Consider the following 56,117-nt stretch of genomic DNA (forward strand, 5'->3'; position numbering starts at 1 on the left):
AAGACACCTCGGGGCGGATATGACGGCAAGGGCGTGAGGATCGTGGCATCAGCAGAGGAGGCCGCGGAAGCCGAAGACTGGTTTGCCGCCATGAGTCCCCTGCTCGCTGAGGCCAAAGTCGAGTTCACCCGCGAACTCTCGGCACTGGTGGCACGCACGCCCGACGGCGAGTCGCGGGCCTGGCCGGTCGTCCACACCATCCAGGTGGACGGTGTCTGCGACGAGGTGATTGCGCCCGCAATGGACATTCCGCTGGAGGTTGCAGCCGCCGCCGAGGACGCCGCCCTGCGCATCGCCGCCGAGCTGGACGTGACCGGTGTCCTTGCCGTGGAGCTCTTCGAAACTCCGGGCAGCGGCGCTGGGTTCCTGATCAACGAACTGGCCATGCGGCCCCACAACACCGGCCACTGGACCCAGGACGGTTCCATTACCAGCCAGTTCGAACAACACCTTCGTGCCGTGCTTAACCTGCCTTTGGGTGCCACCGATGCGCTGGCCCCTGTAACCGTGATGAAGAACTTCCTGGGCGGAGACAACCAGGACCTCTACTCCGCGTACCCCATGGCACTTGCCGCCGAACCGGCCGCGAAAGTCCACTGCTACGGCAAATCCGTGCGCCCCGGACGTAAGATCGGCCACGTGAACCTGGTGGGAACCTCCCCGGCGGAAGTCGAGTCGGTGCGCCGCCGGGCCACAGCTGTTGCAGGCATCATCCGTGACGGACGGGTTAGCAGCGATGAACCGTCCGCAGTATTTGAGGAGAACGCATGAGCGCCGAAGCAACCACAGCCGCCGGTTCCGGTGCCAGTCCCCTGGTTGGCCTGGTCATGGGCTCCGACTCGGACTGGCCCGTCATGGAGGCTGCGGCAGACGCCTTGGCTGAGTTCGGCATCCCCTTTGAAGCGGACGTCGTCTCAGCCCACCGGATGCCTACCGAGATGATTCGGTACGGCCAGACCGCCCACGAACGCGGCCTGCGGGTCATCATCGCCGGCGCAGGCGGCGCCGCCCACCTGCCCGGCATGCTTGCCAGCGTCACGCCGCTGCCCGTGATCGGCGTTCCCGTTCCCCTGAAGACCCTTGACGGGATGGACTCCCTGCTGTCCATCGTCCAGATGCCGGCCGGCGTGCCGGTAGCCACCGTGTCCATTGCAGGCGCACGGAACGCCGGGCTCCTGGCTGTCAGGATGCTGGCCTCCGGCACCGACGAACTGGCCTCTTCGCTGCGCGCGGATCTCCTCGACTTCGCCGCCGACCTCAACGCGGTTGCTTCCCGCAAGGGCGCAAGCCTGCGGCAAAAAGTCAGCGAAGTCTTCCCCGGCGGTTCCAGCGCCCTTCGGGGCAGCCGTTAGGGCGGCGGGCATGGCCAGCAGCAGCAGCGTGCTCAACACCGGTGGGGGCACGGCCATGACAGACCCGGTGCGCTATCCGGTCAGTGCTTCACCGGAGGTCCGCACCAAGCGTGCCTTTGTCCTGGTCCTGTTGACACTCCTGCTTCCGGGCAGCGCACAACTCGTGGCGGGCGACCTCAAGCTGGGCCGCGCGGCCCTGCGCGTAACACTGTGCGCATGGGCGCTCCTGTTGCTGACGGTGGCCATGCTGCTGCTTAACCGGAGCCTGGTCATCACCATCCTCACCAACCCTGTTACGTCGCTGGTGCTCGTGGTCCTGCTGGCGGCGCTGGCACTCGGCTGGGCCTTCCTCTTCCTGAACACCCTGCGGCTCATCCGCCCTGTCCTGCTGGCACCGAAGGCACGCCCCGCCGTCGGCATCGCCCTGGTGCTCGCCCTGGTGGTGGGCAGCGGCTCGGTGGGCTACGCGGCCTACCTGCTCAATGTGGGCCGCAACGCGATCGGCAGCATCTTCGGTTCAGGTCCGGCCATAAAGCCCGTGGACGGCCGCTACAACTTCCTCCTGATGGGCGGCGACGCCGGCGATGACCGTACGGGACGCCGCCCGGACAGCCTCTCCGTCCTGAGTGTGGACGCCGAGACGGGGCAAACGGCCATTATTTCCGTCCCGCGCAACTTCCAGAACGCCCAATTCAGCGCCGGCTCCCCCATGCGGTCCATCTACCCTGACGGCTACAACTGCGGCGACGAGTGCCTGATCAATGCGATCAACACCGAGGTCACCAACGAGCACAAGGATCTTTACCCCGGCGTGGCAGATCCCGGTGCGCAGGCCACCCTTGAGGCAGTAGCCGGAACGTTGGGAATGGATATCCAGGCCTACGTCCTGGTGGACATGGACGGCTTCTCCAAACTTATCGACGCCATGGGCGGCATCCGGATCAAGGCCGGCGGCTGGGTCCCCATCAGCGGCGAAACGATCGATGAGGCCAACGGCATCCACGGCATGCCGCTGGGCTGGATCCCGGCGGGCGACAACACTCTCGATGGCTACCACGCCCTGTGGTACGGCCGCTCGCGCGAATTCGTGGACGACTACGCACGGATCGCACGCCAGCAGTGCGTCCAGCAGGCCATGCTCAAGCAACTGGATCCAGCCACGCTGCTGTCCAAGTTCGAGGATATTGCCGACGCCGGCACCAAGGTAGTGGACTCCAATATCTCTTCCTCCCAGCTGGGCAGCTTCCTGGACCTGGCCATCAAGGCAAAGGGCAAGGAAGCCAAGCGGCTCACCATCGGGCCGCCGGACTTCGACGCATCCTTCTCCACCACCCCGGATTTCGGGCAAATCCACGAGCGCGTGGACCAACTGCTGGCCTCGGCATCTGCCAAGGGTGCCCAGTCAGCCGGAATTCCCGACGACGTCGTGGCCGTTCCGCAGGCAGCCGCCGGTCACGTCCAGGCTGCAGGCACTGTCCCGGCCGCCCTGCCCGCCGCAGTCAAGGCGGAACAGCAGCCCTCGCCGTCGGACTTCACGCCCGTGACCACCACCCCGGACGGCGAGCCGATCACCGAGGAGATGCTGAACCAGTTCAAGCTCGAGGGCGACGAAGAGTCCATCCGCCAACTCGTGGCCACCAACGGGCAGTGCGCCCCGCTGTAGCGGAAAATCAGTCAGTGCCCGGCCCTTGGCCATCAATCCGTGGCCTGCCCGCCAGTGACCATCGATAAATGCCCAGCCACAAGGGTGCCCATCCATCAAGGAACGGAACGGTTTTGTACGAGATTGAGAACGTCCTCCGGGACTACGCCTGGGGTTCAACGACCGCCATCGCCTCGCTGCTGGGCCGCCCCGAATCGGGGCGCCCGGAGGCAGAGCTATGGATCGGGGCGCACCCGGACTCTCCGTCGGTGGCGCACCTGCCCGAGGACGGGTCCCGGAGCCCGCTCGATGCCCTGATCTCCTCCGACCCGGAGCATTTCCTCGGCGCGGAGTCCGTCGGTGCCTTTGGCCCACGGCTGCCGTTCCTGGCCAAGATCCTCGCGGCCGCGCAGCCCCTCTCCCTCCAGGTCCACCCGAGCCTGGAGCAGGCGCGGGACGGGTTCGCACGGGAAAACGAGGCCGGAATCGATCCGCACGCGGCGGACCGGAACTACAAGGATGACAACCACAAGCCGGAGATGATCTTCGCCCTCACGCCGTTCGAGGCGCTGTGCGGGTTCCGCCTTCCAGCGGAAACCCGGAAGATCCTGCAGCACGTTGCAGCTGCCTTCCCTGACACCGGGCAGATCCCGCAACTGCTTCAAGCGCTTGTCGAAGACCTCGACGCCCCGGATGAGGGCGCGGGACTCCGGCGGGCCTTCGAACGGCTGATCATGGGCGGGCAGGACGTGGCAGACGAAACTGCCCTGGTGGTGGCGGCCTTGGTATCCGGGGCTCCGCTCGAGCCGTACGAGGCAGAACTGCGCACCGCCATCAGCCTCAACGAAAAGTACCCCGGTGATCCGGGAGTCCTGATCTCGCTGCTGCTGAACCGCATCTCACTCAAGCCGGGCGAGGCGGTGTATCTTCCTGCCGGAAACGTGCACGCGTACCTGCACGGGCTGGGCGTGGAGGTCATGGCCTCCTCGGACAACGTCCTGCGCGGCGGCCTGACGCCCAAGCACGTGGATGTGCCCGAACTCCTGCACACCATCGACTTCCGTCCTGTGGCCGTACCGATGCTGGCTGCCGAAAAGACGGTGATGGACCAGGAGCTCTTCCGTCCGCCGTTCCGGGAGTTCCAGCTGCAGCGCATCGAGCTGGGGCCGGACGCCGGCCCCGTTCCGCTGGTGCAGGCCGGCCCGGCCGTGGTCATCGTGGTGGCGGGTGACGTGTACCTGGATTCCCCCAAGGGAGACCTGGAGCTGTCGCGGGGCGGCAGCGCATTCATCGCCGCGGCGGAAGCCCCCATCAACGTCCACCGCGCGGCGGGCAGTGAGGGGACGGCGCTTGCCTTTGCGGTGACCACCGGCCTTTAGCCGCCCGGCCTCAACATCAAAGGGCGACGGCGGCACCCGCCCGGGTGCCGCCGTCGCCCTCCTGATGTGCCCAGTCAGTTGCCCGGGCGCAGTTTCCGGACCAGCGGCAGGACCCGCCCGGCCGCGGTCTTCAGCAACTGCCGACCCTGCTGGAGCCCTTTACGCGCCAGCGGCATGGCCGTTGAGTAGGCGGGGTAGAGCGGCGACAGGGGCTTGTCCCAGGTGCCCAGCAGCATGTTTTCGTGCTTGGCGAACTGCTTTTTGAAGTCGGAAATGCCGTCGTTGAGCAGGCCGTTGAAATCGTACCGGCTGCAGCCGTCCTCGCGCATTGCCTGCAGGGCCGCCCACTTCACGCCGTAGTTCACGCGCTGCTTCTGGCCTTCGGCGGACACTCCGCCGTAGAGTTCGAACGCGGTGGCACCGCTGCGGGACAGCCAGGTGAAGGCCAGCATCTGCTCGCCGTCGAACGCGGCAATGATCGGCGAGGCGTCACCGAGGTTCTTGAAGATGTCGCGGTAGTACTGGTCCTCGTGGATGCCGAAGCCGGCCCGCGCCGCGGTGTCGTGGTAGATGGCCAGCACCTGCTCCAGCTCGGAGTCGTTCTTGACCTTGCGGAATTCCACGTCGCTGCGCATGGCCTTGCGGATGTTCGCCCGGGTGGACTTGGACATCTCTGCCATCAACTCGTCGTCGGACCGGGTGAGGTCCAGGATGAGTGTGCGCGGGATAAGGACGGTGTTGGCCGACTCGCGGAAGCCTGCGGCGGCGACAGCGCCGCCGAAGGCGGAGTCCTTGTCCCAGTCGGGCTCGATGCTGAGGGCCACTCCCCTGTGGCGGAGGGCAGCGTGCTCGGCCAGCCGGTTGAGGACCACCTGTGCATTCTCCGCGGAGCACATGGGGCCCCGCGGAATGTAAACCAGTGCCCGGAAGGGAACGGGCAGCCTGCGGACCAGCAGCTGGGCGGCGCCGATGGTTTCCTCCCCGGCCTTGACCAGGACCCTGTCCACGGACCAGCCGTGCATGGCCTTGGTCTCGCCCCAGCCCCACAGCTGTTGCGGATGCCCCTGGAACCGGTCGACATTTTCGTCCCAAAGGGCGCGGTCAGTACAGGGAACAACAGCAGGAATCATGGCTTAAACCCTATACCAAGGCGTTAACGGCAAAGCCCCGGTGCGCACGCGGCGCCCCGGGGCCTGACATCCTGCAGTGGCCGTGGATCAGCTCTTGCGGGCGTAGCCTTCCCACTTGTCGGCGCGGTGCTCGCCGTCGACGAAACGGATGGTGCCGGACTTGGAGCGCATGACGATGGACTGGGTGAGGACCTTGTCCTTGGAGTAGCGGACGCCCTTGAGCAGGTCTCCGTCCGTGATGCCGGTGGCGGCGAAGTAGCAGTTGTCGCTGGAGACCAGGTCGTTGGTGGAAAGCACGCGGTCGAGGTCGTGGCCGGCGTCGATGGCCTTCTGCTTTTCTTCATCGCTGGTGGGCCAGAGACGGCCCTGGATCACGCCGCCCAGGGACTTTATGGCGCAGGCGGCCACGATGCCCTCGGGGGTGCCGCCGATGCCCATCAGCGCATCCACACCGGTGCCGGAGCGGGCAGCGGCGATGGCGCCGGCCACGTCGCCGTCCATGATGAACTTGGTGCGCGCACCGGCTTCGCGGATTTCCTCCACCAGCGGCTTGTGGCGGTCGCGGTCAAGGATCATCACGTTGAGCTGGTTGACCTTCACGCCCTTGGCCTTGGCGATCAGGTGCAGGTTCTGCTTGACCGGCAGGCGCAGGTCCACCATGTCCGCGGCCTCGGGACCCGTGACGAGCTTTTCCATGTAGAACACAGCGGAGGGATCGAACATGGAGCCGCGCTCGGCAACGGCCAGCACAGCCAGGGCGTTGTTGATGCCCAGGGCGGTCAGGCGGGTACCGTCGATGGGGTCGACTGCCACGTCGCATTCGGGGCCGGTGCCGTCGCCAACGCGCTCACCGTTGAACAGCATGGGGGCTTCGTCCTTTTCGCCCTCACCGATCACCACGACACCGTTGAAGTGGACGGTCTGCAGGAAGGAACGCATGGCATCGACGGCCGCGCCGTCGGCGGTGTTCTTGTCGCCAAAACCCACCCAGTGGCCGCCGGCGATGGCCGCTGCCTCGGTGACGCGGACAAGCTCAAGGGCGAGGTTGCGGTCCGGCTCGTCGTGGCCCACCGCAAGGGACGGTGAAATCGTGGAGTACTTCTGGGTCATGGACGCTGGTGACACGTGAACCTCTTCTTCGAGTGGCGATCATTGAACCCGCCCGCCGGTGCAGCAGGACGGTGATTCCTCTGCTATCGATCATAGTCGCGGCACCGCTCCGCGGGCGGCCCATGACGCAACCACGCAATGTGCACTGCGGCTACCGCCGTGGCCCAGGCCAGGGCCGAATGGAAGTACGGCTCCGGGATGGGCGACTATAGAGGGGTGAATGACATGCAGGAAGCCACCAGTCCCAGCTCCGGCCAGGAACAGCCCGATGCACGTTCCGGCCCCGCCGGCAGCAGTGCGGACGCCCCGGTTAAGCCCGTCATTCCGGCGGCCGCCGCCAAGCGGGCGAACGCCTCGGTGATCGGCATGATCATTGCCCTGGTGCTCAGCATTGCGGCGTTCCTGCCTGTTGTCCTCATGAATCCCCAGCCCAAGGGCGATGGCTACCGGCCGGACATCGACGTTGCATCGGTGGCACGGAACGCAGCGGATGTGGCAGGATTCACACCCGTCGCCCCTGATACCGGCAACGCCTTCCGCGCCAACTACGCCCGGTGGGAAGCCGGCACCGGCAGCGGCGTGCCTACCTGGGAGGTGGGCTACCTGACCCCCAAAACGTCCTTCATCGGTTTGGTGCAGACCAGGAACTCCAACCCCACCTGGCTCCTCCAGCAGACCAAAAACGCCCCCGTCACCGGCTCGCGGAATGCCGGCGGCCGGGAATGGGAACTGCGCGACACCGGCAAGGGTGAGAAATCCATGGTGCTGAATTACCGGGGCAGCACCGTCATCCTGTCCGGCGCGGCGCAACTGGACGAATTCGCAACCCTGGCCGCCGCCGTCGTCACCTCCCTTGAGAGCAGCCCCGCCGTCACAGTTTCACCCTCGGCGGCCCCCACGCCGTAAGGTGGGGCCGTGACGACTAACCTGACCCCTGCACTGGCCTGGCGCCGCCTGCGCGAAGGCAACGAACGTTTCGTAAACGGCGAGTCCTCCCATCCGAACCAGAATGCTTCGCGACGATCATCACTCGTGGAGACGCAGAATCCCTTCGCGGTGATCTTCGGCTGCTCTGATTCCCGGCTCGCGGCAGAAATCATCTTCGACGTCGGCCTGGGCGACGTTTTCGTAGTCCGCACCGCCGGACAGGTCATCGATGACGCCGTCCTGGGCTCCCTCGAGTACAGCGTCGGCGTGCTGAACGTGCCGCTGATTGTCATCCTTGGGCACGACAGCTGCGGCGCAGTCACGGCCACCAGGGATGCCGTGGAGACCGGCGAGATGCCGGCAGGATTCATCCGTGACCTCGTGGAGCGCATCACGCCCTCCGTGCTGACGTCCCTGCGAAATAACCAGCCCGAGGTCAACGACATGGTGGTGGAGCACGTCAAGCAGACGGCGCAGCGCCTTGCGGACAGCTCGCGTGTGATTTCCGACGCAATCGAAGGCGGCCGCACCGCCGTCGTCGGCCTTTCCTACCGGCTGGCTGAGGGCCGCGCGGACCTTGTTTCCGGAATCGGCGAGCTTTAGGACCCCTATGCCGGCGGCCCAGCGGGCCGCCGGCAATGCTCCCTTAACGGTTTTCGATGGGGCACCGGATCGCCATAAGCTAGCCCCATGACTTCCACTGAAGAGTTCCGCATTGAACATGACACGATGGGCGAAGTCCGCGTCCCCGTGAACGCACTGTACCGCGCGCAGACGCAGCGGGCAGTGGAGAACTTCCCCATTTCCGGCAAGACCCTTGAGCGCACGCACATCGAGGCGCTGGCCCGGGTCAAGAAGGCTGCTGCCCAGGCCAACGCAGAACTGGGCGTGCTCGACGGCGAGCTGGCCAAGGCGATTGCAGACGCTGCCGACGAGGTGGCTGCCGGCAAGTACGACGGCGACTTCCCCATCGACGTCTTCCAGACCGGTTCCGGCACGTCCTCGAACATGAACACCAACGAGGTCATTGCCGAACTGGCCACCCGTGCACTGAAGACCGCCGGCAGCGACAAGGTTGTCCACCCCAACGACCACGTCAACGCCTCGCAGTCCTCCAACGACGTGTTCCCCACGTCCGTGCATGTGGCGGCCACCTCCGCGCTGATCAACGACCTCATCCCCGCCCTTGACTACCTGGCCGGCTCACTGGAGCGCAAGGCCGCGGAGTTCAAGGACGTGGTGAAGTCCGGCCGCACCCACCTCATGGACGCCACCCCTGTGACCCTGGGCCAGGAGTTCGGCGGCTACGCTGCGCAGGTCCGTTACGGCATCGAGCGCATCAACGCCTCACTCCCCCGTGTTGCCGAGGTTCCGCTGGGCGGCACCGCCGTGGGCACCGGCATCAACACGCCGGCCGGTTTCCCGGAGCGCGTTATCGAACTGCTTGCCACGGATACCGGCCTGCCGCTGACCGAGGCCCGGGACCACTTCGAGGCACAGGCCAACCGCGACGGCCTGATCGAGGCGTCCAGCCAGCTGCGCAACATCGCCATCTCGTTCATGAAGATCAACAATGACCTTCGCTGGATGGGTTCCGGCCCCAACACCGGCCTGGGCGAAATCGCCATCCCCGACCTGCAGCCGGGCTCGTCCATCATGCCCGGCAAGGTCAACCCGGTCATCTGCGAGGCGTCCATCATGGTGGCCGCCCAGGTCATCGGCAACGACACCGCCATCGCCTGGTCCGGCACCAACGGTGCATTCGAGCTCAACGTGGGCATCCCGGTCATGGCGGCCAACCTGCTCGAGTCCATCCGCCTGCTGGCCAACACCAGCCGGGTCATGGCGGACAAGATGATCGACGGCATCACCGCCAACGTGGAGCGCGCCCGCTTCCTGGCCGAGGCTTCCCCGTCCATCGTCACTCCGCTGAACAAGTACATCGGCTACGAGAACGCCGCCAAGATCGCCAAGACCGCCGTCAAGGAGGGCCTGACCATCCGCCAGGCCACCGAGAAGCTCGGCTTCGTCGGCGAGGGCGAGGGCAAGGTCTCCGAGGCCGACCTCGAGAAGGCGCTGGACGTCACCACCATGACGGCCCCGGCCCACAAGGCATAGTCCACACCACCTCCTGGACGCCCGACGGCGGCCGGCACCTTTCGCACGAAAGGGACCGGCCGCCGTCGTACTTTACGCTTCGCCTCCCGGGACCAAAATAAATTTGCACTAATCTCATAATGATGCAAAACTTCACTCTGTGGATGAAAGTGCAACTTCGGAGTCCGGGCTGAGGCAGCGCAAACGTGCCGCTACCCGGGGTGCCATCACGGCAACGGCCAGGGCGCTCACAGCCGAGCGTGGCCTCAACGGCTATACCGTGGAGGAAGTGTGCGAGGCCGCCGGCATTTCGCGACGCACTTTCTTCAACTACTTCCCCACCAAGGAAGACGCCATCATCGGCCACGCCGAGGACGACATCCCGGCCGATGTGATCGACGACTTCGTTGCCGGCGGCGCGGACTCCCCCGCCGGCGAAATCTCCCCCACGCTCTTCCGCGACCTCGTCCGGCTCTCCCTCCGCCTGGCAGAGGGCATGTCGGCCTCCGAAGAGGAAACCCGGCAGCTCATTGGCGTAGTCCACAAGGAACCCCAGCTGATCCTGCGGATCATCGGCGTGACGGAGCAGCGGGAAGCCCAGTTCGCCAGGGACGTCGCCCGCCGCGAAGGGCTGGCCCCGGACCACCCCGTGGTGCAAATGGCCGTGGTGCTGCTCAGCACCATCGCCCGTAAGAGCAGCATGGCCTACTTCTCCGACGGCAACACCCGCAGCTATACCGACCTGCTGCTGGAGAACATCTCCGCAGCCAGCGTTCTTTTTTCCCAACCGTTCGATATTCCGGACACCACCGCCGCAAAAGGACAATCATGAGTACCGCCACCACCAGGACGGCCGCGGGGCCCCTGCTGCTCACGCAAAAACGCATCTGGATCATCTTCTCCGCCTTGATTGCGGGCATGCTCCTCTCCAGCCTGGACCAGACCATCGTCTCCACCGCCATGCCCACCATCGTGGGCAAACTGGGCGGCGTGGAACACCAGGCCTGGATCACCACTGCCTACCTGCTGGCCACCACCATCGTGATGCCCATCTACGGCAAGTTCGGTGACATCCTGGGCCGGCGCAACCTCTTCCTGGTGGCCATCGCACTCTTCACCCTGGCCTCCGTTGGCTGCGCACTGGCCACCGACTTCTGGGGCTTCGTCATCTTCCGCGCCATCCAGGGCCTCGGCGGCGGCGGGCTCATGATCCTTTCCCAGGCGATCATTGCCGATATCGTTCCCGCCAAGGAGCGCGGGAAATACATGGGACCCCTAGGCGCCATCTTCGGCCTCTCCGCCGTGGCCGGTCCGCTGCTGGGCGGCTTCTTCGTGGACCACCTCACCTGGGAGTGGGCCTTCTACATCAACATCCCGGTGGGGCTTGCAGCGTTCGCCATCGCCTGGTTCGCCCTGACCCTGCCCAACAAAAAGGCCGAAAAGCGGATCGACATCCTGGGCGTGGTGCTGCTGTCCGCGGCCACCACGTGCCTGATCTTCTTCACCGACTTTGGCGGCAAGAAGGATGAGGGCTGGGATTCACCCCTCACGTGGGCGTTTGGAGCCGGCCTGCTGGTTTCTGCGGCCGCATTCGTGATGGTGGAGCGCCGCGCCGAGGATCCCATCATTCCCCTGAGCCTGTTCCGGAACCGGATCTTCATCAATGCCACCGCCATCGGCTTCACCCTGGGCCTGGGCATGTTCTCCGCCATCGCGTTCGTCCCCACCTTCCTGCAGATGTCCTCCGGAACCTCCGCAGCCGAATCCGGCCTGCTGATGCTCCCGATGATGGCAGGCCTCATGGGCACGTCCATCTACTCCGGCATCCGGATCTCCAAGACCGGCAAGTACAAGATGTTTCCCATCCTGGGCGCCGTACTCACCCTGGCGGCCATGCTGTGGATGACCACGCTCGCGGCCAGCACCCCCATCTGGGTTATCTGCGTCCAGCTGTTCGTCTTCGGAGCAGGCCTTGGGCTGATCATGCAGGTGGTGGTCCTGGTGGTCCAGAACTCGGTGCCGGCTGACCAGATCGGCACCGCCACCAGCACGAACAACTACTTCCGCGAAGTGGGCGCCGCCATGGGCGTGGCAGTGTTCGGCTCCATCTTCACCACCCGTCTTTCCGAGGCGCTGACCAACGCCTTCACGGGGGCAGGGGCTTCGGCCGAGCAGGCCGGACAGTCCACCCGGACCCTGGATCCGCAGGCGCTGAGCCAGCTCCCGGAACAGCTGCGGGACGCCATCGTGAACGCCTATGCCGATTCGCTGGCACCGGTGTTCTGGTACCTGCTGCCGTTCATCGCGGTGGCGCTGCTCCTGGCGGTCACGCTGAAGCAGATCCCGCTCTCGGATACCGCCGGAATGGTGGCACGCGGCGAGGCTGTGGGTGGAGAGGAAGCCGAGCGGCTGGCAGCCGGCCTGTCCGGCGCAGCTGCGCACGGGCACGGCGCCGCAGGTACCGGCGCCGCTGTGAAGGACGACGACGGCGAGCTGGTGTCGCCGGGCCGCTGACCGCCGTCGAGCGCCTGGCTTTTAGGGCTCGAAGTGGACGGCGGCGGAGGGCACCAGCGCCTGGCGGATGCTGGTGAGGTGGCCGGGCATGAGGTCGGGTAGTTCATCCGGGCTGAACCAGCCAACGGCAAGGGATTCGTCGTCGTTGACCCTTGCCTCCCCGGAGACGTAGCGGCACAGGAACACCACGTCCAGGAATTCGCAGATGTCGCCGTTGGGGTAGGTGACTGGCCCAACGGCACCCACCGACACCACCCGTTCCGCTTCCGCCACCACGGCTGTTTCCTCGAAGATCTCCCGAATCAGGCCACGGGCAGGCTGCTCCCCCGGGTCCAGCATGCCGCTGATGAGCGCCCATTGCCGGTTGTCTGCACGCTGGGCCAGCAGGATCCTGCCGGCGTCGTCGATCACGACACCCCGGACCCCGGGGACCCAGAGGGGATCGTTGCCGATCTTTTCGCGCAGCTTCAGGACGTATTCAGGTGCAGGCATACCGCCAGCCTACCGAACAGTCACCGAACAACCGGGACGGCTCAGGCGGGCAGCAGCATGGCGGCTGCGGCCCCGGCGAGCATGAACGGGCCAAAGGGTATGGCCGACTTCAGGGTGCCCCGGCGGGCCGCCAGCAGGGCCAGGGACCACAGCCCGCCCAGCAGGAATGCCAGGAAGGTGCCCGCGAAGAGGTGTCCCCAGCTGAGGTAGCCAAGGTACATCCCGAGCACTCCTGCAAGCTTGACGTCGCCGAAGCCCATCCCGGGCGGGTAAATGAACCGCAGGACAAAATAGAACAGCCACAGGATTGCGGCCCCGGCCACCACGCGGAGGGCGGGGATGGCCAGGAGCCCGCCGGTGTTGCCAGCGGCCGGGACGGGACCGGCCCACGCAACCGCGGCCGCCGCCAGGAGGAGCACTCCGGCCACCGCGTAGGACGGGAAAACGATCCTGTTGGGCAGGAGGTGGTGCCGGACGTCGATGATGGTGAGCCGGACCGCCATCACGGCGAAGTAGAGGCAGGCAGCCAGTACCAGCCAGAAGGCAAGCGGGGTGTTCTGCCAGAGTTCACCGAGTCGTCCAATCACCCCTCGGATGCTACTGGATCCACCATCCCGGCCGTAGCACCCCCGCGTAAGATGTGGATATGTCGACCTGGGACTCCCGGCGCCGGCCGGTTCCGGGCCCTCCTGGCGTCCCGGTGGACCTGGCCGCGATGTTCCGGAACCTGTGCCGGTCTTCCCCATGGAAGTGGCAGACGTTGCGCTTTGAGTACTGGGACCAGGCCTTTGCGTCGGCTCCCGCTCCCGGCGCACCGTTTGTCCGTGCGTGGCTGCGCCGTCCCGGGGCGCTTCGCCTTGAAAGCCCGGACGGCCGCGTCCTGCACAGCACCACAGGGATCAACGATTCCCGTGACGGCATCTACGTCAGCGCCACCCGCAAGTCCTGGCTCCTGCCCCCGCACCTCGTCACGCCAGTGTACGACGACGCCGGACTGGTGCGCCGCCGGCCCGAAGCCGCGTACGGAGAGCCCGGGTTCGGGAACGCACGGTTTTCAGCCGCACTGGACCCGGTGGAGCTCGCAGGCAACGCCCCCGTGCCCATCGAGTTCCCTGGCACCAACGCCCTGGACATCCCGGACACCCGCTTCGCCGAGCATGAAGGCCGGCCCGTCCTGGAGGCGGTTGCAACTCCCAACCCCGCCTACCGCCCGGGTGATCCTGCCGCTCCCCTCTGCCTTCCCGGCCGTTCCCTCCTCCGGGTGGACACGGGCACCGGCGTCTGCGTGTCAAGTCAGTCCCTGGAGCAGGAAACGGAGGAGTATGGCCACTGGATCCGGATCCTCGCCGTGGACGAGTACATGCTCGACGACCTGTTCCTGGCCGAGTCCATGAATCTCACCGACGTCCGCCGCCACATCAGCTGGGACATCCCTGCCAAAGCGTGACATGCCTGCCCGGCACCCATCGGCTAGGCTTCGCGGATGACTACCCTGGGCTCCATCTGGCCGCTGTTCGACCTCACGCTGAGCACCCCGCGGCTGGAACTGCGCCCCATCACCGACCAGGACATCCCCGCGGCTGTGGCAGCGGCCCGCGGCGGAATCCACGACGCCGGCCGGAATCCGTTCAGCACTCCCTGGACGGAGCTGCCGGATGAGGAACTGGGTCCCAACATGGCGCGCTGGTACTGGCGCTGCCGCGCTGAATGCAGGCCCGAAAACTGGACACTGCTCCTCGGAATCTGGCACGAAGGCCGGTTCGTCGGCTGCCAGGATGTTGAGGCCAAAGACTTCGCGGCCCTACGGACAGTCAGCACCGGGTCCTGGCTGAAGAAGTCCGTCCAGGGCCACGGCCTGGGCAAGGAGATGCGTGCCGCCGTCGTCCTTTGGGCCATTGACTGGCTCGGGGCGGAAGTCGCCGAATCGGAGGCCGCCATCTGGAACAGCGCTTCCCTGGGCGTGTCCCGCTCCCTCGGCTACGAACTCAACGGCACCACGCGCAAAGCCTGGGGCCCCAAAGCCGAAACAGTCCAGCACGTCCGCGTCACCCCACAAACGTTCAAGAGGCCCGACTGGGAGCTGCGCGTAAACGGGCACGAAGCAGCGGCCAAGTTCCTGAAGATCACCTGAGGGGCCGCGGCTGGGTTCGTCCGCTCCCATAGTGGTTCCGGACGCCGCGCCACAGCCCTTCTCCGTCGCTTAGACACAACGCATAGGGCCACCTTCGGTCGCTGGGCGACCTCCGCCGGCCGATGCGTCGCGATGCGCTCCTACGAGAAGGACTGCGACCCGGCTGGTGCCTCAGTCCACCAATGGCGTGCCCGCCAGACGCGCCGGCCCTCATGAAGTCAGTCGGACAGGAGGTGCGCTGGCACAAGAAGGGCCAAGGTTTTTCGCTAGGAGCGCATCGCCGACCAAAGCGTTGCGCAGGTCGCTCAGCGACCGAAGCAACGCGTCGGGAGGTGTCTAAGCGACGGCGAAGGACCCGGGGCGGACGAACCCGGCCGTTGCCACACACGAAAAGGGCCGTAGCCCGGCGAACCCGGCCACGGCCCTTTGCTTAGTTGATTTAGCCCTCGAGGAGTTCCGTGACGAGTGCTGCGATCGGTGAACGTTCCGAGCGGGTGAGGGTGACGTGGCCGAAGAGGGGGTGTCCCTTCAGGGTTTCGACGACAGCGGCGATTCCGTCGTGGCGTCCGACGCGCAGGTTGTCTCGCTGGGCGACGTCGTGGGTGAGCACGATCTTGGAGTTCTGGCCGATACGGCTCATGACGGTGAGGAGGACGTTCTTTTCGAGGGACTGGGCTTCATCCACGATCACGAAGGCATCGTGGAGGGAGCGTCCGCGGATGTGGGTGAGGGGCATGACCTCGAGCATGCCGCGGTCCATGACCTCCTCCACCACTTCCTGGCTGACCAGCGCCCCGAGGGTGTCGAACACGGCCTGCGCCCACGGGTTCATCTTCTCGGATTCGGAGCCCGGCAGGTAGCCAAGTTCCTGCCCGCCCACCGCATAGAGGGGCCGGAAGACGATCACTTTGCGGTGTTCGCGGCGTTCCAGCACGGCTTCAAGGCCGGCGCACAAGGCAAGCGCGGACTTGCCGGTGCCTGCGCGGCCGCCAATGGAGACGATGCCGACGGCGGGATCCATCAACATGTCGATGGCCAGCCGCTGCTCCGCAGACCGGCCGTGGAGGCCGAACACGTCGCGGTCGCCCTTGACCAGGCGCACCTGCTTGTCCGCGCCCACCCGGCCCAGCGCGGAGCCGCGGTTGGACAGCAGGACCAGCCCGGTGTTGACGGGCAGTTCGGCGGCCGCCGGGATATAGGCGGGTTCGTGGCCGTACAGAGTGGCGATGTCCTGTTCATCGGCTTCGATCTCGGCAACGCCCGTCCACCCGGAATCCTTGACCAGTTCGTTGCGGTACTCGTCGGCAGTGAGGCCCATGGCGGAGGCTTTGACCCGCATGGGCAAGTCCTTGGACACGACGGTGACGTTGCGTCCTTCGTTGGCCAGGTTCTTGGCGACGGCGAGGATGCGGCTGTCGTTGTCCCCGCTGCGGAAACCCAAGGGCAGCACCTCGGAGGAGATGTGGTTGAGTTCCACCATCAGGGTGCCGCCCTCGTCACCAATGGGGAGGGGCCGGTTCAGGCCGCCGTGCTTGACCCGGAGATCGTCCAGGAGCCGCAGGGCCTTCCGTGCGAAGTAGCCAAGTTCGGGGTCGTGCCGCTTGGCTTCGAGTTCGGTGATGACCACGACGGGAACCACTACCTCATGCTCAGCGAACCGCAGGAGCGCGCGCGGATCGGAGAGGAGGACTGAGGTGTCAATGACGAAGGTGTGGATGTCGGCTTCCCTTCCGGAGACAGCAAAACCGGCCGCAGCATCAGTTGCTGCGCCGGCTTCAGAGGTAGCTCGCTCGGCGCGAGAGGTAGCTTTTCCGCCCTGTCCAAACAGGACCTCGGGCAGTTGTTCAGAAGTAGCCACATCGACTCCAGCCCCGGGCGCCAGCCCGGAATTGTTATTGGTGAGGCGGCTCGGCCAGGAGGCCGGGTCCGGCCTCCCATACAACCGGTGCGATGTTTCGCTCCATGTACTGGCCTCCCCGATCAGCCGGCGGTTTTGCCTGCTGATGGATATAACGTAAATCCACTCAGGGTAATTTCCGCAACCATTACCCGGCGATTTCCCTTGCAGGTGTATGAACTCGTTATGAACCGGGGGTTTCAGGTGCCAAAGCGGCGCTGGCGGCCGGCGTAGTCCCGCAGGGCACGGAGGAAATCCACCTTGCGGAACGCGGGCCACAGGGCCTCGCAGAAGTAGAACTCGCTGTAGGCGCTCTGCCACATAAGGAAGCCTGACAATCGCTGCTCCCCTGATGTCCTGATCACCAGGTCCGGGTCCGGCTGGCCGCGGGTGTACAGGAAGCGTGAGATGTCGTCGACGCACAGGTCGTCGGCAAGCTGGGAGATGTCCATGCCCTTGGCGACGGCGTCGTGGAGGAGCTCCCGGACAGCATCGACGATCTCCCGGCGGCCCCCGTACCCCACTGCCACGTTAACGTGGATCTTTTCGCGGACGGGGGTGCGGGCGGTGAGCTTGTTGAGGCGTTCGGCCAGGTAGTCCGGAAGCAGTTCAGGCGCACCCATGGCATGGACGGATATGTTCGCGTCTTCGTCCAACCGGTCCAGGGTGTTGGCGATGATCCCCATCAGGAGGTCCAGTTCCTCACTGGAGCGGTTCATGTTGTCCGTGGACAGCATATAGAGGGTCACTACTTTGACACCCAGTTCCTGGCACCAGCCGAGGAATTCGTGGATTTTGTCCGCACCGGCCTGGTGGCCCTGGCTGGTGGGTGCATTGAATTGCTTGGCCCACCGCCGGTTGCCGTCCACCATGACGCCGATATGCCGGGGAATCCGGTCGCGTGGAAGATCCTTGAGCAGCCGGCGTTCGTAATAGCCATAGAGGAACCCGGGCAACTCCACGCGTCCACTCACCTGACTTTCCTGCCGTACGTACATCCACATCCTAGGCTACCGCCCGGGCCGGAGTGGGAACGCCAGCACTGGAGGAGAGCCATCCCAAGTGTTACTGACCAGTAACTTACCGGTCCGTAAGTTATTCTGGTGGCATGAACAGCGACTCTCCGCATGCCTCCCGGGGGCCCCAGCCGGAGGACCCCAACCCAGGCGCTGAAACAGAAACCAGCGCCGTGGATGACGCCGCCGTCCGCCTGGCGGAACTCCTGATGATCAAGCCGAAGTGGCGCGGCTGGATCCACACGGTCACTGCCCCGCTGGCCCTTGCCGCCGGCATCGTCCTGGTTGTCCTTGCCCCCACGGCGGACCGCAGGATTACTTCCGCCATCTACGCTGCCACCGGCGTTTTGCTGTTCGGTGTCAGCGCCGTCTACCACCGCGGCAACTGGTCACCACGGGTCAAGCTCGTCCTGAAACGGCTGGACCACACCAACATCATGCTGGTGATCGCGGGCACCTACACGCCGCTGGCATGGACGCTTCTTGAACGCGGGCAGGCGGTGGTTCTCCTCTGGGTCATCTGGGCCGGAGCCATCCTCGGCGTGCTGTTCCGGCTGCTGTGGACTGACGCGCCCCGCTGGCTCTATGTGCCCATTTACATCGCACTGGGCTGCGGAGCGCTGTTCTACCTGCCGCAGTTCTTCCAGGCCAGTCCGCCATCAGCCGTGCTGATCTGCCTGGGCGGCGCCCTCTACATCACGGGCGCCATTTTCTACGCCCTGAAAAAGCCGAACTTCAGCTATCACCACTTCGGTTTCCATGAACTGTTCCACGCGTTCACCGTATTCGCGTTCGCTGCCCACTTCGCGGCGATCGCCATGGCGGTCCTTGGCTAAAGCCCGTCACAGCGTGGGGCTGGCATAGCCACCAAAAGATTTCTACCTGCGCGGCCGCGGGTGTCCGTTGCCGGCCCCGTCCCCTTCGGAATGGCCAACTCCCGGGTGCGCGCCGCCGTCGAGCCCATCCTGGACATCCGCAGCATCAACGTCTGCAGCAGCGGCGGCCGCCAGGCGCTCTTCCTCCACCTGGGCCCGGTAGCGCACCCTGCGGATGCGCCGCACCATGTCCACGATGAGCAGGGCGGTTGCCACCACGAAGAAAGCCGTCATGATGAACCCCAGCAGGCCCGGTGTCACCTGGTCCTCCGAAATCCCCTCCCGCAACGTCGGAGTCGGCAGCGGTGACGGCGTGGTGGCGAGGCGGAGGAGCAGAGATTGCACGGTTGATACCTTCTGGTGGAACGGATGAAGCAGGAAGCGGACGGGACCGGCCGTCGCCGCACCTATCTTCTACGCAAGATAGAAATAGCCTGCCGTGTCTATCTTAGCCCGGCGAACAGGTCCTTCTCGGGGAGTTCGGAGGGCACCCTGGAATGGATCAGCGAATAGTCCTCCCAAGGCCAGACCCGGCGCTGCATGTCGGGCGAAACGGCGAAGAAGAACCCCAGCGGGTCTACTTGGGTCCGGTGGGCACGCAGGGCGTCGTCGCGCACTTCGAAATAGTCACCGCAGTCAATCTGGGTGGTGGTGGCATGCGCGGCCGGCGGCGGAGTGTGCCCCTCTGCATCGGACTCCAGCCATGCGGCCAGGCGTTCTGCGTAGGGTGACTGCAGCCCCGCCTCTTCCAGTGCAAAGTGCAGCGCCCGGAACCGCTCGGGGCTGAAGGCGCGGTCGTAGTAGAGCTTGCCCGGCTCCCACGGCTCCCCTGCCTCCGGGTAGCGTTCGGCATCGCCTGCGGCTTCGAAAGCCTCCACGGCCACCCGGTGGGCCATGATGTGGTCCGGGTGGGGGTAGCCGCCGTTTTCGTCGTAGCTAAGGATGACGTGGGGCTTGAAGGAACGCACCAGCCGTACCAGGGGCGCCGCGGCCTGGTGCAGGGGAAGGGTGGCGAAGGATCCCGCCGGGAGGGGCGGGAGCGGGTCCCCTTCGGGAAGGCCCGAGTCGACAAATCCGAGCCACCGCTGGCGGATGCCGAGGATGGCAGCCGCGCGCTGCATCTCCAGCCTCCGCGCACCGGCCATATCCCGCTTGGGGTGCGGCTCCCCCTCCACCGCCGGATTCTGGATATCGCCGCGGGATCCGTCCGTGCAGGTGGCCACGAGGACATCCACGCCGGCAGCTGCATACATGGCCATGGTCGCAGCGCCCTTGCTGGATTCGTCATCCGGGTGGGCGTGGACTGCGAGCAGCCGGAGCGGCACCTGGTTGTTGCTGGACGCTGTCATGGAGAGGACGGCTCCTTTATTCTTCTTTGCACGGCTTTGGCAGCTTGTGGATGTTGTTGCGGGTGCGCTGCCTCACCGGCAGCTGCAGCCACCGCAAAGAGCAGGCGGAAAGGGAACTAAACTGGTCTGGTGACTTCCCCGGACCAGCCGGCCCAATCCGCGCCCGCAGACACTAGCCTAGCCAATCGGTATGGTGCTAAAAAGCGGCGGCTCTCCCCCACCGCCGCCCGGGTTGCGGTCGGCCTGGCACTTACTGCGGGAATCGGCTTCCTTGCGTGGGTGACCACTTCGAACTCGCTCTCCGGAGTGACGTTCAAGGACGTGGGTTACAGCACCACCGATGCCACGGTCGCGGAGGTGGACTTCCAGGTGACGCGCGAACCGGGCAAGCCCGTCAAATGCGCCGTGAAGGCACTGGATTCGAAGTTTGCCGTCGTGGGCTGGAAAGTGGTGGACATCCCGCCGTCGGCAGCGGATGGAACGGCCGACGGCGGCAGGACGGTGGCTCAGCGCGTTACCTTGCGCACGGAGTCGGAGTCCGTATCGGGCGTGGTGGACAGCTGCTGGATTCCCGGCGGGACGTCTTAAGGCGTGTGATGTGGGACGCTTCCGTGTTGGGTTATCTCCAGAGGATTGACTACAATAGGGAGATACCTTTACCCCGCTGAGCTGGTTACTGTTCCACAAGTGGCCACCGTGGCGGGGTCTTTTGCATGTAGGACCACTAGAGGAGAAGTCCGTGTCTACCACCAACAGCGCATCTGCAGCCTGGCTCACCCAGGAAGCTTTTGACCGCCTGAAGGCAGAGCTGGACCACCTTTCCGGCGCAGGCCGGGCGGAGATCGTCCAGAAGATTGAAGCAGCGCGGCAAGAGGGGGACCTCAAGGAGAACGGGGGCTACCACGCAGCCAAGGAGGAGCAGGGCAAAATTGAAGCCCGCATCCGCCAGCTGACGGTGCTGCTCCGTGACGCCCACGTGGGGGAATCGCCTGCCGATGACGGCATCGTGGAGCCCGGCATGATTGTCGTAGCCAGGATCGCCGGCGACGAGGAGACCTTCCTGCTGGGTTCACGCGAAATCGCAGGTGACTCGGACCTGGATGTCTTCAGCGAAAAGTCACCGCTTGGTGCCGCCATCCTGGGCCACAAGGAGGGCGAGACCCTCAGCTACGCAGCGCCGAACGGCAAGGACATCAAGGTGGAGATCCTCTCCGCAAAGCCCTACGCACCCTAGCTCAGCAGCGCCGGCCCCAAAGCAGCCAGCGCAAAAGCAGAACGTGGCGGCCGTCCCCAGGGGATGGCCGCCGCTTCCGTTTAATGTCCTTCTCCCGGGTTTGCGCCACCCGGGCGCTAAAACTGCCGCGGCGCAGCGGGACCGCGCGGACGCAGCAGCAGAGCCGCCACCACGCCGCCCACGGCGCCGCCAAGGTGGGCCTGCCAGCTCACGTAGCCGGCCACAAACGGCAGGGCGCCCAGTAGGATGCTCCCGTAGCCCATGAAGAGGACCACGGCGAGCAGGATCTGCCGCCAGCTGTGGTTGAAGAAACCCCTGACCAGCAGGAACGCGAAAAGCCCGAAGACCAGCCCCGACGCGCCCACGGTGACACCGTTTCCGATGAGCCATACCGTCAGCCCGCTGCCGAGCCAGCTGAAGGCCAGGGCTGTGAGGAACACGCGCAGCCCGGAGAGAAACACCAGGAAGCCGAAGATGACCAGGGGCAGGCTGTTGGAGAGCAGATGGCCCAGGTTTGCGTGCAGGAGCGGGAAGGTAAAGATGTCCAGCAGCCCGTCGGCACTCCTGGGCCGCAGGCCGAAGGTTCGGGTGAGGGCCCCCATCATCAGGGTGTTGACCACCTCGATGGCGAACAGCAGGGCCACAAAACCACCCAGCACCACCAGCCCGCCCTTGGCACGGGAGGCGATGGCCTGCCGCTCGGGGATGCGCCCGTTATCCATCAGTCCGGCCACGGCCGCTCCTAATGCACAACAATCGGCTGGAAGCCCTCGGCACGGAGTGCGCTGAGGACCTGCTCCCCGTGCTGGTGGCCCTTGGTTTCCAGGTTAACGGTGATGGAGACGTCGCCCATGCTGATGGAACCTCCCACGCGGGTGTGGTCCAGGCCGGTGACGTTGGCATCGTTTTCAGCAATGATCCGGGCAATGGTTGCCAGCGAGCCGGGGCGGTCATCGAGCATCATCCGCACCGTCATGTAGCGGCCGGCAGCGGAGAGGCCGCGCTGGATCACCTTCAGCATGAGCATGGGGTCGATATTGCCGCCGGAGAGCACCGCCACCGTGGTTCCCGGGTTCTCGATCTTGCCGTCCATGAGCGCGGCGACACCCACCGCACCAGCGGGTTCAACCACCATCTTGGCCCGTTCCAGCAGGAAGATCAGGGCACGGGCCAGGGAGTCCTCGCTGACGGTGACAACATCGTCCACCAGTTCACGGATGATGCTGAACGGCAGCTGCCCCGGGCGCCCCACGGCGATGCCGTCCGCCATGGTGGAGACCTTCTTCAACGGCACCAGTGCATCGGCTGCGAGCGAAGGCGGGTAGGCGGCAGCGTTCTCCGCCTGTACCCCGATGATACGGATCTCCCGGCCAAGTTCCCTGGCACGGGCCTTGATGGCGACGGCGACGCCAGCCAGGAGCCCCCCGCCGCCCACGCCCATGAGGATCGTGTCAACGTTGGGAACCTGCTCCAGGATCTCCAGGCCCACAGTGCCCTGGCCGGCCACCACGTCCACATTGTCGAAGGGATGGACGAAGACCATGCCGGTTTCGTTGCTGTAGCGCTGGGCTTCGGCGAGCGCCTCGTCCACGTTGTGCCCATGCAGGACCACTTCGGCACCATGGCTGCGGGTGGCGGCGAGTTTTGGCAGTGCCACGCCCAGCGGCATATAGATCCGGGCCTTGATGCCCAGGCTCTTGGCGGCAACGGCAACGCCCTGGGCATGGTTGCCGGCGGAGGCTGCCACCACTCCCCTCTTTTTCTCGTCAGGGGAGAGCCGCGCCATCCGGACGTAGGCGCCCCGGACCTTGAACGAGCCGGCACGCTGCAGGTTTTCGCATTTGAAATAGACATCGCCGCCTACCATGCTCCCCAGCGCCCGCGACGATTCCACGGGAGTGCGCGCAATAATCCCGTCAAGCAGCTTCTGCGCCTCAAGGACATCGTCCAGTGTGACGGGAAGGGTTTCAAGGATCTTCACGGACTACTCTCCTCTGGGTTCTGCTCCGGTGCCTTCCGGGGAGGAAGCGCGGGCATCACGGTGTTCGGCGGGGGTGCCGGACGCCGTGTCCCGCCCCGAACCAGGTGCAGACGGCGGTTCAACGTCCTTGATGGTGTTGTCCCCGCCTGCTCCGGCCGTGATGGGCTTCCCGGCGATTACCGGCACCTGTTCATGTTCCCACGTTCTGGCGGCGATGTAGCGAACAGCCGAGTTTGCTACGGCCAGGATGGGTACGGAGAACAGCGCTCCGGGTATCCCGGCGAGGTAGGACCCCGCCGCAACGCTGAGGATCACTGCCACCGGATGCAGCGAAACTGCCTTGCCCATGACCAGCGGCTGCAGGATGTGGCCTTCGAGCTGCTGGACCAGCAGGACGATGGCCAGCATGATCAGCGCGTTGATGGGGCCGTTTGCCACCAGGGCCAGCAGAATGGCGACGATGCCGGTCAAAAGCGCACCCACCACGGGGATGAAGGAGCCGAGGAAAACCAGCACGCCCAGGGGAAGCGCAAGCGGGACACCGATGATGGCGGCACCCACGCCGATGCCAAGCGCGTCGACAGCTGCGACAAACATCTGGATGCGGGCGTAGCTGACCATGGACGCCCAGCCCTTGCGGCCCGCACCGAAAGTCGCGGCGCGGGCCTTCCGGGGAAGCATCCTGACCAGGAACGCCCAGATCCGGTCACCTTCCAGGAGGAAGAAGATGAGGATGAACAGCGAGAGGAGCATTCCGGCGGCGAAGTGGCCGGCGGTGCTGCCGAAGGACAGGGCGCCGCTAAGGATGCTGCTGCTGTTGTTCTGCAGCGCGTCGGTGGCTTCCTTGATGTACTGGTCGATCTGGGCGGCGGTCAGGTGCAGGGGGCCAGCTGACAGCCAGTCCTGGACCTGCCGTACACCTTCGAGGGCCTGGGAATAGAGCTCCCCGAAACCAACCACGAGTTGCCTGCCCACCAGGGCCAGCGCGCCGACGATGACACCGATGAACCCAAGGACTGTCACGGCAACAGCGAGGCCTGCAGGCAGTCCGCGCCGCTTCAGCCACGCCGTGACCGGGCTCAGGAGACCGGCAAGGAGGGCGGCCACCATGACCGGGATGATCAGGAGGGTGATGTGGCTGAGCAGCCAGACAAGCGTCCCCACCATCAGGAGGATCAGGCCCAGCCGCCATGACCATGAAGCGGCGATGCGGATGCCGTACGGAATGTCCTTGTCCAGTTCACGGTCCGTCAGGACCCGCAGCGGCGCAGCAGGTGCCGGCGCGGGTACGGGGTCCGGGTGGGCCAGGGTAACGTCGTCCTCTTTTGGCGTCATATGCCAATACTTCCGCAGCGGTGGCCCAATGGGAAACTACTGCCCTGCCGTGCCGGGCTTGTAGTCGATGCCCCATTCCATGCTGAAGGACTCCCCCGGCGGCAGCCACCGCAGGCCGTCGCCGGAGTTGAATGCATTGGCAGGGCCCGTCATGGGTTCCACTGCCACTGCGCGGCTCCGGTCAGGGTAGACCGTGCTCACGTAGACGTGGACGTACCGGCAGGCCTCGTCCTGCCAGAGCGATACCTCGCTGCCGTCGGCGGCTGCGAGGGTGTGGCGGGCTGCGCCGTCCTCGAAGCGGAGGTCAGTCAGGGCAACGTCCACTGCCAGGTCCGCTATGTGCCTGCCCGAACGAAAGTCGACATCCCCGTCGACAGGGGCGGAGCTGCGCGGAATCAGCCGCTCATCAGTCACCAGCCGGGTGGCGGCGGAAACGGTCAGCTGCAATTCCTCAACCGGTGTGTCGCCAAGCCGCAGGTAGGGGTGGGCGCCGAGGACAAACGGGGCGGCTGCCGCGGAGTCATTGGTGAGGCTTTGCCTGACGCGCAGTCCCAGGTCTTCGGAGATCCGGTACTCCACCCTGTGCCGGACCAGGAAAGGGTAGCCGTGCTGCGGAAAAACGGTCGCTTCCAGGGCCACGGCCTCCGGGGACTCCGCCAGCACCGCGTAGCCGGTGTTTCGCAGCAGGCCGTGGCTGGCGTTGTTGCGGGACACCTCGGTGATGTCCAGCTGCTGCTTCCTGCCATCCAGGAACCAAACGCCGTCCTCCACCCTGTTGGCCCAGGGCGCCAACGTTATGCCAGCCCCGCCGGGAGCGATCTGGTCATCGCCGTAGGTTTCGGTCAGCTGGATCCCGCCCCGGCTGAACGAGCGGAGCCCCGCGGCGAGCTCGGTGACCACGGCCACGGCGTCGCCCCGGCGGAGTTCATGTTGCCGGCCCGTAGCGCAGGAGCGGATGGATGAGCGGGTGGACGTTCCGTCGTTGGAAGAGGCTGTCATGGGCATTACCGTACATGCCGCTGCCGGAATCGGGCAGCGCCCTGCCATCCGCTCTGTTACTTTTTGTTGTTAACTATTCATTCTTGATCGTTTATGCGAAACTTTCTACATGACAGGGATCACCAGTACCAGACTCTCCGACGGGCGGGAGCTGATTTACTTCGATGACGACAGCACCAGTACCTCCCGCGCCGACCATCTCACCACCGACCACCGCAGCCTGCCCGCGCGCGGGGAGCCCGGCGAGGTGCGCTTCGATGCCCTGACGGACGAATGGGTGGCTGTTGCCGCGCACCGCCAGACCCGCACCCACCTGCCGCCGGCGGACCAGTGCCCCATTTGTCCCACCACTCCTGCCAACGCGTCCGAAATTCCAGCCGCCGATTACGACGTCGTGGTCTTCGAAAACAGGTTTCCCTCGCTGGGACCGGCGTTGGGACCCGTGCCGGAGAATGCCGGGTGGGGAACGAAGGGTCCGGCGTACGGCCGCTGCGAAGTGGTGTCCTTCACCCCTGAACACACCGGGTCCTTCAGCGGCCTCAGTGTCGAGCGGTCCCGCACGGTGATTGAAGCCTGGTCGCAGCGCACCGCGGCCCTGAGCGCCATGACCGGCATCAAACAGGTGTTCCCCTTCGAAAACCGCGGCGCCGACATCGGCGTGACCCTGCACCACCCGCATGGGCAGATCTACGCCTACCCCTACGTCACACCGCGGGCCGGCACCCTGGGCGCGGCGGCGCGGAAGTACTACGATGCGCAGGACGGCAACGCCACCCTGACCGGCTCCCTGCTGCAGGCCGAACGGGAGGACGGCAGCAGGATGGTCCTGGAAGGCACGCATTTCAGCGCCTACGTGCCCTTCGCGGCCCGGTGGCCCCTGGAAATCCATCTGGTCCCGCACCGCCACGTCCCGGACCTGGCGGCCTTGAGCGGAGAGGAAAAGGATGAGCTGGCACAGGTCTACCTCGACCTCCTCAAGCGGGTGGATGCGCTTTACCCCACGCCTACCCCCTACATCTCCGCGTGGCACCAGGCGCCGCTGGATGACCTCCTCCGGCCGGCGGGCTACCTCCATCTCCAGCTGACCTCCCCGCGCAGGGCGGCCGACAAGCTGAAGTACCTGGCCGGCTCCGAGGCCGCCATGGGCGCCTTCATCAATGACACCACCCCCGAAACAGTGGCCGAACGGCTGCGCGCTGTTGCCGTCCCGCCGTCGGCCGTTCCTGCCGCCGCCATGGCGGCAACCCCGGAAGGAGCCTCCGCATGACCAGTCAGGAACAAGCCAAGGCCGCACCTGCCGCCCAGGATCTCAGTGCCCGCTTTGAGCATGAATTCGGAAGCGCACCCGACGGCGTATGGCAGGCTCCGGGGCGCGTGAACCTGATCGGCGAACATACCGACTACAACGAGGGCTTTGTGCTTCCGTTCGCCATCGACCGCACCGCCCGGGTGGCCGTCGCCGCCCGGCCGGATTCGACCGTGCGGCTCCTGTCCACGTACGGCGACCAGGGCGTGGTCAGCACAACGCTCGACACCCTGCAGCCCGGAACAGCGAAGGGCTGGACCAAGTACCCACTCGGCGTCATGTGGGCCCTCCGGGAGCGGGGCGTGGCCGTTCCCGGACTGGACCTGCTCCTGGACTCAAACGTGCCGCTCGGTGCCGGCCTGTCGTCGTCGCACGCCATCGAATGTGCTGTGGTCACGGCGCTGAACGACCTCACGGGCGCGGGGTTGGCGGCCGAGGACATGGTGCTGGCAACCCAGCGGGCGGAAAACGACTTCGTTGGTGCGCCCACGGGGATCATGGACCAGTCCGCGTCCCTTCGCGGCGCAAAGGGCCACGCTGTCTTCCTCGATTGCCGGGACCAGAAGGCAAACCTGGTTCCTTTCGAGACCGAACCCGCAGGCCTGGTGCTCCTGGTGATCGACACCAAGGTGTCGCACTCCCACGCCGACGGCGGCTATGCCTCGCGCCGGGCATCCTGTGAGCTGGGCGCGGAGGTGCTGGGGGTGAAGGCGCTGCGGGACGTCGGGGTGGCTGACCTCGAAGAGGCCGCCGGTCTCCTCGATGAGGTCACGTTCCGGCGGGTGCGGCATGTTGTCACCGAGAATGACCGGGTGCTCCAGACCGTTGAGCTCCTGGGCGGCGCCGGGCCAAGCGCCATCGGCCAAATGCTCGATGCCAGCCATGCTTCCATGCGGGACGACTTTGAAATTTCGTGCCCGGAGCTGGACCTGGCCGTGGACACGTCCCGGGCCCATGGGGCCATTGGTGCCCGCATGACCGGGGGCGGGTTTGGCGGCGCGGCCATTGCGCTGACGCCGGTGGACGCCGAGCAGGCGGTGCGTGCCGCCGTCGTGAAGGCTTTCGCCGACGCCCGCTACAGGGCCCCGGATATCTTCACCGTCTCCCCTGCCGCCGGAGCCATGCGCGTCGCCTAGCGCGCGTCGGGCGGCTGAGGCCGGCTGCACGTTAACGACCGTGGGCCCCACCAGTCTGGGGGGGCCCACGGTGGTTTGGTTTACGACGGCGGAAGTTGCCGGGGTGCCTAGTCGTCGCCGCGCAGGATGGCGAGCAGGCGGATGATCTCCACGTACAGCCAGACAAGCGTGACGGTCAGGCCGAAGGCGGCTGTCCAGGAGAAGCGTTGCGGGGCTCCGCTGCGGACGCCTTCTTCGATGCTGGTGAAGTCCATGATCAGCGAGAAAGCGGCGAGGCCGATGGCCAGCAGGCCGATGAAGACGCCCAGCGGGATGCCGAAGATCTCGACGCTGGTGCGCAGGCCGAACGGGCTCTGCACGGCCCCTGTCCACATCATGATCATGTTGATCAGCGCAAACACGGCGTAGCCGATGATGGCGATCATGAAGAACCGCATGGCGCGGGGCGTGGCGCGGACCTTGCCGCTCTTGAAGAGCAACAGTGTCACGGCAAACACGGACAACGTGCCGATCACGGCCTGCAGGCCGACGCCGGGGAACATGCCGTCAAGGATCCGGGTCAAGCCGCCTAGGAACAGGCCCTCCAGGGCCGCGTAGGCGAGGATCAGCGCCGGCGACGGCTGCTTCTTGAAGGTGTTGACCAAGGCGAGTACGAACCCGCCCAGGGCACCGACGATCATCAGCAGGGAGGCCAGGCCCTGCGCCACCACAAGGGTGACTGCGGCGCCGGCGACCACTGCGGCGAGGCAGGCAGCAGTCTTCATGATGACGTCGTCGAACGTCATCCGTCCGGTGTCCGCCGGGCCGGCCGACGGCTGGCTGTACATCTGGCGCAGCTGTTCGTCGGTCATGCTCTGGGGCTGCGTGCCCCAGCCCTGCTGACCGTACGGCTGCTGTCCGTAGGGCGCCTGGCCGCCATAAGGCTGCTGGCCATAGGGAGCGCCGTAGGGAGCCTGCGGGACAGGCGGTGCCTGGGTGGCTCCACGGAAACTCTTTCCGTTGAAGATCGGGTTGCCGCCAAGTGCCATTGCGGGATTCCTCCATGTGGATGTGGGTGATGAGCTTTTTGTTACGCTACCAATTCCCACGTGGGGGTGGCAGGGAAAGTTCCCGCGGGGCCCGGTTGCAACCGAACCGTGACCGTTGCGCGCTCGTAAAGCACCGGACCCCGTTGAGCCAACTACCCCACCCCCAGGTAGGCCTCCTTGATGGACGGATCCTCCAGCAGCTGCTTCCCGGTGCCGCTGTGGGTGATCTCCCCGGTTTCCAGCACGAAGGCGCGGTGCGCCCCGGCCAGGGCCTGGTTGGCGTTTTGCTCCACCATCAGGACCGTGGTCCCCTGGTTGTTGATTTCCTTGATGATCTTGAAAATCTGGCGGATGAACTGCGGCGCCAGGCCCATGGACGGCTCGTCCAGCAGCAGCAGCTTCGGGTTGGACATCAGGGCCCGCCCGATGGCCAGCATCTGCTGCTCGCCGCCGGACATGGTGCCCCCGTACTGCTTTTCCCGCTCCTTGAGCCGGGGAAAGAGGTCGAACACACGGTCCAGGTCCTTCCCCACTCCGCTGCGGTCCTTGCGTCCGAAGGTCCCCATGTCCAGGTTTTCCATGACGGTCATGCCTGGGAAGATCCCGCGCCCTTCGGGAGCCTGGGAGATTCCATGGACCACCCGGATGTGGGCCTTCATCTTGGTGATGTCCTGGCCGGCGAAGGTGACCTTGCCTTCGGAGCAGTTCAAGAGCCCCGAGATGGTCCGCATGGTGGTGGTCTTGCCGGCACCATTGGCGCCGATGAGGGCCACGACTTCACCTTCGTCCACGGTGAAGGAGATGTTCCGCAGCGCCTGGATGCGGCCGTAGTGGACGGAAACGTCCTTAAGTTCAAGCAACGTCATCTTCGGGCTCTCCTAGGTAGGCGGCAATAACGCGCGGGTCTTCGCGGATCTCGCGCGGCAGTCCATCCGCGATCTTCTTCCCGAATTCCAGCACGACGATCCTGTCTGTCACGCCCATCACGAGCTTCATATCGTGCTCAATCAGCAACACCGTGTAGCCCTCATCCCTGATGGTGCGGATAAGCGCCATCAGTTCCTCCTTCTCGGCAGGATTGAAGCCGGCCGCAGGCTCGTCGAGGCACAGCACCTTGGGATCGGTGGCCAGGGCCCGGGCGATCTCAAGGCGGCGCTGATAGCCGTACGGCAGCTGCCGGGACAGGACGTGGGCGTGGCTGCCGATGCCGACGAAGTCCAGCAGGGCCATGCCCCGCTCGATGGCGGACTTCTCCTCCCTGATGTGGGTGGGCAGGCGCAGCAGTGCCCCGCCGACGCTGGTCCGGTGCCGCGCGTCCAGGCCCACCACAACGTTCTCAAGGGCCGTCATTTCACCGAACAACCGGATGTTCTGAAAGGTGCGCGACAGGCCCAGGCGGGTGATCTTGTGCTGCTTGATGCCGTTCAGGACCTGGCCCTCCAGCACCACCTTGCCGCTGGTGGGCTTGTAGACGCCCGTCATCGCGTTGAAGCAGGTGGTCTTGCCGGCACCATTGGGCCCGATCAGCCCCAGGATCTCGCCCCGCTTGATGTTGAAGCTGATGTTGTCCAGCGCCACAAGGCCACCGAACTTGATGGTCAGGTTCTGCACCTCAACGATATTGTCGCCGACCTTGACTGCGATATCGCGGTCCGGGGCCACCTTCTCGGCAAGCTCCTGGTCCACCCCGGCTTCGGCAAGGGCTTCAATGTCGATCTCGGGCGCAACAGCGGCGGAGCCGTCAACTGCCGGCTGCTCCTCCACGCTGCTGGAGCCTCCGTGCCTCTCATCGGAGCTCATGCCTCCGCTCCTCTCTGTCCGGCCGCGCGGGTGCCCGGCCCGGCTGATGAATTGTCCGTGTCCTTAGGTTCGGTGCCCTCGCGGCTGGTGACCTTGTTCAGGGCCGTCCGTCCGTAAGCGAGCAGCCGCTGCCGTGCCGGCAGCAGCCCCTGGGAACGGAAGATCATGATCAGTACCAGGGCGATGCCGAAGATCAGGTACTTGTATTCCGCGATGGCGGTGAACCGGAGCGGGATGTAGCTGACCAGGGCTCCGCCCAGGATGGCGCCCACCTTGTTGCCGGCTCCGCCGAGCACCACGGCGGCGAGGAACAGGATGGAGGTGGTGACGTCGAACTTCTGGTTGTTGACGAACCCCACCTGGCCGGCGAACAGGGCTCCGGACAGGCCGCCGATCGCAGCGCCGATGGCGAAGGCCCACACCTTGTATTTGAAGGTGGGAACGCCCATGATTTCGGCGGCGTCCTCGTCTTCACGGATGGCGATCCAGGCGCGTCCCACGCGGCTGCGTTCCAGGTTGCCCACCAGGAGGGTGACGATGATGATGATGGTCAGCGTCAACCAGTACCAGGGCACGCCGTTCGAGTTGGAGAAGATGGGCGTTCCGTCAGCCTCGGTCCCCGGGGGGTGGCCGACGTTCTGGAAGCCCACCTGGCCCTTCATGGCCGGGATGATGGTGGCCAGGATACGGACGATTTCGCCGAACCCCAGCGTCACGATGGCAAGGTAGTCACCCCTGAGGCGGAGGGTGGGCACGCCCAGCACCACGCCGAAGAACATGGTGACCGCCATGGCGATCGGGATGGTCCACAGGTACGGAATGTGCAGGAAAGGCGAGTCGGGACTGGTCAGCATGGCCGCACAATAGGAACCCACCGCAAAGAAGGCGACATATCCAAGGTCAAGCAGGCCGGCGTAACCCACCACCACGTTGAGGCCGACGGCGATGAGTGCGAAGCGCGCCATGTCGAAGCAGGCCAGGGCGAAGTTGTTGCCGGGCTCGGTGGTGATGATGGGCGGATTCATCAGCGGGAGCAGGTAGGCCAGTACCACGACGATGATCAGGAACGCCCACTGCTGTTGCCGGGACAGTGCGTGCCACCGGTCGGAGAAGTACCCGGGCTTGCGTTTGCCCCGCTGGGCGAGATCGCTTTTTCCTGCAGCTTTCGAGGACGCTTCGCGTTCCTCTGCTGCCTGTTCGGCAGCCGCCGTCTGCAGCGGCGTGGGGCCATCCGTCGTGCTCATGCTTTGCTCCTTCCAAGGGAGGTTCCCAGGATGCCTTCGGGCCGCAGCAGCAGCACCAGCACCAGCACCACGAACGCCACGACGTCGGTCCACTGCGAGTTGCCCAGCAGAATCTGGCCGTAGTTGCCGATCAGGCCGAGCAGCAGGCCGCCCAGCAGGGCTCCGCGGACGTTGCCGATGCCACCGAGCACAGCGGCTGCGAACGCCTTGATACCCAGGACGAATCCACCGCTGTATTGGACACCGGACGGGATTTTCATGACATAGAACAAGGCGGCGGCTCCTGCGAGCAGGCCTCCGATGATGAAGGTGGTAATAATGATGCGCTCTTTGTTGACGCCCATCAATGTTGCCGTATCAGGATCCTGCGCAACAGCCCGGATGCCGCGGCCGGTGCGCGACTTGCTGATGAACCTGTCAATGCCCACCATCATGATCACCGCGGCGATGATGATCACCAGTTGCTGGGAATCGATGATGGTGCCGAAGACGTCGAAGATGGGGGTGGGCCTGAACATGGTCAGGGCAAGCTCCGGGCTGGGGCCACGCCACAGGTAGATCAGGTACTGGATGGTGAAGGAAGCACCGATGGCGGTGATCAGGAACACCAGGCGCGGGGCGTTCCGTTGCCGCAGGGGTTTGTACGCGATGCGTTCCAGCAGGAAGGCTGTCACCGCCGAGGCAACCATGGCCAGGACCAGCGCCAGCAGCAGGTTAAGGATGATGGCCCAGATGTCGAGCCGGGGAACCGAGGGACCGAAGCCCAGGCTGCTGAGGGTAAAGAAGACTGCGTAGCAGCCGACGATGAACACTTCAGAGTGGGCGAAGTTGATCAGGTTCAGCACGCCGTAAACCAGGGTGTAACCCAGTGCTACGAGCGCATAGATGGCCCCGAACGTGAGGCCGTCAAAGGTGGCACTCCAGAAGTTCTGGGCCAGGGACGGTATGTCGAAGGTGATCCAGTCGTTTTCAGTCGGGAGGAGTGGGACAAGAGTGGGAAGCATGGGAACATCCTGATCCAGTTGCACGCGGCCTTGTGGGCCCGGCCGTGGGACTTGTGTCTAGTGACGTAACTTGGTCCTGGGCTGCTGCCAAGCGAAGAAAAGGCTGTGGGGGCCTGCTGATGCTGGCCCCCACAGCCGGTTCCGTTCCGCCGGGCTGCTACTCCCCGATGGGACCGACGGGAACGATCTTGCCGTTTTCCACCTTGTAGCCGTACACGGTCGGGGCCTGGAGCTCGCCCTTGGCATCCCACTTGTAGTGCTTGCTCAGGCCGTCCTTGTCGTAGGACTTGACCCAGGCCAGCAGGTCGGCGCGGCTTTGCTTGCCCGCGTCGATGCCGGAGAGGAGGACGGTTGCGGCGTCGTAGCCCTCGATGGAGTACGTACCGGGCTCTGCGCCCTTCGAAATGTCCTTGTAGGCCGAGGCGAAATCGGGGATCAGTTCACCCGGGATGCAGGGGCAGGTGAAGTAGGCGTTGCTGGACGCGTCGCCTGCCTGCTTGATGAACTGGTCATCCTTGACACCATCGGGTGCCACGAACGTTCCCGTGAATCCCTTGCCCACCAGCTGCTGGTCGAAGGGCGCGCCCTCAGCGTAGTAGCCGGCGTAGAACACGGCGTCTGCCTTGGCATTCATGATCTTGGAAATGACTGCCGAGAAGTCCTTCTGGCCGGTGGTCACCTTTTCGGTCCCGGCCAAGGCGCTGCCCAGGCCGGCAGAGGTGGAGGTTCCCAGGCCGATGCCGTAGTCGGAGTCATCCTGGACCAGGTAGACCTTCTTGGCGCCGAGCTTCCCGGTGAGGAACTTGGCGGCCGCCGGGCCCTGGACGGCGTCATTGCCGAGGCCCCGGAAGAAGGTGGTCCAGCCGTTGCCCGTCAGGCCGGGATTGGTGGCCGACGGCGTGATGTGGACCAGGCCCTTCTGCTCGAAGATGTTGCCTGTGGCTTTGGATTCACCGGAGAACGGGAGCCCGATAACGCCCAGGATGTCCGGCTCACTCACCAGCTGGGTGACGGGGCCGGTGGCCTTGTTCGGGTCGCCTTCCGTATCGAACTTCTTGAACTGCACCTGGCAGCCCGGGTTGGCCTTGTTGTGCTGGTCGATGGCCAGCTGGATGCCGTTGAAGATATTGACGCCGAGCTGGGCGTTGGGTCCGGTCTGTGCGCCGGCATAGGCCAGTGTGGTGGTGGCCGGGCAGGTAGCCTTTCCGTCACCGGCAGGCTTAACGGCGCCGGCGGGGACGTCCACTTTCGAAATGGCGGGGATGTTCACTTTGTTGGACGAGCCGGAGCTCTCAGTGTTGCTGGGGCCTGCTTGGTTGGCGCAGGCCGACAGCAGCATGCTGAACGTGGCTGCCGCTGCCAACGAAGTGAGGACTTTCTTTCGGTACATTAATCTGCCTTCCGAAACAGGACCGTGCGATGCGGGTGCGGAACGGGCGCGGTGGCGCCCGGAGCGGGACCAGGTATTCCTGATTTAGGTTCAAGCTAGTGCATAGACGGCGGGAAACTAAGTGACTGAGGTCACAGCCTTATAACAGTAGTTTCCTGTGGGGCATTAAACGCCGAAAGCCGCCTGCTGGGCAGGCGGCTTTCGACAGTCGGTGACGGCACCGTGATGGCGGAACATGTGTACCCCAGGTGGGACTCGAACCCACAACACGCGGATTTTAAGTCCGCTGCCTCTGCCAATTGGGCTACTGGGGCGCCGGGTCAATGGTACCCGTGAAAGGCGCATCGGCTGGAAACGCCAACGGCGGCCGGTCCCACAAGGGGGCCGGCCGCCGTCGGGCGCTGCAAAAAGGTGGAACCGACGCGCTACTTGGCGTTGGCCGCAACCGTTTCCTTCGGAGCGGCAGTGGCGGTTGAACCGGAACCGCCGACCGGAACGGCTGCCGGTGCAGCCGCGGGCTTCGGGGCGGGGGTTGCTGCCGAGACGAAGGCACCGCGGGGGTTGTCCAGGTCCATCAACTGGGTGGTGTCGCGGCCTGCGAAGAAGCCGATGATCCAGTTCAGGATGACGCGGAACTTGCGCTCGAATGTGGGCATGGCCATGCCGTGGTAGCCACGGTGGGCCAGCCACGCCAGTCCGCCCTTGAGGCCGATGCGGCCCAGGAGGTTGATGTTGGCAACACCCTTCCACTCGCCGAAGCCGGCCACAGCACCCAGGTTCTTGTGCTTGTAGTCCGCCAGCGGCTTGTCCCAGCGGGAAGCCCACAGGTTCTTGGCAAGGCGCTTGGCCTGGCGCAGGGCGTGCTGGGCATTGGGGACGCAGGTTCCGTCCGGCAGGCCCTTGCCTGTGAGGTCCGGAACAGCGGCGATGTCGCCCGCGGCCCAGGCGTTCTCCACGATGCCTTCGTCACCGGCGATGCGCAGGTCCGGCAGGACGCGGACGCGGCCGCGGGGCTCGAGCGGGAAGTCGGTGGAGCGGACCATCGGGTTGGCCTGCACGCCGGCCGTCCACACGAGGGTGTCGGCTTCGAATTCCTGTGCGGGGGTCTTGTCCGGCAGGTTGATGAGCTTCAGGGTGCCTTCGGCGCTGTCCAGCGAGGTGTTCAGGAGGACCTCGATGCCGCGGCTGCGGAGGTGCTCAACCACCCAGTCAGCCTGCTTGGCAGTAACCTCGGGCATGATGCGGCCCATGGCTTCGACCAGGACGAAGCGGACTTCCTCCTGTTTGATACGCGGGTTGTTGCGCACGGCAGCGCGGGCGAGGTCTTCCATTTCGGTGATGCATTCGATGCCGGCAAAGCCGCCACCGACCACCACGAAGGTGAGGGCCCGGGCGCGTGCAGCCGGGTCCGTCATGGTGGAGGCAACCTCGATGCGTTCCAGCAGCTTGTTGCGCAGCGCAACGGCTTCCTCGATGGTCTTCAGGCCAATGCCCTTGTCCGCAAGGCCCTTGATGGGGAACGTGCGGGTGATGGCGCCGGCTGCAAGCACGACGTCGAAGTACGGAATTTCAAAGTTTTCGCCGCCATCGGCGGGAGCCACCACGGCCGTACGGTTTTCGTGGTCGATCGAGGTGACGCGGCCCTGGATCAGTTCCGTCTGCTTGAGGTGCTGGCGGTGGGATACCACCGCGTGACGGGCTTCGATGTTGCCGCCGGCTACCTCGGGAAGGAAGGGCTGGTAGGTCATGTAGGGCAGGGGATCAACGACGGTGACGATGCCACCGGCATTCGCGATCTTCTTCTGCAGTTTCAGTGCTACGTACAGGCCGACGTACCCGCCGCCGACGACGAGTACCCTGGGACGGTCCTGGAGCTGTGGGGTGGTTGCCATAGTTTAAGGATAGCGCAGTTTGTGAAAATCTTCACTAACTTGCGCCCCGGTCAGTAATGTGCGGATTACTGCGCGAATGCACCCGTTCCACCAGCCCGGTTTCGGGCTCTTCCCGGGCAAGCGCAGGGTTCCGGGCGGCCCTCCCGAGTTGGATGGCAGCACCGGCGATGATGGCCACGAACAGGACAGCGAAACCGATAACGACGGCGGCGCCGATGGCACTGTCACGCTGCGAAGGGGCCTTGGCAGCGGGAACGGTTGCTTCGGGCAGCGTGGGTGCCGCGCTGGGCACAGAGGTGGCGGTGGGCAGCGGGGTGGCCGGCGCGGCGTTGCCCCGCCGGTGCACCCGGATCCATTCGGCGACGGTGCCGAGCGGGTTGACGGAGACCTGGGGGACGTCGGCCTTCAGCGCCGCCTCCGCATTGAGGATGCCGTAGCCGTACAGCGGGTCCTTGCCCGGTGTGCCGGCGTCCTTGGCCGTGGAGACGATCCTGTTGATCACCTGTTCGGCGCTCATGTCCGGCCACTTGGACCGGATCAGGGCGGCAACGCCGGCAACGATGGGCGTGGACCCGGAGGTCCCGGCCCATTCCGCGTAGCTCCCGCCGGGGAGGCCGCCCAGCAGGTTCTCGGCCGGGGCAGCCACCCCGATGCTGATTCCTTGTGAAGAGGCGTCCACGCTGGCCAGGTTCCTGCGGTCCAGGCCTGCGACGGTGAGGACGCCGGGAATGGTGGCGGGCGCGCCCACCTGGGTGTTGCCGCCCACGCGGTTTCCGGCCGCGGCCACGATGACCACGTCCTTTTGCTCCGCATACAGGAATGCGGCATCCCAGCTTTGGGGCCATTGCGGGGTTGTGCTGCCCAGCGAAATGTTGATCACCTTGGCGCCGTTGTCCACGGCCCAGCGGACTGCCTCGGGAATTTGGTCCTGGTCGCTCTTGCCCGAAGGATTGGCTGAGCCGAGCCAGGTGGAGACGGAAAGGAGCTGCGCTTCCGGCGCCACACCCACGATGCCGTCCGGCGGCGTGCCCTGCAGCCCCGGACTGGGGCTGGGACTGGGGCTTGCGGGCTGGTGTCCGCGGCCGGCCAGCATGGTGGCCACCAGGGTGCCGTGTTCGGGCTTGGAGCCGACGCTCTTCTGGCCGTCCGGCTGGCCTGATCCGGAGGCGTCGTAACCGCCGACGACAGCCCCCTTGAGGTCCGGGTGCTGGGCGTCGATGCCGCTGTCGATGACGGCAACCTTGACGCCGGCGCCCTTTGACACTTCCCACGCCTTGGTGATGCCCGAGTCCGCCAGCCAGTATTCCTTGTCGCGCCATTCATCAGCATTTGCGGCGGGTGCCGTGAAGAGGCCTGCGCAGAGGCAGCACGCCGCCAGGAGCACGGCCAGGACGGCGGCCGCCGCCCGGGGTACCAACGGGGTGGGAGCTGAGGTGGAGTGCATGGCCTAACCGATGCTCAGCGCGATGCCGTCAAGGATGTCGTGTTCGCTTGCGGTGGCCGCGGTGATCCTCCCGCCGCTCAACTCCCCCATCCGTTCCAGGATGCGTCGCCACACCAGTCCCCCGGCACCGATGACGTCCACGCGTCCGGGGTGCATATACGGCAATGCTGCACGGTCCGTCCGGGTCATGGACAGCAGGTCGGTGGCTGCGGCGCGTACCTCCCCAATGGGCAGTACTGCGCCGTGGATGGCGTCCGGCGAATATTCCGGCAGGCGGAGCGCATGGGCGGTGATGGTGGTGACGGACCCGGCAACACCGAGGACGGCGGTGGCGCGTTCCAGCGGCACGTCTCGTCCTGCGCGGGCCATGGCGGCGTCCACATCGGCTTCCGCGGCGGCAATCTGTTCCGCGGTGGGAGGATCCGCGCGCAGGTGCCGTTCGGTCAGGCGGACACAGCCGATGTCCACGGACTTCGCTGCCGTAACCCCGGCGGAAGTGCCCAGGACGAACTCGGTGCTTCCGCCGCCGAGGTCCACCACCAGCACCTGGTGGCCGTCCAGGATTGGCAGGACGCTGCTGGCGCCGGCAAAGGACAAGGCCGCTTCCTCGTCCCCGGAGATAACTTCCGGCTCCACTCCCAGCAGGTCCCTGATGCCGTCCACGAAGACGTTCCGGTTGCGTGCATCGCGGCTTGCGGAGGTGGCTACGAAGCGGATCCGCTCTGCGTCGTGTTCCTTGATCAGGCGGGCGTAGTCAGCAGTGGCGGCAAAGGTGCGTTCCAGGGCTTCCGGGGCCAGTTCGCCCGTGGCGTCCACGCCCTGGCCCAGCCGGACCACCCGCATCTCCCTGACGACGTCGGTAAGGGCCGTGTTGCCGTTGCTGCGGTCAATGTCCGCGATCAGGAGGCGGATGGAGTTGGTGCCGCAGTCGATGGCGGCCACGCGGGTCATTCCCCGGCCTCCGTGGCGCCGGCGGACTTCCGCACGGGGGCAGGGCGGCCGACGATATCGGGCAGGCCCTGTGGTCCGTGGCGACTGAGGTCCCTGGAGGGCGCCTCGCCGGTGGTGTCCCAGGCGCCGGTGCAGTAGCACCTGTCCGCGGTCCACCATTCGCTGATCATGTCCAGCGACTGGTCCCCCAGGGAGTTGACGCCGCTGCCTGCTGCCAGGGAATGGCCCACCAGGACGTGCAGGCATTTGACGCGGGTGGGCATTCCGCCGGCGGAGACGCCGTCGATTTCAGGCACGGGACCGATGCCTGACCGCTCCCCGATGGCGGCACGGGCGGCCAGGTACTGCTCGTGTGCTGTCCGGTAGGCGGCAGCGAGCCCGGCATCGCCGGCCAGCTGGTCGTTCATGCTGTTCATGACGCCTGCCGCCTCAAGCCTGGAAACCGCGGAGGTGATGACCGGGTGCGTCAGGTAGAAGGTGGTGGGAAAGGGGGTGCCGTTGCTGAGGCGGGGCGCGGTGGCTGCCACCAGCGGGTTCCCACAGACGCAGCGCGCCGGAATCTCCACGACGTCGCGGACGGGTCGTCCCAGCTGCCTGCTCAGTACTTCAAGGTCGTGTGCTGTCGGTTGGCGGGATTCGTCCCGGGCGGCTGCCGTGTTGTGTTCCACTGTCGCGGGCCGTCCTTCCTGTGCGGTTCAGTCTGTGGCCGCGCGCCGGATGGACTCCCACAGGGAATCCACCCACGGCAGATCGGCGGGGTCTTGTGCTGCTGCGCCGGCGGGGCTACTGCTTTCTCCGGCCGGCTCGTCGCTGCCAAAAACCCAGTAGCCGGTTTCGCCCGGCATAACCATGTTAATGCGGTCGCGGGCCTGCTGTTTGACGTAGTTGGGGTCCTGCCACCGTGAAACCTGCTGCCGGAGGGCGTCGCCTTCGGCCTGGCGTGCGGCGATATCGGCGTTCAGCGCGTCGATTTCGGCTTTCTTGTCGAAGAAAATCTTCACCGTGGGCGCCAGCATGATGGTGATGGCAATCATCACAACGGCCAGGGCCAGCATGCGGCCAGAGAACGCCTTGGCCGGGACCGGGTGCTGCTCATCATCGCCGGCCCGGGCGGCCTTGCCGTCACCGGAACTGCTGCCTTTGCGTCCGGCCGAAGGCCGGGCCTTGGCCCCCTCCCCCGCCTTCCCGGCGGCGTGTCCCCCGGCTCCATGCCCCCGGTGACCGCCCAAAGGTGGGGTAGGCGCTTTGGCATCCCCACCCTTGCCCGGACGGAAATCCGCCCGGATGACCTCGGCACGGCCGGAGGCTCCGTCGTCGGCCGTTGGGGCTGGACGGGCGGGGGCGACCTTGGGAACTTTGGGGCGGCGGGTAGCCATGACACTCCTGAAACGCAGCCTGCCTGGGCCGCCACTATCTGTGCTGGACAAATGCTGCTGCAAACAACAGCGGTGGCTATGGTCTTTCAACCATAGCCACCGCGGATGGGTTTAGGCGGTTACTAGCCCTTGAAACGCGGGAACGCGCTGCGGCCGGCGTAGCGTGCGGCGTCGTCCAGTTCCTCTTCGATGCGCAGCAGCTGGTTGTACTTGGCAACGCGCTCGGAACGGGCAGGAGCACCGGTCTTGATCTGGCCGGCGTTGGTGGCTACCGCAATGTCGGCGATGGTGGTGTCCTCGGTTTCGCCGGAGCGGTGTGAGGTGATGGTGGTGTAGCCGGCGCGCTGGGCCAGGCTCACAGCATCCAGGGTCTCGGTCAGCGAACCGATCTGGTTGACCTTGACCAGCAGGGAGTTGGCGGTCCTAGTGTCGATGCCGCGCTGCAGGATGGAGGGGTTGGTGACGAAGAGGTCGTCACCCACCAGCTGGACTTTGTCGCCGATGGAGTCGGTGAGGGTCTTCCAGCCTTCCCAGTCGTTCTCGTCCAGCGGGTCTTCGATGGAGACCAGCGGGTAGTCTGCCACGAGCTCGGCGTAGTAGGCGCTCATCTCGGTGGCGGACAGGGACTTGCCTTCGAACTGGTAGGCGCCGTCCTTGAAGAACTCGGAGGAGGCAACGTCCAGGGCCAGGGCGATGTCCTTGCCCGGGGTGTAGCCGGCGTTCTTGATGGCTTCCTGGATCAGGTCCAGGGCTGCACGGTTGGACGGCAGGTTCGGGGCGAAGCCGCCCTCGTCGCCGAGGCCGGTGGACAGGCCCTTTTCCTTGAGCACGGACTTGAGGTTGTGGTAGACCTCGACGCCCCAGCGCAGGCCTTCAGAGAAGGTCTCGGCGCCGATCGGGGCGATCATGAATTCCTGGATGTCGACGTCGGAGTCGGCGTGCGATCCGCCGTTGAGGATGTTCATCAGCGGCACGGGCAGGACGTGGGCGTTCGGGCCGCCCAGGTACTTGTAGAGGGGCAGATCAGCGGAGGCTGCGGCTGCGTTGGCGACGGCCAGGGAAACGCCCAGGATGGCGTTGGCGCCGAGCTTGCCCTTGTTGGGGGTGCCGTCCAGGTCCAGCATGGCCTGGTCGATGCTGCGCTGGTCGGTGGCGTCGAAGCCGGTCAGGGCGGGGGCGATCTGGTCGATCACGGCGTCGACGGCCTTCTGCACGCCCTTGCCGAGGTAGCGGCCCTTGTCGCCGTCGCGCAGTTCGACGGCCTCGTGCTCGCCGGTGGAGGCGCCGGAGGGAACGGCCGCCCGGCCGATCTGGCCGTCGGAAAGCAGGACTTCAACTTCTACGGTGGGGTTGCCGCGGGAATCGAGGATCTCGCGGGCGTGGATGGCATCGATAAGCGCCATGAATTTGCTCCTTATGGGCGATTAACGGGGGGAATCAGGCAGAAAACTCGACGTACTCGTCAGGGACTAGCGTAGTCGAGAGTGCTCCGGGTTACTCAAACCGGCCAAGGCCGGGACGTCATGATGCTGCTGGATGGTTTTGGTCAGCCTGGCCGCTTTGGTAACGGCGGACCGCTGCACGCAGGGCGCGCTCGGCGTCCATGCCGCTGTCCCGGGCGGAACGCACGACGGCGAGCAGCAGGTTTCCGAGTTCGTCCTCGTTTTCGGGAACGGGAATCCCCTCGGGGAGCCCCAAGCCCGCGCGGGCGGCCCGGTCCAGCGACTTGTGGGCCTTGGCCAGCGCGGGAAGGGCGTCGGGAATGCCTTCAAAGGCATTGACCCGCTCCGGGCGTTCGGCCCGTTTGACCGCATCCCACTTCTGCTCGATCTCCTCGACCGTTGCAGGGAAGCTGTCCTGCAGGGAACCGTCGGGTTTGAAGACGTGTGGGTTGCGGCGGATCATCTTGGCACCCAGGCCGCGCGCAACGTCGTCGAACGTGAACGCGCCGCGCTCCTCGGCCAGCCGGGCATGCAGCACCACCTGGAGCAGGACATCACCGAGTTCGCCGCGGAGTTCGGCGTCCGGGTGGCCGTCGTCGATGGCTTCGGCCACCTCGTACGCCTCCTCCAGGAGGTACTCCACCAGTGAAGCGTGGGTCAGGGCCCCCATCCAGGGACAGTGCTCGCGCAGCTGCCCGACGATGGTGACCAAGTCTTCAGTTGCTGGCTGGTCAGCCAAGGTTGGCGTAGGCGTCGTTGATGTATTCCACCAGCGCTTCCTTTTCCTCCAGGGGCAGGAAGGATGCCTCGGCGGCGTTGAGGGTCAGCTCCAGCAGGTCGTCGAGGTCGTAGTCGAAGGTCTCCACCAACAGGTTGAACTCATCGGTCAGGGTGACGCCGCTCATCAGGCGGTTGTCCGTGTTGATGGTGACGTTGAAGCCCAGCTGGTAGAGCATGTCCAGCGGGTGGCTTTCGATGCCTTCGCCGAATTCCGCGATCGCGCCGGTCTGGAGGTTGGAGGAGGGGCAGACTTCCAGGGCGATGCCGCGGTCGCGGACCCAGCTGGAGAGGTCCCCGAGGGTGACCAGGCCCACGGTGTCGCCGGCTTCCTCGTCGTCGTCGAATTCCACCATGATGTCCTCCGCGATGCGGACGCCGTGTCCCAGCCGCAGGGCCCGGCCGTCCACCAGCGCGGACTGGATGCTTTCCAGCCCGGCGGCCTCGCCGGCGTGTACCGTGGCGGGGAAGTTGTGCTGGGCGAGGTAGGTGAAGGCGTCCTTGAAGCGGCTGGGCAGGAAGCCGTCCTCGGCCCCGGCGATGTCAAAGCCCACGGCGCCCTTGTTGCGGTGGCGGACGGCCAGTTCGGCGATCTCCTGGCCGCGGTCGGCATGCCGCATGGCGGTGATCAACTGGCCCACCTGGATTTCGCGGCCGCTTTCGGAGACAGCTTCAACGCCGGCCTCCAGGCCGTCCTGGACTGCTTCGACGGCTTCATCGAGGCTGAGGCCCTTCTGGAGATGCTGTTCGGGAGCCCAGCGGACTTCGCCGTACACCACGCCGTCGTCGGCAAGGTCCTCGACGAATTCCTTCGCCACCCGGAACAGGCCATCGTAGGTCTGCATCACGGCAACGGTGTGGTCGAACGTTTCCAGGTAGCGGACCAGGGATCCGGAATCCGCTGATTCCCGGAACCACTGCCCCAGGGCCACGGGGTCGGTCGAGGGAAGCGTGTGGCCAACGGCCTCCGCCAGTTCGATGATGGTGGCCGGACGGAGTCCCCCGTCCAGGTGGTCGTGAAGGGACACCTTGGGCAGGCTCTTCAGGTCAAAATCGATGGCAGGGGCAGCGTCAACAATGGGCTCAGTCACGTTCCCACCTTAGGGTGGGGCGGCATTCAATGCCAGCCGTTCAAAGCCAGCCGCTACTTGGCCGCGGGGCCGGCCTCTGCCGACGGCATGACCAGGGCCTGGGTGCCGGGGCGCCCCTCATTCCCCGACGTGGAGGTATCGTCGCCCCACTCGTCAGACTCAGGCGCGTCGTTGCGGCCCAGCCGCTTGTGCCACCAGCGCAGCAGGTGGTCGATGACGATGCCCAGGACAATGGCGAATACGACGGCGATTCCCGCGCTGAGCAGGGGGTTGTGGTGCAGCCAGGGGAACGAGCTGGCAAGAACGCCGATGCCCAGGGAGTAGCCCACCCACGTGACGCAGGCGAAGGCGTCGAAAACGAAGAACCTGCGGTGCGAGAAGCCGGTGCTGCCGGCAACGTAGTTGACGGCCACCCGGCCCCACGGGATGTACCGGGCGGTGAAGATCAGGACGGCGCCGCGCTTTTCCAGCTCATAGCGCGCCCACGCGAACACCTTCCGGACTTTAGGCCGGCGCATCCAGCCCCAGCGGTCCAGGCCGATCTTGCGGCCGAGCAGGTAGGCCATGTTGTCGCCGCAGATGGCACCGATCAGGGCCGTGATGCCCAGGATCCAGAGGTTGGGTTCGCCGCTGTGCCGGGAGAATGCCGCCAACGCAACAATAAGGGTCTCGCTGGGGACCACCATGGCGAAACCGTCCACGAAGAAGAACACCAGCAAGACGGGGTAAATCCACCACTGGCCCGCTGCATGGAGCACGGCCTCATTAATAAACTCCACGCGGTGTTGCTCCTGTATAAAAAATGACACAGCCAAAGTGCCGCAGCCAAAGCGGAAATCGTTCCTAAGTGTCCCACGCGGGGGGCGCAGTCCGCTACGCCCCAATGCCCGGAATTACCCCTTAAACGCGCTGGTCAGGCGCCTGGTTCCCTGATCCGTTCCACAACGTTGGGTTTGCCCCGGAATTTGTTGATCACGAGGTCCACCACGATGCCCAGGGCCACGGCGCAGACGATGGCGATTGCCGCGCCCAGGACGTGGTTGTCTTCGAACCACTGGCCGAAGAAGAGCCCGATCGCCACGGAGTAGCCGGCCCAGAGGCTGGCCGAAAGGACGGTCAGCCCGATGAACCGAAAATGCGGATAGTGGGTGGCCCCAGCGGTGAGGTTGACGGCCACCCGGCCGATGGGGACAAAGCGGGCCACGAGGATCAGCGAGGCCGGCCGCTTCCTGAGTTCGCGGCCCGCCCACCGGAATGCGCTTTGCATGCGCGGCCCGCGCATCCATGCCCAGCGCATGGTGCCCACCCGCCGGCCCAGCAGGTAGGCGATGTTGTCACCGGAGAAGGCACCCACAGCGGCGACCAGGGCCAGGAGCAGCGGGTTGGGAACATCGGCGGTGGCGGCGACGGCTGCCAGGCCCACCACCACGGATTCACTGGGGACGGGCGGGAAGAAGCCGTCAATGATGCAGCAGGCCAGCACCAGGACGAGCACCCAGGGCTGCCCGGCTGCGGCGAGGATGAAGTCATTGATGGCCTGCATTGGTGCCTATGCTATGCGGTCGATGATGAGCTGCTGGGCGGGCCGCGAACCTTCCGGTGCGATAACCACCGCGTGTTCCAGGGCTTCCCTGGCACGGGCAAACCGCTCCGGGGTGTCCGTGAGCAGGGTCATCAGGGGTTCGCCGGCGCGGACCGTGGCGCCGGGCTTGGCGTGCATCCGCACCCCTGCTCCCGCCTGGACTGCGTCCTCTTTGCGGGCACGTCCGGCTCCCAGCCGCCAGGCGGCCACACCCACGGCGAGCGCGTCCAGTTCCACCAGCACACCGTCCGCCGGGGCGTAGACGACGTCGGATTCCCTGGCCACCGGCAGCGAAGCCCGGGGGTCGCCCCCTTGGGCGGCGATCATCCGGTTCCAAACGTCCATGGCACGGCCGTCCTTAAGGGCGGCGGCGGGGTCGGCGTCGTGCACTCCTGCACACGCGAGCATTTCCCTGGCGAGCCGGACGGTCAGCTCCACGACGTCGTCCGGGCCGCCGCCGGCGAGCACCTCCACGGATTCCTCCACCTCGATGGCGTTGCCCGCGGTGAGCCCCAGAGGCGTGTTCATGTTGGTCAGCAGCGCCACCGTGTTGACGCCGGCATCCTTGCCCAGTGCCACCATGGTTTCGGCGAGTTCGCGGGCTTTGTCCTCGTCCTTCATGAAGGCACCGCTGCCCACTTTGACGTCGAGGACCAGCGATCCGGTGCCCTCGGCGATCTTCTTGCTCATGATGGAGGACGCGATCAGCGGGATGGCTTCCACCGTGCCGGTAACGTCACGCAGGGCGTAGAGCTTCTTGTCTGCGGGCGCCAGGCCGGCACCGGCGGCGCAAATCACCGCCCCGATGTCCTGGAGCTGGGCCAGGATCTCCTCATTGGAAAGGTTGGCCCGCCACCCCGGAATGGACTCCAGCTTGTCCAGCGTTCCGCCGGTGTGCCCCAGGCCACGGCCTGACAGCTGCGGCACGGCCACGCCGAACACGGCGACAAGCGGGGCCAGCGGCAGGGTGATCTTGTCCCCTACGCCGCCGGTTGAATGCTTGTCCGTGGTGTACTTCAGGCCCCCGTCGGGCCGCCGGAGGCTGGAGAAGTCCATCCGTTCCCCGGACGCGATCATGGCAGCGGTCCACCGCGCGATCTCGGCGCGGTCCATCCCGTTGAGCAGGATGGCCATGTTCAATGCTGCCATCTGCTCATCCGCGATCGCGCCGCGGGTGTAGGCGTCGATGGTCCAGTCGATCTGTTCGGGGCTCAACGTGCCCTTGTCCCGTTTGGTGCGGATGATGTCAACGGCGTCGAACGCCTCGGTCCTGCTCTCGGTCACTGGGTCTCCTCCAGGTGTTCGGGACCAAAGGCGTCGGGCAGCACCTGGTCCATGGTCTTGATGCCTTGGGTGGTCATGAGCTGCATGTCCGGGGCACGGAATTCGTACAGCAACTGCCGGCACCGGCCGCAGGGCATGAGGACATTTCCAGCCCCGTCGACGCAATAGAAGGCGCGCAGCACACCGCCCCCGGTCATGTGCAGGTTGCCCACCAGGGCGCATTCCGCGCAGAGCGTCAGCCCATAGCTGGCGTTCTCCACATTGCAGCCGCTGACAATCCGGCCGTCCCCGGTAAGGGCGGCGGCCCCCACCGGGAATTTGGAGTACGGGGCGTAGGCGTTCTTCATGGCGGCGACGGCTGCTGCTTCGAGGGCCGCCCAGTCCACTGTTTGTGCGTTGTCCATGGCAGTCATCCCTTGACGTAAGGGATGCCGCTGGCGGCGGGGCCCCTGGATTTGCCAACCAGGCCGGCGACGGCGAGGACGGTCACCAGGTAGGGCAGCATGGCCATGAACTGGCTGGGCACCGGTGTGCCGATGATGGTCACGATGCTTTGGAGGTTGTCGGCGAAGCCGAACAGGAGTGCCGCGAAGAAGGCTCCCACTGGGTTCCAGCGGCCAAAGATGAGGGCGGCCAGGGCGATGAAGCCGCGCCCACCGGAGATTTCCTTGGTAAAGCTGTCAATGGCCACCAGGGTGAAGAAGGAGCCGCCGATGCCGGCGACGGCACCGCCGAGGGTGACGTTCCAGAACCGGGTGGCGTTGACGTTGATGCCAAGGGTGTCCGCCGCCTGGGGGTGCTCCCCCACTGCCCGGACCCGCAGGCCCCACCTCGTCTTGAACAGGCCAACCCAGACCACTGCGACGGCCACGTACATGAGGTAGCCCACCAGCGACTGGCGGAACAGGATGGGACCGATGATCGGGATGCTGGAGAGCACGGGAATGTCGATCACATCCAGGCCCGGCGGTGAGTTGAACTGGGCTTTGTTGGTTTGCATCACAGTGCTGAACAGGAAGCCCGTCACCCCGGAGACCAGGACGTTGAGGACGACGCCGACGATGATCTGGTTCACCAGGTACTTGATGCTGAACAGGGCCAGGACCATGGATACCACCGCACCGGCGATGGCCGCTGCCAGCAGGCCGATGATGGCGTTCTTTGTCATGCTGGCGACGATGGCTGCGGTGAATGCCCCGCCCAGGAGCTGCCCTTCGATGGCGATGTTGACCACGCCGACCCGCTCGCACAGGACACCGGACAGCGACCCGAACACGAGCGGAACGGCAAGCGTGACGGACCCCGCGATGAGCCCTGCAAGCGAGATGGCCGGCGTACGGGCGCCGCCCACCACCCAGATAAGGAATGCGGCCACGAAGATCACGATGAAGGTGACGGCCAGCCAGCCCGGAGCCGGCTGGTTCTTTGTCTTCAGGTAGACGGCGTATCCCGCCAATGCCACGAGGAGCACGGATAAGACGATGCCGCCGGCAAACGCGTTGATTTCCAGTGCGGGCAGCTGGAAAAAGTCTTCCCCGGTGGAGATTCCGAAGCTGGCAGTCTGGCTGGGGGCCAGGAATCCGAAGAACACCAGGGAGACCAGGGCGAAGACGGTGAGCAGGACGGGCGTCTTCCAGCTGACTGGCCTGGTGGCCGGTGCTGCGGATGGAGCACCTGCGGTGGGTCCTCCGGGCTGGGGTTTGCCCGGCCTGGACGAAGAAACTGTTGTGCTCATGCGGCACCTCCGGTAGTGGCCGCCTGCCGGGACCTGGCTGCTCGCGCGGGCTTCCTGCGCCGCGGGTTCAGTCCGAAGACGGCCCGGACCAGCGGCGGTGCGGCGATGAAAAGGACAATCAGGGACTGGACCACCAGGACGATGTCGATGGGGGTGCCGGTCTGGATCTGCATCTGGACCGCGCCGGCGCGGAAGGCGCCGAACAGCAGGCCGGCAGCGAAGGTGCCCCACGGCGTCGAACGTCCCAGCAAGGCCACCGTGATGGCGTCAAAGCCGTACGTGGCGGCGACGCCGTCCGTGAGCACCTTCTCGGTGCCGGCAACCTGGGCCACACCGGACATGCCCGCGAGCCCGCCCGCGATGGCCATGACCAGGATGGTGGAGCGGGAGACGTTGATGCCGGCGGTCTGCGCCGCCTTGGGATTGGCACCCACCGCACGGAACTCAAAGCCCACTGTGGACCGGTTGAGGAGCCACCACACCAGGACCGTGGCGGCGATCGCCAGGACGAACCCCAGGTGCAGCCGGTACTGGCTTCCCAGGATCTGCGGGTAGACGGCGCTCGGATCCAGGATGGGTGAAATGGGGTTGGACTCCCCCGGCCGCTGGAACGCCGGGGTGTTCAGCAGGTAGCGCAGGAAGTACAGCGCAATGTAGTTGAACATGATGGTCACGATGACCTCGTGGGCTCCGGTGCGGGCCTTCAGCAGCCCGGCGAGTCCGCCCCAGAGGGCGCCGCCAACGATGCCCGCCACCAGCACCAGCAGCAGGTGCAGGCCGAACGGAAGGTGGAGGGCGAAGCCCACCCAGGCTGCCAGTATGCCCGCCACGATAATTTGCCCCTGGGCACCGATGTTGAAGAGCCCTGCCCGGAATGCCAGCGCCACGCCCAGGCCGGCGGTGATGAGCGGCGTGGCGATGGTGAGGGTCTCCATGAAGGGCGCGAACTGGGCGGCCAACCCGTTGCCGCGCGGGTTGAACACGGAGCCCTGGAACAGCGCGATGTAGGAGCGCGTGGCCGCATTCCAAACAGCCGCCAGCATGTCCGTGGGCCGGGCGAAGAAGTAGCCCGCCGTGGTGGCCACTTGCTTGTCCGTGCTCGCGATGAGCAGGCCGCCGATGATCAGCGCCAGCAGCACCGCCAGCACGGACACGATGCCGCTTCCAGTGAAGATCCGCCGCAGCACGGTCCCGGAGCCGCCGGGAAGCTGCCCGCTTTGGGCCGTGGCCGGAACAGCAGAGGGCTGCATGGCGCCGCCGGCGGTATCGACGGCCACAACTGCGGCCGTGTCCTCCGCGGCCAGGCTGTCCTGGCCGGCGGCGTGCTGGGTGTCTTCGACCCGGGGGTCGTCTTTGGCGTGTTTGGGGGAAGGCTGGTCAGGCATGGTCGGCTCCCTCGGCATTGGAGGTGGCGGCCGGGGTGCCGGCCTGCGGGGTCTGTGCGTGTTCTTCCGGCGGGATGCCGGCCATCATGAGGCCCAGCACGTCGCGGCTTGTCCCGGCGGGGACGGTGCCCACCAGCTTGCCTTTGTAGAGCACCGCGATGCGGTCGGCCAGTTCCATCACTTCGTCAAGCTCGGTGGAAATGATCATGACCGGGGTCCCTTGGTCACGCTCCGCGACGATCCGCCGGTGCAGGAACTCGATGGAGCCCACGTCCACGCCGCGGGTGGGCTGGGAGGCAATGAAGAGACGCAGGGGCCGGGAGAGCTCCCGGGCCATCACGAGCTTTTGCTGGTTGCCGCCGGACAGCGTTCCGGCGGCCGCTGCGGCAGAGGGGGTGCGGACATCGAATTCGCCGATGCGTGCCTTGGCGTTCTCCATGATTTTCGCCGGGCTCATGCTGATTCCCTTGGCGAAGGGCGGTTTGTCGTAAAGATCAAGGACCAGGTTTTCCGCTACGGAGAAGGTACCCACGAGCCCGTCCACTTTGCGGTCCTCAGGGACAAACCCGACGCCGGCCTGCAGGACTTCCTTGACGGACCGGCCCACGAGTTCCCTGCCGTCCAGGACGATGGAACCGCTGACGCGTTCCTGCAGGCCCAGGATGGCCTCAGTGAGTTCGGTCTGCCCGTTACCCTGGACGCCGGCTATGGCCAGGATCTCACCGCGCTTGATATGGAAGCTGAGGTGATCCACCACGTGCTGTCCGTTGGGCGCGATGACGGTGAGGTCACGGACCTCGAAGGTGGTTTCCCGCGGCTGGGCCGGGGCCTTGTCCAGGGTCAGGCTTACGGCACGGCCCACCATCATCGAGGCAAGCTCGGTGGTGGAGGCGGCAGGATCGGCAGTGCCCACCACCTTGCCGCGCCGGATCACCGTGATGGTGTCCGAGACTGCCTTGACCTCGCGCAGCTTGTGGGAGATGAAGACGATGGAGGTTCCGCGCGACTTGAGCTGGCGCATGATGTCCAGGAGTTCGTCGGTCTCCTGCGGGGTCAGTACGGCCGTGGGCTCATCGAGGATCAGGACCTTGGCGTTGCGGACCAGCGCCTTGATGATTTCCACCCGTTGCTGGACGCCTACGGGCAGGTCCTCCACCAGGGCGTCCGGGTTCACGTCGAAGCCGTACTGGTCCGAGATCTCCTTGATGCGCTGCCGGGTCTGGTCCAGGTTGAGGAAGCCGGCCGCCTTGGTGGGTTCGGCACCCAGTGCCACGTTCTCGGCCACGGTGAAGACCGGCACCAGCATGAAGTGCTGGTGCACCATGCCGATCCCTGCCGCCATGGCATCACCGGGACCCCTGAAGGTAACGGGCCTGTCATCGATGAGGATTTCGCCTTCGGAGGGCTCGTACAGCCCGTACAGCACGTTCATCAGGGTGGATTTACCCGCCCCGTTTTCACCAAGGAGGCAATGGATCTGGCCCGACTCAACCACCACGTCGATGTGGTCGTTGGCCAGGAGCGTGCCAAAGCGTTTGGTGATCCCTCTGAGTTCAAGTTTCAAAACTCTGACCAATCTCGAAGCGCCCGGTGATCGACCGGACGGGATATATGGCTGCAGCACCAGCCTAGTGGCTGCAGTACCGGGAGGAGCCGGCCGGGCGCGGTAAACGTTCGGCCAGCAAAAAGCGCCACCGGCCGGCCAGTGGGTGACGGACCGGCGGTGGCGCTTCCTGTTAGTGGATCAGGCCTTGGGGCTTGCTGCGGACTCAACCTTCAGCTTGCCGTCGACGATGTCCTTCTTGATCTTCTCGAGGTCGGACTTCACTTCCGCGGGGACCTGGGAATCGAGGTCGTGGAAGGGCGCCAGCTGCACACCGTCGTTGGCAAGGGTGCCCACGTACGGGGTGTTGTTGAACTTGCCGTCCTTGTCCTCGGTGACAACCGTCTCCACGGCCTCGCCCATCTGCTTCATGACGGAAGAGAGCATGATGTCCTTGTAGTCCGGGGCGGTGAGGTAGCCGTCGGAGTCAACCCAGATCAGCTTGACGTCCTTCCCGGCAGCCTTGGCCTCGTTGAGCGCCGCGCCGGCGCCCTTGCCCACGGGACCGGCCACGGGCATCACAATGTCCGCTCCCTGGTCCAGGAAGTTCTTGGTCAGCTGCTTGCCCACGTCCTGCTTTTCGAAGTCACCCGTGAAGCTGCCGTCCTGGGCGTCCTTGTTCCAGCCGAGCAGCTTGACGTTCTTGCCCTTCTGCTGGTTGTAGTACTTCACGCCGTCGGCGTAGCCGTCCATGAAAATGGTCACGGTGGGGATCTTGATGCCGCCGAAGGTGGCCACGGTGCCGGTCTTGGTGGTTCCTGCGGCCAGGTAGCCGGCGAGGAAGGCTGCCTGCGCGGTGTCGTAGATGATGGGCTTGACGTTGCTGATGGGCTTGTCGTAGCCAAAGTCGATGATGGCGAAGTGCTTGTCCGGGTTGGCGGTGGCCTGGGCCTTGGTGGCGTCGCCCAGCAGGAAGCCGACCGTGATGGTCAGGTTGCAGCCGGCCGTGACCATGGCGCGCAGGTTGGGTTCGAAGTCGTTGTTGGTCTTCGACTCGATCTGGTTGACCTTGATGCCGAGGTCCTTCTCGGTCTTCTTCAGGCCCTCGTAGGAGGACTGGTTGAAGGACTGGTCGTCGAATCCACCGGAGTCCGAAACGATGCAGCCCGTGTAGTCGCTGGCACCTGCGGATGAGGTGCTGCCGGCTTCGGGGGCTGCACCGCAGGCGGTGAGCACAAGCGCGGACGCACCGAGGGTGGCCACACCGGCCATTGAACCGCGCTTGAAGACGGCACGCAGTGATTTCTTCAATTTTCCTCCAGGGATGATGCGAGTGGCGCTACGGGCTGGAATTCAATGAGTGTCCGTTTCGGCGCTGAAATTCTGTTTTCACTGAAGGCACGCAGCACTGCGCCGGAGCGCACTGATGGCACTTACTTTAGTGGCCTGCGCCACGTCCCCATAGCACGCCAGGAGCCCATCCGGGAGATTGTTTACAAGTTGTTACCAAGCAGTAGGGGCACCGCGGAAACGCGGTGCCCCTACTGCTTATGCCTGGTTCTGGTGGCTACAGCCGGACCAGCATTTTGCCGGTGTTTGCGCCGTCCAGGAGATCCATGAATGCCTGCGGAGCGTTCTCCAGCCCGTCGACGATCGTCTCGTCGTAGCGCACGGTCCCGTCCGCCAGCCACCCGGCCATCTTCTCCGCGAACTCTGCCGCATGCTGCCGCTGCCCGCCCACCAGGAAACCGCGCAGGGTCAATTGCTTGCCGATGGCCTGCATCAGGTTGTGGGGTGCGGGAGTGGGTTCGGTGGAGTTGTATTGCGCGATGGCACCGCACATGGCCACCCGGCCGCCCACGTTCAGGACTGCCAGGGCCGCCTCGAGGTGCTCGCCGCCCACGTTGTCGAAGTAGACGTCGATACCGGCCGGGCCGGCCGCCTTCTCCAGTTGCTCCACAACCGGACCGTCGTGGTAGTCGAACGCGGCGTCGAAGCCAAGCTCCAGGAGCCGGGCCACCTTGGCCGGCGAGCCGGCGGAGCCGATGACACGTGAAGCCCCCATGGCCTTGGCAATCTGTCCCACCAGGGACCCGACCGCACCGGCCGCACCCGAAACGAACACAGCGTCCCCCGGCTTGAATTCGGCGACCTTCAGCAGGCCGGCGTAGGCCGTCAGGCCGGTCATGCCCAGCGCGCCAAGGAAAGCCGACGCTGGCGCCAGGTCAGTCCGGGCGGGGGTGGCAGCAGTGCCGTCAACCACCGCGTACTCGCGCCAGCCAAGGGAATGCACGACGACGTCGCCCTCCTGGTGTGCGGATGAACGGGACGCGATCACCTCGCCTACCGCACCGCCGTCGAGCGCTTTGCCCACGGCGAAGGGTGCCGAGTAGGACTTGACGTCGTTCATCCTGCCCCGCATGTAGGGGTCCACGGACATGAAAAGGTTGCGCACCAGGATCTGGCCGTCTTCAAGTGTGGGCAGCGGCGACTTGGTAAGTTCGAAATTTTCGCCCGAGGGGCGCCCCACGGGACGGGAGGCCAGCCGGATTTCACGGGTGGTGGTTGCAAGGGCTGTGCTCATGCTGCGTACTCCAGAATCTTGAGGTCAACGTTGATGTTGCCGCGAGTGGCATTTGAATAGGGGCAGACCTCGTGTGCCTTGGCCACCAGCTCTTCGGCGGTAGCGAGGTCCAGCGCCGGCAGGGCAATTTCGAGCTCGGCGGCAAGCCCGAAGCCTGCACCGCCGTCCAGCTGCCCCAGGTGGATCTTCGCTGCCACTGCCGAGTCCGTCAGGTCAGCTCCTGCCTTGCGGCCCACCAGGCGCAGAGCGGAGTGGAAGCAGGCGGCATACCCGGCGGCAAAGAGCTGTTCGGGGTTGGTGCCCTGGCCGCTGCCACCGAGTTCGACCGGGCTGGCGAGGGCCACTGCCAGCTTGCCGTCATTGCTGCGTGCAGCGCCGTCGCGGCCTTCACCCGAGGCCAGTGCCTCGGCGGTGTAGAGAGTCTTCACGAAAAATATCCGTCCTGTAGGTGGGATGGTGCAGTATTCGGGTTCAGAGCGATTCATGCAGGGCAGCCGTGAGCTTGCCCAGGGTGGTCCGCAGCTGTTCAAGTTCGTCCAGGGAGAGACCTGCGGCGTCGGCCAGCCGCTGCGGAATGGCACTTGCCTGGCCGCTGAGGCTTCGCCCGGCCGGTGTCAGGTGGATGGCAACGCGGCGTTCGTCCTCGCCGGAGCGCCGCCGCTCCACGAGCCCCAGGGCTTCCAGTCGCTTCAGCAGCGGCGACAGGGTGCCCGAGTCAAGGCCCAGTTCCCCGCCGAGTTCCTTGACGCCCCGGGGTTCGTTCTCCCACAGGACCAGCATCACTAGGTACTGCGGGTAGGTGAGTCCCAGTTCGTCCAGGACAGGCCGGTAGACGGCGGTAGCGGCACGGGAGGCCGAGTACAACGCAAAACAGACTTGCCGGTCCAGGCGGGGTGCTTCGGTCATGGGTATAACGATAGCCCACCACTAAGTTGTGCACAACTTACGGCACCTGTGGCTGCCCTTGTGCCCCGCCGTCGTCGTACTTCCCTTGTTGCTGTCCTGAAACAGCGATGCCTGATATCCCCACCCGGGGCGGGGATACCAGGCAGGGCTTGTCAGGAAACCGGGGTCTGTTCCAGGTCGCGGATGGTGCGGAGCGCCGCTGCGGTGAGGACCCGGATACCCAGGCCAAGTGAGCGCTCGTCCAGGATGTAATCCCCGCGGTGGAGGTCGTAGTCCTCGCCGCCGGGCGTCTTGGTGCCCAGGCGCATCATGGCGCCGGGAAGTTCCGCGAGGAACCACGCGAAATCCTCGCCGCCCATTGACTGCGGGGTGAGCACCACGGCGCTTTCGCCGATTTCGGCCCGGGCGGCGGCCTCGATGATGGCTGTCTCGTGTTCGGAGTTCACCACCGGCGGCACTCCCCTGGTGTGCTCCAGGTGGACGTCCACGCCGTAGGGCGCAGCCACCTGGTGGACCACTTCGTCAAGGAGTTCACCGGCGGCGTGCCAGGCGTCCCGGTCCAGGCAGCGCATGGTCCCGGCCATGTAGCCGCTGCCGGGGATGGCGTTGGGTGCCGAGCCTGCGGTGATCTGGCCCCACACGACGGAGACGCCGCTGCGGACGTCCACCCGGCGGGACAGCACGGCGGGTACGTTGACGGCGATCTGGGCCAGCGCGAACACCAGGTCTTCGGTCAGGTGCGGGCGGGACGTGTGGCCGCCGCGGCCGGAGAGTTCGATCCGGATGGTGTCCGACGCCGAGGTAATGGCACCGATGCGGGTTCCCACCTTGCCCACTTCAATGCGGGGGTCGCAGTGCAGCGCCAAAATCCGGGGGACGCCGTCCAGCACACCCTGTTCAATGCAGGAATGCGCGCCGCCGGGCATGGTCTCCTCAGCAGGCTGGAAGATGATCCTGACGGTGGCGCCGAGGGGTGATTCCTGGTGCATCCGGTGCAGTACCAGGGCGATGCCCAGCATGGTGGTGGTGTGCACGTCATGGCCGCAGGCGTGGGTGACGCCGTGGTTCTTCGACGCGAACGGCAGCCCGGTCTCCTCGATAATGGGCAGGGCATCGATGTCGCCGCGAAGCGCCGTGGCGATGGGGCCTTCGCCCACGTCCACCGTCAGACCGGTGCCTTCCAGGCGGCGGGGGCTCAGGCCGGCAGCTTCGAGCCGCTCGGCGAGCTTGTCGGTGGTGCGGAACTCCTTGAAGGACAGTTCCGGGTGCGCATGCAGGTCCCGCCGGAATTCGATCAGTTCAGGCAAAAGCGGTTCGAGCCAGGGAGCCACCAGGGCGGTGGGCTCGGCTTCAGTAGTGTAATTGCGCACTGCTTCACTCTAGCGAGGGTGTTGGCTTTCGTGCCCATTCACTGACGCCTCATTACATCCCGAAACCTGCCGGCGCGGGTTGGGCCGGCAGGTTCCGGGATCAGAGAACGTCCGTGTCGCCGCTTGCCTTGAGTGCGTCAACGGCAGCCTTGACGCGTTGGGAATTGGCCATGGTGGTCACCAGCAAAGCGTCCGGCGTATCCACGATGACAACGTCCTGGATGCCGATCAGGGCGATCACGCGCTTGGTGTCGGTGACCACAACGCCACTCGAGTTCTCGGTGAACACGCGGGCACCTTCGCCGAGGACCGTGACGTCGTCCACTTCCTTGGCGCTGTTGAGGCGCCCCACCGAGGCAAAGTCGCCAACGTCGTCCCAACGGAAGG

Annotated in this window: 55 protein-coding genes and 1 tRNA gene (2 of these 56 only partly in view); 16 read left to right on the forward strand and 40 right to left on the reverse strand. The window is 65.7% G+C overall.

What is annotated here, in order from left to right; translation table 11 throughout:
* The 4 genes from ACR65K_RS08285 to manA form a co-directional block, all read left to right on the forward strand.
* Window positions 1–771, forward strand: the 3' portion of a protein-coding gene (locus tag ACR65K_RS08285; protein WP_440152200.1) for a 5-(carboxyamino)imidazole ribonucleotide synthase. Its footprint begins 426 nt before the window's first position; only the last 771 of its 1,197 coding nucleotides appear in the window; its start codon lies off the left edge, out of view; the stop codon is at window positions 769–771.
* Window positions 768–1,352 carry a 5-(carboxyamino)imidazole ribonucleotide mutase gene (purE, locus tag ACR65K_RS08290; RefSeq protein WP_142030651.1) on the forward strand — a complete coding sequence of 195 codons (585 nt, stop codon included), beginning with the start codon at window positions 768–770 and terminating at the stop codon, window positions 1,350–1,352. Before ACR65K_RS08285 ends, purE begins: the two co-directional genes overlap by 4 nt.
* 10 nt (window positions 1,353–1,362) lie before the next feature.
* The gene (locus tag ACR65K_RS08295; RefSeq protein WP_440152202.1) at window positions 1,363–3,015 is read left to right on the forward strand and encodes an LCP family protein; all 1,653 of its coding nucleotides are present in this window, start codon (window positions 1,363–1,365) and stop codon (window positions 3,013–3,015) included.
* 113 nt (window positions 3,016–3,128) lie between these two features.
* Entirely contained in the window at window positions 3,129–4,373 is a 1,245-nt protein-coding gene (manA, locus tag ACR65K_RS08300; protein WP_440152204.1) for a mannose-6-phosphate isomerase, class I, read from the forward strand.
* A 74-nt stretch (window positions 4,374–4,447) separates the two neighbouring features.
* Here manA and ACR65K_RS08305 read toward each other — a convergent pair whose 3' ends face one another.
* Window positions 4,448–5,503, reverse strand: a complete 1,056-nt coding sequence (locus ACR65K_RS08305) for a lipid II:glycine glycyltransferase FemX (protein WP_440152205.1) — start codon at window positions 5,501–5,503, stop codon at window positions 4,448–4,450.
* Window positions 5,504–5,590: 87 nt separating this feature from the next.
* A complete protein-coding gene (gene glpX, locus ACR65K_RS08310) occupies window positions 5,591–6,613 on the reverse strand; it encodes a class II fructose-bisphosphatase (protein ID WP_181422425.1) in 1,023 nt (340 codons plus the stop codon).
* Between the two features lie 138 nt (window positions 6,614–6,751).
* Here glpX and ACR65K_RS08315 point away from each other — a divergent pair, with 138 nt between their 5' ends.
* From ACR65K_RS08315 to ACR65K_RS08335, 5 genes are all read left to right on the forward strand, one after another.
* Complete coding sequence (locus ACR65K_RS08315) at window positions 6,752–7,519, forward strand: DUF4245 domain-containing protein (RefSeq protein ID WP_440152207.1); 768 nt, start codon at window positions 6,752–6,754, stop codon at window positions 7,517–7,519.
* A 9-nt stretch (window positions 7,520–7,528) separates the two neighbouring features.
* A complete protein-coding gene (locus ACR65K_RS08320) occupies window positions 7,529–8,143 on the forward strand; it encodes a carbonic anhydrase (RefSeq protein WP_440152209.1) in 615 nt (204 codons plus the stop codon).
* A gap of 87 nt (window positions 8,144–8,230) precedes the next feature.
* Window positions 8,231–9,658, forward strand: a complete 1,428-nt coding sequence (locus ACR65K_RS08325) for a class II fumarate hydratase (protein ID WP_440152211.1) — start codon at window positions 8,231–8,233, stop codon at window positions 9,656–9,658.
* 139 nt (window positions 9,659–9,797) lie between these two features.
* Window positions 9,798–10,469 carry a TetR/AcrR family transcriptional regulator gene (locus ACR65K_RS08330; RefSeq protein WP_440152213.1) on the forward strand — a complete coding sequence of 224 codons (672 nt, stop codon included), beginning with the start codon at window positions 9,798–9,800 and terminating at the stop codon, window positions 10,467–10,469.
* The gene (locus ACR65K_RS08335; protein ID WP_440152215.1) at window positions 10,466–12,151 is read left to right on the forward strand and encodes an MDR family MFS transporter; all 1,686 of its coding nucleotides are present in this window, start codon (window positions 10,466–10,468) and stop codon (window positions 12,149–12,151) included. Before ACR65K_RS08330 ends, ACR65K_RS08335 begins: the two co-directional genes overlap by 4 nt.
* A gap of 21 nt (window positions 12,152–12,172) precedes the next feature.
* Here ACR65K_RS08335 and ACR65K_RS08340 read toward each other — a convergent pair whose 3' ends face one another.
* Both ACR65K_RS08340 and ACR65K_RS08345 read right to left on the reverse strand, forming a co-directional pair.
* Window positions 12,173–12,643, reverse strand: a complete 471-nt coding sequence (locus tag ACR65K_RS08340) for an NUDIX hydrolase (protein WP_440152216.1) — start codon at window positions 12,641–12,643, stop codon at window positions 12,173–12,175.
* A gap of 41 nt (window positions 12,644–12,684) precedes the next feature.
* Window positions 12,685–13,230, reverse strand: coding sequence for a prepilin peptidase (locus ACR65K_RS08345; RefSeq protein WP_440152218.1), 546 nt, complete (start codon window positions 13,228–13,230; stop codon window positions 12,685–12,687).
* A 59-nt stretch (window positions 13,231–13,289) separates the two neighbouring features.
* On the opposite strand from ACR65K_RS08345, the gene ACR65K_RS08350 reads away from it, so the two are divergent.
* Both ACR65K_RS08350 and ACR65K_RS08355 read left to right on the forward strand, forming a co-directional pair.
* Window positions 13,290–14,090, forward strand: coding sequence for a hypothetical protein (locus ACR65K_RS08350; protein ID WP_440152220.1), 801 nt, complete (start codon window positions 13,290–13,292; stop codon window positions 14,088–14,090).
* Window positions 14,091–14,126: 36 nt separating this feature from the next.
* Entirely contained in the window at window positions 14,127–14,774 is a 648-nt protein-coding gene (locus ACR65K_RS08355; RefSeq protein ID WP_440152222.1) for a GNAT family N-acetyltransferase, read from the forward strand.
* 439 nt (window positions 14,775–15,213) lie between these two features.
* On the opposite strand, the gene phoH2 is transcribed toward ACR65K_RS08355, so the two are convergent.
* Entirely contained in the window at window positions 15,214–16,632 is a 1,419-nt protein-coding gene (gene phoH2 / locus ACR65K_RS08360; RefSeq protein WP_056332353.1) for an RNA 5'-3' helicase PhoH2, read from the reverse strand.
* A 239-nt stretch (window positions 16,633–16,871) separates the two neighbouring features.
* Complete coding sequence (locus ACR65K_RS08365; RefSeq protein ID WP_056332355.1) at window positions 16,872–17,633, reverse strand: isoprenyl transferase; 762 nt, start codon at window positions 17,631–17,633, stop codon at window positions 16,872–16,874.
* Window positions 17,634–17,779: 146 nt separating this feature from the next.
* Here ACR65K_RS08365 and trhA point away from each other — a divergent pair, with 146 nt between their 5' ends.
* Window positions 17,780–18,523 carry a PAQR family membrane homeostasis protein TrhA gene (gene trhA, locus ACR65K_RS08370; RefSeq protein ID WP_440152224.1) on the forward strand — a complete coding sequence of 248 codons (744 nt, stop codon included), beginning with the start codon at window positions 17,780–17,782 and terminating at the stop codon, window positions 18,521–18,523.
* A gap of 42 nt (window positions 18,524–18,565) precedes the next feature.
* Here the strand turns inward: trhA and ACR65K_RS08375 are convergent, their stop codons facing one another.
* On the reverse strand, window positions 18,566–18,907 hold the full coding sequence (locus ACR65K_RS08375) for a hypothetical protein (protein ID WP_440152225.1): 342 nt from the start codon (window positions 18,905–18,907) through the stop codon (window positions 18,566–18,568).
* A gap of 98 nt (window positions 18,908–19,005) precedes the next feature.
* Entirely contained in the window at window positions 19,006–19,911 is a 906-nt protein-coding gene (gene mca / locus ACR65K_RS08380) for a mycothiol conjugate amidase Mca (protein WP_056332360.1), read from the reverse strand.
* 129 nt (window positions 19,912–20,040) lie between these two features.
* Here mca and ACR65K_RS08385 point away from each other — a divergent pair, with 129 nt between their 5' ends.
* Together ACR65K_RS08385 and greA are read left to right on the forward strand one after the other, a co-directional pair.
* Complete coding sequence (locus tag ACR65K_RS08385; RefSeq protein WP_056332362.1) at window positions 20,041–20,499, forward strand: DUF4307 domain-containing protein; 459 nt, start codon at window positions 20,041–20,043, stop codon at window positions 20,497–20,499.
* 151 nt (window positions 20,500–20,650) lie between these two features.
* On the forward strand, window positions 20,651–21,145 hold the full coding sequence (greA, locus tag ACR65K_RS08390; protein WP_056332365.1) for a transcription elongation factor GreA: 495 nt from the start codon (window positions 20,651–20,653) through the stop codon (window positions 21,143–21,145).
* Window positions 21,146–21,261: 116 nt separating this feature from the next.
* Here the strand turns inward: greA and ACR65K_RS08395 are convergent, their stop codons facing one another.
* From ACR65K_RS08395 to ACR65K_RS08410, 4 genes are read right to left on the reverse strand one after another with little or no spacing between them, the layout of a single operon-like run.
* Window positions 21,262–21,879, reverse strand: coding sequence for a rhomboid family intramembrane serine protease (locus tag ACR65K_RS08395; protein WP_440152227.1), 618 nt, complete (start codon window positions 21,877–21,879; stop codon window positions 21,262–21,264).
* Between the two features lie 8 nt (window positions 21,880–21,887).
* Window positions 21,888–23,126, reverse strand: coding sequence for a threonine ammonia-lyase (gene ilvA, locus ACR65K_RS08400; RefSeq protein ID WP_142030633.1), 1,239 nt, complete (start codon window positions 23,124–23,126; stop codon window positions 21,888–21,890).
* 3 nt (window positions 23,127–23,129) lie between these two features.
* On the reverse strand, window positions 23,130–24,461 hold the full coding sequence (locus ACR65K_RS08405) for an AI-2E family transporter (RefSeq protein ID WP_440152228.1): 1,332 nt from the start codon (window positions 24,459–24,461) through the stop codon (window positions 23,130–23,132).
* A 36-nt stretch (window positions 24,462–24,497) separates the two neighbouring features.
* Window positions 24,498–25,460 carry an aldose 1-epimerase family protein gene (locus tag ACR65K_RS08410; protein WP_440152229.1) on the reverse strand — a complete coding sequence of 321 codons (963 nt, stop codon included), beginning with the start codon at window positions 25,458–25,460 and terminating at the stop codon, window positions 24,498–24,500.
* 109 nt (window positions 25,461–25,569) lie between these two features.
* Here ACR65K_RS08410 and galT point away from each other — a divergent pair, with 109 nt between their 5' ends.
* Together galT and galK are read left to right on the forward strand one after the other, a co-directional pair.
* The gene (galT, locus tag ACR65K_RS08415; RefSeq protein WP_440152230.1) at window positions 25,570–26,727 is read left to right on the forward strand and encodes a galactose-1-phosphate uridylyltransferase; all 1,158 of its coding nucleotides are present in this window, start codon (window positions 25,570–25,572) and stop codon (window positions 26,725–26,727) included.
* Window positions 26,724–27,902: a galactokinase gene (gene galK / locus ACR65K_RS08420; RefSeq protein ID WP_440152232.1), complete on the forward strand. Its 1,179-nt coding sequence runs from the start codon at window positions 26,724–26,726 to the stop codon at window positions 27,900–27,902. Before galT ends, galK begins: the two co-directional genes overlap by 4 nt.
* Window positions 27,903–28,009: 107 nt before the next feature.
* Here galK and ACR65K_RS08425 read toward each other — a convergent pair whose 3' ends face one another.
* The 28 genes from ACR65K_RS08425 to ACR65K_RS08560 all read right to left on the reverse strand — a co-directional run.
* A complete protein-coding gene (locus ACR65K_RS08425) occupies window positions 28,010–28,930 on the reverse strand; it encodes a Bax inhibitor-1/YccA family protein (protein WP_440152234.1) in 921 nt (306 codons plus the stop codon).
* 152 nt (window positions 28,931–29,082) lie between these two features.
* Window positions 29,083–29,796 carry an ABC transporter ATP-binding protein gene (locus ACR65K_RS08430; protein ID WP_056332379.1) on the reverse strand — a complete coding sequence of 238 codons (714 nt, stop codon included), beginning with the start codon at window positions 29,794–29,796 and terminating at the stop codon, window positions 29,083–29,085.
* On the reverse strand, window positions 29,783–30,730 hold the full coding sequence (locus ACR65K_RS08435; RefSeq protein ID WP_440152236.1) for an ABC transporter ATP-binding protein: 948 nt from the start codon (window positions 30,728–30,730) through the stop codon (window positions 29,783–29,785). The genes ACR65K_RS08430 and ACR65K_RS08435 overlap by 14 nt, the downstream gene beginning before the upstream one ends.
* The gene (locus tag ACR65K_RS08440; RefSeq protein WP_440152237.1) at window positions 30,727–31,974 is read right to left on the reverse strand and encodes a branched-chain amino acid ABC transporter permease; all 1,248 of its coding nucleotides are present in this window, start codon (window positions 31,972–31,974) and stop codon (window positions 30,727–30,729) included. The genes ACR65K_RS08435 and ACR65K_RS08440 overlap by 4 nt, the downstream gene beginning before the upstream one ends.
* The gene (locus ACR65K_RS08445) at window positions 31,971–32,978 is read right to left on the reverse strand and encodes a branched-chain amino acid ABC transporter permease (protein WP_440152239.1); all 1,008 of its coding nucleotides are present in this window, start codon (window positions 32,976–32,978) and stop codon (window positions 31,971–31,973) included. The genes ACR65K_RS08440 and ACR65K_RS08445 overlap by 4 nt, the downstream gene beginning before the upstream one ends.
* A 157-nt stretch (window positions 32,979–33,135) precedes the next feature.
* Entirely contained in the window at window positions 33,136–34,368 is a 1,233-nt protein-coding gene (locus ACR65K_RS08450) for a branched-chain amino acid ABC transporter substrate-binding protein (RefSeq protein WP_440152241.1), read from the reverse strand.
* Window positions 34,369–34,608: 240 nt separating this feature from the next.
* Window positions 34,609–34,682 (reverse strand) — tRNA-Leu (locus tag ACR65K_RS08455).
* A gap of 111 nt (window positions 34,683–34,793) precedes the next feature.
* Window positions 34,794–36,260: an NAD(P)/FAD-dependent oxidoreductase gene (locus tag ACR65K_RS08460; RefSeq protein ID WP_440152242.1), complete on the reverse strand. Its 1,467-nt coding sequence runs from the start codon at window positions 36,258–36,260 to the stop codon at window positions 34,794–34,796.
* 34 nt (window positions 36,261–36,294) lie between these two features.
* The gene (locus ACR65K_RS08465; protein WP_440152244.1) at window positions 36,295–37,704 is read right to left on the reverse strand and encodes a S8 family serine peptidase; all 1,410 of its coding nucleotides are present in this window, start codon (window positions 37,702–37,704) and stop codon (window positions 36,295–36,297) included.
* Between the two features lie 3 nt (window positions 37,705–37,707).
* Window positions 37,708–38,655, reverse strand: a complete 948-nt coding sequence (locus tag ACR65K_RS08470; RefSeq protein WP_440152246.1) for a Ppx/GppA phosphatase family protein — start codon at window positions 38,653–38,655, stop codon at window positions 37,708–37,710.
* A complete protein-coding gene (locus ACR65K_RS08475) occupies window positions 38,652–39,323 on the reverse strand; it encodes a DUF501 domain-containing protein (protein WP_440152247.1) in 672 nt (223 codons plus the stop codon). The genes ACR65K_RS08470 and ACR65K_RS08475 overlap by 4 nt, the downstream gene beginning before the upstream one ends.
* A 27-nt stretch (window positions 39,324–39,350) precedes the next feature.
* Window positions 39,351–40,031, reverse strand: coding sequence for an FtsB family cell division protein (locus ACR65K_RS08480; protein ID WP_440152248.1), 681 nt, complete (start codon window positions 40,029–40,031; stop codon window positions 39,351–39,353).
* Window positions 40,032–40,153: 122 nt separating this feature from the next.
* Window positions 40,154–41,434: a phosphopyruvate hydratase gene (gene eno, locus ACR65K_RS08485; protein ID WP_056332399.1), complete on the reverse strand. Its 1,281-nt coding sequence runs from the start codon at window positions 41,432–41,434 to the stop codon at window positions 40,154–40,156.
* A gap of 118 nt (window positions 41,435–41,552) precedes the next feature.
* Window positions 41,553–42,143: a MazG nucleotide pyrophosphohydrolase domain-containing protein gene (locus tag ACR65K_RS08490; protein WP_082566732.1), complete on the reverse strand. Its 591-nt coding sequence runs from the start codon at window positions 42,141–42,143 to the stop codon at window positions 41,553–41,555.
* A 61-nt stretch (window positions 42,144–42,204) separates the two neighbouring features.
* Complete coding sequence (locus ACR65K_RS08495) at window positions 42,205–43,341, reverse strand: adenosine deaminase (RefSeq protein WP_056332403.1); 1,137 nt, start codon at window positions 43,339–43,341, stop codon at window positions 42,205–42,207.
* A gap of 53 nt (window positions 43,342–43,394) precedes the next feature.
* Window positions 43,395–44,120, reverse strand: coding sequence for a DedA family protein (locus ACR65K_RS08500; RefSeq protein WP_056332405.1), 726 nt, complete (start codon window positions 44,118–44,120; stop codon window positions 43,395–43,397).
* Between the two features lie 134 nt (window positions 44,121–44,254).
* Window positions 44,255–44,884 (reverse strand): DedA family protein, encoded by a 630-nt coding sequence (locus ACR65K_RS08505; protein WP_056332407.1) that lies wholly within the window; start codon window positions 44,882–44,884, stop codon window positions 44,255–44,257.
* Between the two features lie 6 nt (window positions 44,885–44,890).
* Complete coding sequence (locus ACR65K_RS08510; protein ID WP_440152250.1) at window positions 44,891–46,207, reverse strand: thymidine phosphorylase; 1,317 nt, start codon at window positions 46,205–46,207, stop codon at window positions 44,891–44,893.
* The gene (locus ACR65K_RS08515) at window positions 46,204–46,611 is read right to left on the reverse strand and encodes a cytidine deaminase (protein ID WP_440152251.1); all 408 of its coding nucleotides are present in this window, start codon (window positions 46,609–46,611) and stop codon (window positions 46,204–46,206) included. The genes ACR65K_RS08510 and ACR65K_RS08515 overlap by 4 nt, the downstream gene beginning before the upstream one ends.
* 5 nt (window positions 46,612–46,616) lie before the next feature.
* Window positions 46,617–47,942, reverse strand: coding sequence for an ABC transporter permease (locus ACR65K_RS08520; protein ID WP_440152252.1), 1,326 nt, complete (start codon window positions 47,940–47,942; stop codon window positions 46,617–46,619).
* Complete coding sequence (locus ACR65K_RS08525) at window positions 47,939–49,327, reverse strand: ABC transporter permease (protein ID WP_440152254.1); 1,389 nt, start codon at window positions 49,325–49,327, stop codon at window positions 47,939–47,941. The genes ACR65K_RS08520 and ACR65K_RS08525 overlap by 4 nt, the downstream gene beginning before the upstream one ends.
* A complete protein-coding gene (locus ACR65K_RS08530; protein WP_440152256.1) occupies window positions 49,320–50,891 on the reverse strand; it encodes an ABC transporter ATP-binding protein in 1,572 nt (523 codons plus the stop codon). Before ACR65K_RS08530 ends, ACR65K_RS08525 begins: the two co-directional genes overlap by 8 nt.
* 180 nt (window positions 50,892–51,071) lie before the next feature.
* Window positions 51,072–52,181 (reverse strand): BMP family lipoprotein, encoded by a 1,110-nt coding sequence (locus ACR65K_RS08535; protein ID WP_440152257.1) that lies wholly within the window; start codon window positions 52,179–52,181, stop codon window positions 51,072–51,074.
* Between the two features lie 256 nt (window positions 52,182–52,437).
* Window positions 52,438–53,454, reverse strand: coding sequence for an NADP-dependent oxidoreductase (locus tag ACR65K_RS08540; RefSeq protein WP_440152258.1), 1,017 nt, complete (start codon window positions 53,452–53,454; stop codon window positions 52,438–52,440).
* The gene (locus ACR65K_RS08545) at window positions 53,451–53,882 is read right to left on the reverse strand and encodes an organic hydroperoxide resistance protein (RefSeq protein ID WP_440152259.1); all 432 of its coding nucleotides are present in this window, start codon (window positions 53,880–53,882) and stop codon (window positions 53,451–53,453) included. Before ACR65K_RS08545 ends, ACR65K_RS08540 begins: the two co-directional genes overlap by 4 nt.
* Before the next feature lie 43 nt (window positions 53,883–53,925).
* Window positions 53,926–54,360, reverse strand: coding sequence for a MarR family winged helix-turn-helix transcriptional regulator (locus tag ACR65K_RS08550; RefSeq protein WP_440152261.1), 435 nt, complete (start codon window positions 54,358–54,360; stop codon window positions 53,926–53,928).
* Window positions 54,361–54,512: 152 nt separating this feature from the next.
* Window positions 54,513–55,730, reverse strand: coding sequence for an amidohydrolase (locus tag ACR65K_RS08555; RefSeq protein ID WP_056332422.1), 1,218 nt, complete (start codon window positions 55,728–55,730; stop codon window positions 54,513–54,515).
* Between the two features lie 100 nt (window positions 55,731–55,830).
* Window positions 55,831–56,117, reverse strand: the 3' portion of a protein-coding gene (locus tag ACR65K_RS08560; protein WP_440152263.1) for a mannose-1-phosphate guanylyltransferase. Its footprint extends 847 nt past the window's final position; 287 of the gene's 1,134 nt are visible here — the last part of the coding sequence; its start codon lies off the right edge, out of view; it ends in the stop codon at window positions 55,831–55,833.

The organism is Arthrobacter sp. SAFR-179 (genome assembly GCF_059414945.1).

What these genes read in the sequence shown, in the direction of transcription:
- glpX (WP_181422425.1), bottom strand. Translation starts at nt 6,613, where the DNA reads ATGACCCAGAAGTACTCCACGATTTCACCGTCCCTTGCGGTGGGCCAC.
- ACR65K_RS08450 (WP_440152241.1), bottom strand. Translation starts at nt 34,368, where the DNA reads ATGTACCGAAAGAAAGTCCTCACTTCGTTGGCAGCGGCAGCCACGTTC.
- ACR65K_RS08505 (WP_056332407.1), bottom strand. Translation starts at nt 44,884, where the DNA reads ATGCAGGCCATCAATGACTTCATCCTCGCCGCAGCCGGGCAGCCCTGG.
- galK (WP_440152232.1), top strand. Translation starts at nt 26,724, where the DNA reads ATGACCAGTCAGGAACAAGCCAAGGCCGCACCTGCCGCCCAGGATCTC.
- purE (WP_142030651.1), top strand. Translation starts at nt 768, where the DNA reads ATGAGCGCCGAAGCAACCACAGCCGCCGGTTCCGGTGCCAGTCCCCTG.
- ACR65K_RS08550 (WP_440152261.1), bottom strand. Translation starts at nt 54,360, where the DNA reads ATGACCGAAGCACCCCGCCTGGACCGGCAAGTCTGTTTTGCGTTGTAC.
- galT (WP_440152230.1), top strand. Translation starts at nt 25,570, where the DNA reads ATGACAGGGATCACCAGTACCAGACTCTCCGACGGGCGGGAGCTGATT.
- eno (WP_056332399.1), bottom strand. Translation starts at nt 41,434, where the DNA reads ATGGCGCTTATCGATGCCATCCACGCCCGCGAGATCCTCGATTCCCGC.
- ACR65K_RS08490 (WP_082566732.1), bottom strand. Translation starts at nt 42,143, where the DNA reads ATGGGGGCCCTGACCCACGCTTCACTGGTGGAGTACCTCCTGGAGGAG.
- ACR65K_RS08405 (WP_440152228.1), bottom strand. Translation starts at nt 24,461, where the DNA reads ATGACGCCAAAAGAGGACGACGTTACCCTGGCCCACCCGGACCCCGTA.
- trhA (WP_440152224.1), top strand. Translation starts at nt 17,780, where the DNA reads ATGAACAGCGACTCTCCGCATGCCTCCCGGGGGCCCCAGCCGGAGGAC.
- ACR65K_RS08355 (WP_440152222.1), top strand. Translation starts at nt 14,127, where the DNA reads ATGACTACCCTGGGCTCCATCTGGCCGCTGTTCGACCTCACGCTGAGC.
- ACR65K_RS08465 (WP_440152244.1), bottom strand. Translation starts at nt 37,704, where the DNA reads ATGCACTCCACCTCAGCTCCCACCCCGTTGGTACCCCGGGCGGCGGCC.
- mca (WP_056332360.1), bottom strand. Translation starts at nt 19,911, where the DNA reads ATGACAGCGTCCAGCAACAACCAGGTGCCGCTCCGGCTGCTCGCAGTC.
- ACR65K_RS08520 (WP_440152252.1), bottom strand. Translation starts at nt 47,942, where the DNA reads ATGAGCACAACAGTTTCTTCGTCCAGGCCGGGCAAACCCCAGCCCGGA.
- ACR65K_RS08460 (WP_440152242.1), bottom strand. Translation starts at nt 36,260, where the DNA reads ATGGCAACCACCCCACAGCTCCAGGACCGTCCCAGGGTACTCGTCGTC.
- ACR65K_RS08515 (WP_440152251.1), bottom strand. Translation starts at nt 46,611, where the DNA reads ATGGACAACGCACAAACAGTGGACTGGGCGGCCCTCGAAGCAGCAGCC.
- ACR65K_RS08525 (WP_440152254.1), bottom strand. Translation starts at nt 49,327, where the DNA reads ATGCCTGACCAGCCTTCCCCCAAACACGCCAAAGACGACCCCCGGGTC.
- ACR65K_RS08430 (WP_056332379.1), bottom strand. Translation starts at nt 29,796, where the DNA reads ATGACGTTGCTTGAACTTAAGGACGTTTCCGTCCACTACGGCCGCATC.
- ACR65K_RS08435 (WP_440152236.1), bottom strand. Translation starts at nt 30,730, where the DNA reads ATGAGCTCCGATGAGAGGCACGGAGGCTCCAGCAGCGTGGAGGAGCAG.
- ACR65K_RS08350 (WP_440152220.1), top strand. Translation starts at nt 13,290, where the DNA reads ATGTCGACCTGGGACTCCCGGCGCCGGCCGGTTCCGGGCCCTCCTGGC.
- ACR65K_RS08315 (WP_440152207.1), top strand. Translation starts at nt 6,752, where the DNA reads ATGTGCACTGCGGCTACCGCCGTGGCCCAGGCCAGGGCCGAATGGAAG.
- ACR65K_RS08410 (WP_440152229.1), bottom strand. Translation starts at nt 25,460, where the DNA reads ATGACAGCCTCTTCCAACGACGGAACGTCCACCCGCTCATCCATCCGC.
- ACR65K_RS08305 (WP_440152205.1), bottom strand. Translation starts at nt 5,503, where the DNA reads ATGATTCCTGCTGTTGTTCCCTGTACTGACCGCGCCCTTTGGGACGAA.
- ACR65K_RS08425 (WP_440152234.1), bottom strand. Translation starts at nt 28,930, where the DNA reads ATGGCACTTGGCGGCAACCCGATCTTCAACGGAAAGAGTTTCCGTGGA.
- ACR65K_RS08440 (WP_440152237.1), bottom strand. Translation starts at nt 31,974, where the DNA reads ATGAGCACGACGGATGGCCCCACGCCGCTGCAGACGGCGGCTGCCGAA.
- ACR65K_RS08335 (WP_440152215.1), top strand. Translation starts at nt 10,466, where the DNA reads ATGAGTACCGCCACCACCAGGACGGCCGCGGGGCCCCTGCTGCTCACG.
- ACR65K_RS08470 (WP_440152246.1), bottom strand. Translation starts at nt 38,655, where the DNA reads ATGACCCGCGTGGCCGCCATCGACTGCGGCACCAACTCCATCCGCCTC.
- ACR65K_RS08480 (WP_440152248.1), bottom strand. Translation starts at nt 40,031, where the DNA reads ATGGCTACCCGCCGCCCCAAAGTTCCCAAGGTCGCCCCCGCCCGTCCA.
- ACR65K_RS08295 (WP_440152202.1), top strand. Translation starts at nt 1,363, where the DNA reads ATGGCCAGCAGCAGCAGCGTGCTCAACACCGGTGGGGGCACGGCCATG.
- ACR65K_RS08445 (WP_440152239.1), bottom strand. Translation starts at nt 32,978, where the DNA reads ATGCTTCCCACTCTTGTCCCACTCCTCCCGACTGAAAACGACTGGATC.
- ACR65K_RS08325 (WP_440152211.1), top strand. Translation starts at nt 8,231, where the DNA reads ATGACTTCCACTGAAGAGTTCCGCATTGAACATGACACGATGGGCGAA.
- ACR65K_RS08340 (WP_440152216.1), bottom strand. Translation starts at nt 12,643, where the DNA reads ATGCCTGCACCTGAATACGTCCTGAAGCTGCGCGAAAAGATCGGCAAC.
- ACR65K_RS08540 (WP_440152258.1), bottom strand. Translation starts at nt 53,454, where the DNA reads ATGAGCACAGCCCTTGCAACCACCACCCGTGAAATCCGGCTGGCCTCC.